Annotated in this window: 40 protein-coding genes, 2 tRNA genes and 1 pseudogene (2 of these 43 running past the window's edge); 21 read left to right on the forward strand and 22 right to left on the reverse strand. The window is 30.6% G+C overall.

What is annotated here, in order from left to right; all coding sequences use genetic code 11:
- Positions 1–482, forward strand: the end of a protein-coding gene (locus LPC16_RS04780) for a hypothetical protein (RefSeq protein ID WP_229636995.1). The gene continues 886 nt to the left of window position 1, outside the view; 482 of the gene's 1,368 nt are visible here — the last part of the coding sequence; the start codon falls outside the window, past its left edge; its stop codon occupies positions 480–482.
- A gap of 203 nt (positions 483–685) precedes the next feature.
- Here the strand turns inward: LPC16_RS04780 and LPC16_RS04785 are convergent, their stop codons facing one another.
- A complete protein-coding gene (locus LPC16_RS04785) occupies positions 686–934 on the reverse strand; it encodes a Ycf34 family protein (RefSeq protein WP_040055219.1) in 249 nt (82 codons plus the stop codon).
- 84 nt (positions 935–1,018) lie between these two features.
- On the opposite strand from LPC16_RS04785, the gene LPC16_RS04790 reads away from it, so the two are divergent.
- The 6 genes from LPC16_RS04790 to LPC16_RS04815 all read left to right on the forward strand — a co-directional run bounded on the left by LPC16_RS04790 (position 1,019) and on the right by LPC16_RS04815 (position 7,478).
- Positions 1,019–2,275 (forward strand): tRNA nucleotidyltransferase/poly(A) polymerase-related protein, encoded by a 1,257-nt coding sequence (locus tag LPC16_RS04790; protein WP_229636996.1) that lies wholly within the window; start codon positions 1,019–1,021, stop codon positions 2,273–2,275.
- Positions 2,276–2,456: 181 nt separating this feature from the next.
- On the forward strand, positions 2,457–3,014 hold the full coding sequence (gene rimI, locus LPC16_RS04795) for a ribosomal protein S18-alanine N-acetyltransferase (protein ID WP_040055221.1): 558 nt from the start codon (positions 2,457–2,459) through the stop codon (positions 3,012–3,014).
- A 524-nt stretch (positions 3,015–3,538) separates the two neighbouring features.
- Positions 3,539–4,522, forward strand: a complete 984-nt coding sequence (locus LPC16_RS04800; RefSeq protein WP_229636997.1) for an alpha-ketoacid dehydrogenase subunit beta — start codon at positions 3,539–3,541, stop codon at positions 4,520–4,522.
- A 20-nt stretch (positions 4,523–4,542) separates the two neighbouring features.
- Positions 4,543–5,955, forward strand: a complete 1,413-nt coding sequence (secD, locus tag LPC16_RS04805) for a protein translocase subunit SecD (RefSeq protein ID WP_040055143.1) — start codon at positions 4,543–4,545, stop codon at positions 5,953–5,955.
- A 60-nt stretch (positions 5,956–6,015) separates the two neighbouring features.
- A complete protein-coding gene (gene secF / locus LPC16_RS04810) occupies positions 6,016–6,951 on the forward strand; it encodes a protein translocase subunit SecF (protein WP_229636998.1) in 936 nt (311 codons plus the stop codon).
- A gap of 440 nt (positions 6,952–7,391) precedes the next feature.
- Positions 7,392–7,478 (forward strand) — tRNA-Ser (locus LPC16_RS04815).
- A 77-nt stretch (positions 7,479–7,555) separates the two neighbouring features.
- Here the strand turns inward: LPC16_RS04815 and tsaD are convergent.
- Entirely contained in the window at positions 7,556–8,599 is a 1,044-nt protein-coding gene (tsaD, locus tag LPC16_RS04820) for a tRNA (adenosine(37)-N6)-threonylcarbamoyltransferase complex transferase subunit TsaD (protein ID WP_229636999.1), read from the reverse strand.
- 309 nt (positions 8,600–8,908) lie between these two features.
- On the opposite strand from tsaD, the gene hemH reads away from it, so the two are divergent.
- Positions 8,909–10,072, forward strand: a complete 1,164-nt coding sequence (hemH, locus tag LPC16_RS04825) for a ferrochelatase (protein WP_229637000.1) — start codon at positions 8,909–8,911, stop codon at positions 10,070–10,072.
- Positions 10,073–10,154: 82 nt separating this feature from the next.
- On the opposite strand, the gene LPC16_RS04830 is transcribed toward hemH, so the two are convergent.
- A complete protein-coding gene (locus LPC16_RS04830; RefSeq protein WP_229637001.1) occupies positions 10,155–11,042 on the reverse strand; it encodes a 4-hydroxybenzoate solanesyltransferase in 888 nt (295 codons plus the stop codon).
- Positions 11,043–11,454: 412 nt separating this feature from the next.
- Here LPC16_RS04830 and recG point away from each other — a divergent pair, with 412 nt between their 5' ends.
- A complete protein-coding gene (gene recG / locus LPC16_RS04835; protein ID WP_229637002.1) occupies positions 11,455–13,896 on the forward strand; it encodes an ATP-dependent DNA helicase RecG in 2,442 nt (813 codons plus the stop codon).
- 388 nt (positions 13,897–14,284) lie between these two features.
- A pseudogene (gene thiO, locus LPC16_RS06210) lies at positions 14,285–16,224 on the forward strand (glycine oxidase ThiO).
- Positions 16,225–16,283: 59 nt separating this feature from the next.
- Here thiO and ispG read toward each other — a convergent pair.
- On the reverse strand, positions 16,284–17,507 hold the full coding sequence (gene ispG / locus LPC16_RS04850; RefSeq protein WP_040055148.1) for a (E)-4-hydroxy-3-methylbut-2-enyl-diphosphate synthase: 1,224 nt from the start codon (positions 17,505–17,507) through the stop codon (positions 16,284–16,286).
- Positions 17,508–17,723: 216 nt separating this feature from the next.
- A tRNA-Ser gene (locus LPC16_RS04855) sits at positions 17,724–17,810 on the reverse strand.
- 166 nt (positions 17,811–17,976) lie between these two features.
- Here LPC16_RS04855 and psaK point away from each other — a divergent pair.
- From psaK to LPC16_RS04870, 3 genes are all read left to right on the forward strand, one after another.
- Positions 17,977–18,243, forward strand: coding sequence for a photosystem I reaction center subunit PsaK (gene psaK, locus LPC16_RS04860; RefSeq protein ID WP_040055136.1), 267 nt, complete (start codon positions 17,977–17,979; stop codon positions 18,241–18,243).
- A gap of 320 nt (positions 18,244–18,563) precedes the next feature.
- Entirely contained in the window at positions 18,564–20,900 is a 2,337-nt protein-coding gene (locus LPC16_RS04865) for an ATP-dependent helicase (protein ID WP_407084199.1), read from the forward strand.
- Positions 20,901–21,105: 205 nt separating this feature from the next.
- Positions 21,106–22,389, forward strand: coding sequence for a folate/biopterin family MFS transporter (locus tag LPC16_RS04870; RefSeq protein ID WP_229637004.1), 1,284 nt, complete (start codon positions 21,106–21,108; stop codon positions 22,387–22,389).
- Between the two features lie 226 nt (positions 22,390–22,615).
- Here LPC16_RS04870 and eno read toward each other — a convergent pair whose 3' ends face one another.
- The 7 genes from eno to LPC16_RS04905 form a co-directional block, all read right to left on the reverse strand.
- Positions 22,616–23,911, reverse strand: a complete 1,296-nt coding sequence (gene eno, locus LPC16_RS04875; RefSeq protein ID WP_229637005.1) for a phosphopyruvate hydratase — start codon at positions 23,909–23,911, stop codon at positions 22,616–22,618.
- Positions 23,912–24,013: 102 nt separating this feature from the next.
- A complete protein-coding gene (locus LPC16_RS04880; RefSeq protein ID WP_229637006.1) occupies positions 24,014–25,258 on the reverse strand; it encodes an FAD-dependent hydroxylase in 1,245 nt (414 codons plus the stop codon).
- Positions 25,259–25,402: 144 nt separating this feature from the next.
- On the reverse strand, positions 25,403–28,027 hold the full coding sequence (locus LPC16_RS04885; protein WP_229637007.1) for a TIGR03960 family B12-binding radical SAM protein: 2,625 nt from the start codon (positions 28,025–28,027) through the stop codon (positions 25,403–25,405).
- 93 nt (positions 28,028–28,120) lie between these two features.
- Positions 28,121–28,489, reverse strand: coding sequence for an STAS domain-containing protein (locus LPC16_RS04890; RefSeq protein ID WP_229637008.1), 369 nt, complete (start codon positions 28,487–28,489; stop codon positions 28,121–28,123).
- A 532-nt stretch (positions 28,490–29,021) separates the two neighbouring features.
- Entirely contained in the window at positions 29,022–29,570 is a 549-nt protein-coding gene (locus LPC16_RS04895; RefSeq protein ID WP_229637009.1) for an RDD family protein, read from the reverse strand.
- A gap of 269 nt (positions 29,571–29,839) precedes the next feature.
- Positions 29,840–30,325 carry a signal peptidase II gene (lspA, locus tag LPC16_RS04900; RefSeq protein WP_229637010.1) on the reverse strand — a complete coding sequence of 162 codons (486 nt, stop codon included), beginning with the start codon at positions 30,323–30,325 and terminating at the stop codon, positions 29,840–29,842.
- A 5-nt stretch (positions 30,326–30,330) separates the two neighbouring features.
- Entirely contained in the window at positions 30,331–30,906 is a 576-nt protein-coding gene (locus LPC16_RS04905) for a biotin transporter BioY (RefSeq protein ID WP_229637021.1), read from the reverse strand.
- Positions 30,907–31,170: 264 nt separating this feature from the next.
- Between LPC16_RS04905 and def the strand changes: the two genes are divergently transcribed.
- Complete coding sequence (def, locus tag LPC16_RS04910) at positions 31,171–31,734, forward strand: peptide deformylase (protein WP_229637724.1); 564 nt, start codon at positions 31,171–31,173, stop codon at positions 31,732–31,734.
- A 264-nt stretch (positions 31,735–31,998) separates the two neighbouring features.
- On the opposite strand, the gene trpS is transcribed toward def, so the two are convergent.
- The gene (gene trpS, locus LPC16_RS04915; RefSeq protein WP_229637023.1) at positions 31,999–33,009 is read right to left on the reverse strand and encodes a tryptophan--tRNA ligase; all 1,011 of its coding nucleotides are present in this window, start codon (positions 33,007–33,009) and stop codon (positions 31,999–32,001) included.
- Between the two features lie 505 nt (positions 33,010–33,514).
- On the opposite strand from trpS, the gene metK reads away from it, so the two are divergent.
- Entirely contained in the window at positions 33,515–34,762 is a 1,248-nt protein-coding gene (gene metK, locus LPC16_RS04920) for a methionine adenosyltransferase (RefSeq protein ID WP_040055126.1), read from the forward strand.
- Positions 34,763–35,076: 314 nt separating this feature from the next.
- On the opposite strand, the gene rsmH is transcribed toward metK, so the two are convergent.
- Complete coding sequence (gene rsmH / locus LPC16_RS04925) at positions 35,077–35,973, reverse strand: 16S rRNA (cytosine(1402)-N(4))-methyltransferase RsmH (protein WP_229637035.1); 897 nt, start codon at positions 35,971–35,973, stop codon at positions 35,077–35,079.
- A 150-nt stretch (positions 35,974–36,123) separates the two neighbouring features.
- Here rsmH and LPC16_RS04930 point away from each other — a divergent pair, with 150 nt between their 5' ends.
- On the forward strand, positions 36,124–36,546 hold the full coding sequence (locus LPC16_RS04930) for a DUF4168 domain-containing protein (protein ID WP_229637036.1): 423 nt from the start codon (positions 36,124–36,126) through the stop codon (positions 36,544–36,546).
- A 489-nt stretch (positions 36,547–37,035) separates the two neighbouring features.
- Positions 37,036–38,457 carry a decarboxylating NADP(+)-dependent phosphogluconate dehydrogenase gene (gnd, locus tag LPC16_RS04935; RefSeq protein ID WP_040055125.1) on the forward strand — a complete coding sequence of 474 codons (1,422 nt, stop codon included), beginning with the start codon at positions 37,036–37,038 and terminating at the stop codon, positions 38,455–38,457.
- A 124-nt stretch (positions 38,458–38,581) separates the two neighbouring features.
- On the opposite strand, the gene LPC16_RS04940 is transcribed toward gnd, so the two are convergent.
- A complete protein-coding gene (locus LPC16_RS04940; RefSeq protein WP_229637037.1) occupies positions 38,582–40,135 on the reverse strand; it encodes a YcjF family protein in 1,554 nt (517 codons plus the stop codon).
- 698 nt (positions 40,136–40,833) lie between these two features.
- On the opposite strand from LPC16_RS04940, the gene argC reads away from it, so the two are divergent.
- Complete coding sequence (gene argC / locus LPC16_RS04945) at positions 40,834–41,892, forward strand: N-acetyl-gamma-glutamyl-phosphate reductase (protein WP_040055123.1); 1,059 nt, start codon at positions 40,834–40,836, stop codon at positions 41,890–41,892.
- A gap of 219 nt (positions 41,893–42,111) precedes the next feature.
- Here argC and LPC16_RS04950 read toward each other — a convergent pair whose 3' ends face one another.
- Together LPC16_RS04950 and tkt are read right to left on the reverse strand one after the other, a co-directional pair.
- On the reverse strand, positions 42,112–43,506 hold the full coding sequence (locus LPC16_RS04950; RefSeq protein ID WP_229637038.1) for an LCP family protein: 1,395 nt from the start codon (positions 43,504–43,506) through the stop codon (positions 42,112–42,114).
- 718 nt (positions 43,507–44,224) lie between these two features.
- The gene (gene tkt, locus LPC16_RS04955) at positions 44,225–46,237 is read right to left on the reverse strand and encodes a transketolase (RefSeq protein ID WP_040055121.1); all 2,013 of its coding nucleotides are present in this window, start codon (positions 46,235–46,237) and stop codon (positions 44,225–44,227) included.
- 875 nt (positions 46,238–47,112) lie between these two features.
- Here tkt and ftsH2 point away from each other — a divergent pair.
- Positions 47,113–48,999, forward strand: a complete 1,887-nt coding sequence (ftsH2, locus tag LPC16_RS04960; RefSeq protein ID WP_229637040.1) for an ATP-dependent zinc metalloprotease FtsH2 — start codon at positions 47,113–47,115, stop codon at positions 48,997–48,999.
- Between the two features lie 376 nt (positions 49,000–49,375).
- Here the strand turns inward: ftsH2 and LPC16_RS04965 are convergent, their stop codons facing one another.
- From LPC16_RS04965 to LPC16_RS04975, 3 genes are all read right to left on the reverse strand, one after another.
- Positions 49,376–49,903: a tetratricopeptide repeat protein gene (locus LPC16_RS04965; RefSeq protein WP_229637042.1), complete on the reverse strand. Its 528-nt coding sequence runs from the start codon at positions 49,901–49,903 to the stop codon at positions 49,376–49,378.
- Between the two features lie 65 nt (positions 49,904–49,968).
- Positions 49,969–50,754, reverse strand: coding sequence for a transporter substrate-binding domain-containing protein (locus LPC16_RS04970; RefSeq protein ID WP_040054747.1), 786 nt, complete (start codon positions 50,752–50,754; stop codon positions 49,969–49,971).
- A 344-nt stretch (positions 50,755–51,098) separates the two neighbouring features.
- Positions 51,099–51,428: a hypothetical protein gene (locus tag LPC16_RS04975; RefSeq protein ID WP_040054746.1), complete on the reverse strand. Its 330-nt coding sequence runs from the start codon at positions 51,426–51,428 to the stop codon at positions 51,099–51,101.
- A gap of 260 nt (positions 51,429–51,688) precedes the next feature.
- On the opposite strand from LPC16_RS04975, the gene mnmE reads away from it, so the two are divergent.
- Complete coding sequence (gene mnmE / locus LPC16_RS04980) at positions 51,689–53,062, forward strand: tRNA uridine-5-carboxymethylaminomethyl(34) synthesis GTPase MnmE (RefSeq protein WP_229637044.1); 1,374 nt, start codon at positions 51,689–51,691, stop codon at positions 53,060–53,062.
- Positions 53,063–53,189: 127 nt separating this feature from the next.
- On the opposite strand, the gene cobW is transcribed toward mnmE, so the two are convergent.
- Positions 53,190–54,242 carry a cobalamin biosynthesis protein CobW gene (cobW, locus tag LPC16_RS04985; RefSeq protein ID WP_229637046.1) on the reverse strand — a complete coding sequence of 351 codons (1,053 nt, stop codon included), beginning with the start codon at positions 54,240–54,242 and terminating at the stop codon, positions 53,190–53,192.
- A gap of 149 nt (positions 54,243–54,391) precedes the next feature.
- Entirely contained in the window at positions 54,392–55,168 is a 777-nt protein-coding gene (gene gloB, locus LPC16_RS04990; RefSeq protein ID WP_229637726.1) for a hydroxyacylglutathione hydrolase, read from the reverse strand.
- Positions 55,169–55,458: 290 nt separating this feature from the next.
- Here gloB and LPC16_RS04995 point away from each other — a divergent pair, with 290 nt between their 5' ends.
- On the forward strand, positions 55,459–57,671 hold the 5' portion of the coding sequence (locus LPC16_RS04995) for an alpha-mannosidase (RefSeq protein ID WP_229637052.1). The gene runs 892 nt beyond the window's last position; the window shows 2,213 of its 3,105 coding nt (coding positions 1–2,213); its start codon is at positions 55,459–55,461; its stop codon lies beyond the right edge, outside the window.

Here is a 57,671-nt window from a genome sequence, read left to right on the forward strand (position 1 = left end):
GCCGAATCCTATCCAATAAATATTTAAGGCATAGTCTAAAACAAAAGAAGATAAAACTATATGAAACGAAAAATAATGAAAATAATTATAAGTGGTCTTCTTGGAACGAAACATCTAGTAAATTTATATCTCTAGAAAAATATCCATCACGGCCATATAGTTCTATAGTATTGTCTAATAATAATAATTCATTTCATAATTTATTTTATGATTATGAACTAGAAAAACATAAAGCAAATTATCTAGATATTAATCGAGCTTCCCAAAAGCCCATAAGTAGTCATTTGATTCCTAAAATAAAGAAAGATAAACAAGAAGAATTTACAGGAAATATTACAGAAGTAGGAATAAAATCTGGAGAATATATTAAACATCCTCTAATTAGAATTTTAGAGCTGCTAGATATAATTTTTTATTGGATAGAAAAGCTAATGATAAAAATATGGAAAATAGTGCTCAGAATACTTAATTACAAAAAGTAAAAAAATATAATCAAAAAATAAGGTATGCTTATTATGAACATAAAGATAATGAATTGTAATCTTTATTAAATTTTATTGAATAGTATATACCTAGGTAATTAAACCCAGCTTAGAGGATGAAAGTAAAAAAGTATGCCTTATTATGGCTCTTCCCCTAACTAATAAATGTTCATAATATTCAACATTAATATTATGAACATTTATTAGTTAGGAATAGGTAATCCTGGACATAAACGAATCCATTTTCCTGTTTCTTCCAGAAAACTCTTGCAGCTTACAATATCCCATTCTATTTCAATATATTCATCCTTTGGACGAATATTTACATTAATATCAGCTTGTATAGGGTTAAAAGATGGTTTATCAGTTAAATGGGATTGTTGGTGCTGTTCTTCAACTGCATGATAAGTTTGACAAACGTCAACATAATGACAGTTAACACAAATACACATACTTTTTCTCTATAATTTATACTAACTTAGCGTAAATTAAGAAGACTCGACTAACTTCTAAAATTTGCTCTTATATTGTAAAAAATGAGGCAGAAAACAGTTCTAAATTTATCTCCAAATATACTACCTTTTAAATTAGATATCTTGCCATCTACAGCTTATTTAGTAGGAGGAGCAGTAAGGAATATACTGTTAAGTTCCGAACAAGATTATATCGACTTAGATATAATCCTACCAAATTTTGTTCCTAAAATAGCAAAAAATATTGCCCACAGTTATCATGTGAATTTTATTATTTTAGATTCGAAAAGAAGTATTATCAGAATTATTTTCAGGGAAGGAACTATTGATTTAGCAAAACAAAATGGAAACAATATAGATAAAGACTTACAGCAAAGAGATTTTACTATTAATGCAATTGCCTACAGTTTTCATAAACAGCAAATAATTGATTCTTCAGAAGGTTTAAGAGATTTACAGCTCAAAACCATTAGAATGATTAACGTTAAAAACCTTCAAGATGATCCTCTAAGATTAATACGTGCCTATAGACAAGCTTCTCAATTAAATTTCATTATCGAGACTAAAACACGTCATGCAATTAAAAAATTGTCTTCTTGTATTTCTCAGGTTGCTGTAGAAAGAATACAAACAGAACTAAGCTATTTATTGCAAAATTTTAATGGTAATGATTGGTTAATTGAAATGAAGAAAGATAATCTATTACGATTTGTCTTTTCTGATTTAAACCAAAATAATTTATGCTATCTAAAACAAGTTAATCGCAAAGTTTTACTGTTAATAAATAAGTTAAAATATAATGAGCTTAAAGTTCTTTTTGGCTTTAATGATATCCGAGATATTTATAATAATACATTAGTTAAGAAAGTAAAACTTTTATGTTTATTATCTCAAAATCCTGAAATAGCTACTCGACAGCTCACATATTTGAAATATCCTAAGAATGCTATAAAGATATTACCTCTAATTTTAGAAAAGACTTTATTAATCGGAAAGGAGAAAAATCTTCAGAAAGAAATTTATTCTATTTTTTTAGAAACAGGTAAAAATTTCCCTGTTTTTGCTTTATTTTCTTTAGTCAAAAATATAAATAATGAACTTATCTTTGAGTTGATTTATCGTTATTTAAATCCTCATGATAAACTAGCTCATCCACACTCTCTAATAACAGGCCATGATTTAATTACACATCTAAAAATTAAACAAGGACAACAAATAGGAAAAATATTAAATTATATTCGAATCGCTTACATTGAAGAAAAAATATTTACAAAAAAAGAAGCTTTAGATCTAGCAGAAAAGATACATAGCACAATGTAGGTTATATATAGGCTTATTTTTTGTATATATCGTAATAGTTATAATTGTATTAAGTATAAATTCATACTTTAATAGCTGATATGTTTCTTACCATATCAATTCCTGAAGAAGAATATTACGTATATCTCTTCTTCAGGAATTGATAGTATTATGCGTATTACTCTTTAATAAATTTATTTTCATGATGTATGCATCTCTAAAGCTCTCTATTCCTCAAAATGATAAAATTAATGAGCTTGTCTCTTTAGATAAAATTTGCCTAGGAGGCCTCTGGACAATAGACAACTATGCAAGAGAACTACAGAGTCCGAATAGTCATTTCCTAGTTTTATCTACAAATTCAACGAATTCAATAATTGGATGTGGATGTTTTTGGAGAATTCTAGAAGAAGCACATATTACATTATTGATGATTGATCCAAAATATCAAGGTCAAGGTTTAGGCCAATTATTATTATATAGTCTCTTAAAAGACGCTGTTTCAAGTCAATTAGAACATGCGACTCTAGAAGTCCGTGCTTCTAATAGATCTGCTATTTGTTTATATGAAAAATTTGGATTTAAAATTGCTGGAAGACGCAAAGAATATTATAAAAAAACTAAAGAAGATGCTTTGATTTTTTGGAAAAGTGATTTAAATCATCCTATCTTTCAGAAAGAATTATCCTTCTGGAAGAAATTAATTCATAGACGTTTAATAGATAATTGCTATCTTCCTCCAGATCTTATTAGCTATTAATTTTAAAGTTACAAACTTCTACATTTTTATTATGAAGAAGTTATGATTTCAGTTATTAACAATCACTATATTCTTTGTTAATGATTTGTCAAAGAATATATATCAAGTCCTATAAATTGTATTAAAAATCCCTTTTGAATCATATGACGAAAGTTTTCTTTTCACTTAATAATAAATTGAATTTTTTGTAATATACATTACAATCGTATGACGTATACTGAGTTAATCGATTCAATTGAGCAAAAAATACGAAAGGCTAAGATATAGACTATTCATCTTAAATTATCTATGCTTATTAAATATTTTTTACAAGATAAGTTATGAAATTTAAAATTCTAAACATTGACCCTGAAAACTTGTTAAGTAAATGATATATGTTAAGTAAATGATATAAAGTTATAACAAAAACAAATTAACCTAATTATTCATATAGTAGATTAAATTGATGGGATAAAGAAAAAACTTAAAGCCTAGTTTCTAATGATAGTATGACAAAAATAAATCTTCAACCTTAATATAAATTTATGACAGAAACACTACTATTTAACGCGTTACGTCAAGCTGTTGATGAAGAAATGGAACGAGATGATACAGTTCTTGTTTTAGGGGAAGATGTAGGTCATTATGGAGGCTCTTATAAAGTGACAAAAGATCTTTCTCAGAAATATGGAGAACTAAGAGTTCTAGATACTCCAATAGCTGAAAATAGTTTTATGGGAATGGCTGTTGGCGCTGCCATGGCAGGATTAAAACCTATCGTAGAAGGAATGAACATGGGTTTTTTATTGCTAGCTTTCAATCAAATTTCTAATAATGCAGGAATGTTAAGATATACTTCTGGTGGTAATTTTAAAATTCCCATAGTTATTCGTGGTCCTGGAGGCGTAGGAAGGCAATTAGGAGCTGAACATTCTCAACGTTTAGAAGCTTATTTTCATGCAGTTCCAGGACTCAAAATTGTTGCCTGTTCTACTCCATACAATGCTAAGGGACTACTTAAAGCGGCTATTCGAGACGAAAATCCTGTTCTTTTTTTTGAGCATGTTTTGCTATATAATCTTAAAGAAGAACTTCCTGATGAAGAATACATCCTTGCTTTAGACAAAGCAGAAATCGTACGTTCTGGAGAAGATATAACTATTCTTACCTATTCTCGCATGCGACACCATTGTATACAGGCATTAAAAGAAATTGAGGAAGCAGGATATTCTCCTGAAATAATTGATTTAATTTCTCTTAAACCATTTGATCTTGAGACTATTGGAAATTCAATTAGAAAAACTCATAAAGTTCTTATTGTAGAGGAATGCATGAAAACCAGTGGTATTGCAGCAGAGCTGATTGCTTTAATTACAGAAAATTTTTTTGATGAGTTAGATGCTCCTGTCGTACGTCTATCGTCTCAAGATATTCCAACGCCTTATAACGGAATGTTAGAAAAGTTGACAATAGTACAACCTTCTCAAATTGCTTCGTCAGTAGAAAAGATAATGAAACTGCATATTTAACGTTTTATTTTAACATAACTATGAAACAACAACGTTTGTTGATCGTTTTTATTGTTGCTCTCTTAACCAGTGCAATTACCTTTCTCAATGTTATGCCTTTGCAACTAGGACTAGACCTTAAAGGCGGTAGTCAATTAACTATACAGCTTAGGCCAACCAAAGATATTCAAAATATTGTTCAAGAAGATTTAGAGGCAGCAAAAACTGTTCTTGAGAATCGAGTTAATGGTTTAGGAGTAGCTGAACCTATTGTACAAACTTTAGGAAAAGATAAAATTGTTATCCAATTACCCGGAGTTACAAATCCAGAGCAAGCAGAAAGAGTACTAGGGGGAACGGCACAATTAGATTTCCGTGAACAACGTCAAGGCACTGAAGGTCAGTTGAGTGCAGAATTTAGAATAAGACAACAAAAGAATATAGAATTAAGTACTCTTAGACAAAAAAAGACTAATCTAGAGACAAAACAACGTATTATTGAATTAACAAAATCAATAGATGTATCTAATCAAGCAATATTAAAATTATTTGATTCTGTTGGTTTATCAGGTAAGGATCTAAAAAATGCTCGTTATGGGCCAAGCCAAGGAATTGAATGGCAAGTGATTATCGACTTTGACAATGAAGGAGAAGGGAAGTTTGCCGATTTGACAAAAAAAGTTGCCGGTACTGGACGTAGTATTGGAATCTTCTTAGACAATATATTAATCAGTGCACCCATAGTTAGTCCTCAATTTGCCGTCACAGGAATTACTGGAGGTAGTGCAGTAATTACAGGTAATTTTACTGCAGAAAGTGCTAATGAAATGGCTGTCCAACTACGAGGAGGTTCTTTACCTTTTCCAGTACAAGTTGTTGAAAATAGAACTGTTGGTGCAACTCTCGGGCAAGATAGCGTCCGCCGGAGCATTTATGCTACGATAGCCGGCTTAATTCTTGTTTTAATTTTTATGATAATTTATTATCGTTTATCAGGAGCCTTGGCTAACATAGCTTTGCTAATTTACGCCACTTTAACTTTAACTTGTTATTCTCTGGTTGGAGTAACATTAACTTTACCTGGCATAGCAGGATTCATTTTAAGCATTGGTATGGCAGTAGACGCTAACATTTTAGTATTTGAGAGAATTCGTGAAGAGCTGCACAATGGAAAAACACTTTATGCTGGAGTAGAATCTGGTTTTTATCGTGCATTTTCTAGCATTCTAGATAGTAATATTACTACTTTAATCGCTTGTGGAGCTCTATTCGGTTTAGGATCTGGTTTGGTTAAAGGATTTGCTCTCACTTTAGCTATTGGAATATTAATTAGCATGTTTACAGCACTAACCTGCACTCGTACCTTGTTATTAACTGCAGTTTTAAAATTTCCTCTTGTTAGAAAAAATCCTGAAATTTTTTGTCCTAATCTTTTAACAACCTCAAAATTTTAGGGAATTTTAGCATGCAAAATTTCACAGTTTTATTCTTTAGTACTTTTAAAATAGTTAATTATGAAATTAAATATAATTAAATGGAGACGAGTATGGTGGCTCATATCTTTAACAGTAATTATAAGTAGTATTGTTGGAATTATTATTTCGTACTCTAAATTTAATGCTCCTCTAAAATTAGGATTAGATTTTGTTGGAGGTACCAGGCTTCAATTACAACTAGAATGTGAGACTGAAAAAAAATGTACTGTACCAATTGATACAAAAATAGTCCGAGATATTCTAACTACTAGAGATCTAAATGATAATACTATTCAAGTCTTAGAAAATAACATTCTTTCTATCCAAACTAAACCACTTGATGTCGAACAAAGAACTGAGTTACAAAAAGAATTAAATGATAGAGTTGGAAGTTTTAATTTTGAAACAATTCAAATAGATACTGTAGGACCGACTATTGGTTTGGAACTTTTTAAATCCGGAATTTTAGCCTTGTTAGCATCTTTTCTAGGTATAGTTTTTTATTTAAGTATTCGCTTCAAGATTGATTATGCATTTTTTGCCATCCTAGCATTGGTACACGATGTTTTAATTACAGTTGGTTTCTTCTCTTATCTAGGATTATTTGCTTCAGTAGAGGTTAATAGCCTATTTTTAGTCTCTCTCTTAACTATAATAGGATTTTCTGTAAACGATACTGTTGTGATTTACGACCGTATTAGAGAAAACATAGATCGATTTGGTGAGGAGCTTTCTTTAAGCGAAATAGTAAACAATTCTGTGAATCAGACTTTATCACGCTCAATTAATACTACTGCTACAACCTTATTACCTCTTCTAAGTCTTTTCCTTTTTGGAGGAGAAACAATAAAATTTTTTGCTCTTGCTTTAATTTTAGGTTTTTCAGTAGGTTCTTATTCTAGTATTTTTATCGCAAGCACGTTACTTGCATGGTGGCGTGAGTCTAAGGTATCAAATATTAAATTAAAAAGTTAAGTAAAATCTTATCGCAAAACTTTACTTTATGAATTAGCAAGGATCAAATATCAGCAAATTAATAATAGAGAAAGTATTAAAATATATTTTCTTTACTATTAATTGTAAGTATCATGAATTTTTTCCGTAAATACACTTTAATACTTTAGAATATGTTGAAATTCTCTGCTATTTGGATTAAATGAATGCTTATTTATAGCTAACTAAAATCTTGTAGCCTGTAAATAGAATAACTTTAAATATATTTTCATGACTTAAATCTAGAAATTATGTTCACAATTTAGTTTCTCTAGAGATATTTCTTCTATAGTTGTGTACATTAAAAAAACAATAATCATATAGTCAATCAACTATGTAATTTAAAAAAAAAAAGAATCATACAATTTCTGTGGAAAAAAGTAGATTTCTAGTATATAATAAGGATCGGCTTCGCATGATAAGGAGAGATGGCCGAGCGGTTGAAGGCGCAGCACTGGAAATGCTGTTTAGGGGTAACTTTAACGAGGGTTCGAATCCCTCTCTCTCCGTTATTAATTCTATTTTAAGAAAAGATAGTTATTAAAGCAATATAAATTTCCTTCAATTACGCTGGTACTATAGGATTTTATTGATAGAGTTTCATAGTTTCAGAAATTTTTAATCGGGATTGTACTTGAAGACTCCAGGAAGATCTACGACCTTTTGCCAAGTGATTAGCAGCAGCACAAGCTATCATAGCGGCATTGTCTGTACACAAATCAAAAGGAGGACAATAAAATTTTAAATTGTGTTTTTTAGCAGCCTTTGTGAGATGATTTCTCAAACCACTATTAGCAGCGACTCCTCCGCCAATAGCAATACGATCTATGTTATGGTCAATAGCGCATTTAATTGTTTTTTTTGTTAGTGAACGAACTATCGTTTCTTGAAAACTTGCAGCTATATCAGCAACAGGCAAAAGACTATTCTGTTCTTTCTTGAACTTTTCTACTAGCCTTAAAACAGCTGTTTTGAGACCACTAAAGCTTGAATCATAAGGATGATAACCTCCTTGAGGTAAAGATATTCTACCTTCTGGTAGATTAAATTTCTTTGGATTACCGGTAGTCGCTAACTTATCAATAATTGGGCCGCCTGGATAACCCAAGTCCAATAATCGAGCTACTTTATCAAAAGCTTCTCCAGCAGCATCATCACGAGTCTTTCCTAATTCTTCATAAAATTCATAATCTTTTACATGAATTAAACTAGTATGACCTCCTGAAACTAGTAAGCAGAGAAAGGGGGGTTCTAAGTCAGTTTTACATAAATAATTAGCATAAATATGGCCTTCTAAATGATGAATACCTAAAAATGGTTTGTCATGTATCATAGAAAGAGTTTTTGCAGCTGTTTCCCCTATGATTAAAGCTCCAACAAGTCCTGGGGCAACTGTTGCGGCAATTCCGTCAATTTCATTCCAATTTAGCTTTGCAATCTGTAGAGATTTTTCAATACAATAGTTAATATGTAGCAAATGTTCACGAGATGCTACTTCAGGAACAATTCCCCCATAATGACTATGAAGTTCATTTTGACTAGCAACAACATTGCTACAAATTTTTTTATCGTTAACAATAGCTACGGAAGTATCATCACAACTAGTTTCAATTGCTAATATAGTTACCATAGTTATTCATATTATTTACTTTTTATATTACTTAAATAATAACTTAGAAAGTGTTAGTAGACTCTGAATATTTTTATTTTGCTTGTATAGTATTCTACATATCATTATTTTAGTAATATAAATTATATAAATAACGTAATTACTATTTTATTTTCAATACTTTTTGAAAATAAAACTCAGAAAAAACATAAATTTTCAAGTACTGCAGAGCTTTTAATAAATTATCAGTATGTAATGTGCAGAAAGAAGCAGAAGATAATCAAAATATGTTGTTACACTTAGTAAAGAAAAATATCAGTTATTAAAATCATGGGTCGTGTTGGGGTTTTATTACTAAACTTGGGTGGACCAGAGCAATTAAAAGATGTTCGTCCTTTTCTCTTTAATTTATTTTCTGATCCAGATATTGTGCGCCTACCTTTTCCGTGGCTACAAAAACCTTTGGCTTGGTTTATTTCTGTTTTAAGAACCAACAAATCTCAAAATAACTATCGTCAAATTGGAGGAGGTTCTCCATTAAGAAAAATAACAGAGGCTCAGGGAAAAGCTCTTGCTAAAAAATTTGCAGAATGTGGACAAAAAATAGATGTTCACATAGGAATGCGATATTGGTATCCTTTTACAGAAGAAGCTATCAATGATATTAAGCATGATTGTCCGGATAAATTAGTGATTCTCCCTTTGTATCCACAATTCTCAATAAGTACAAGCGGTTCTAGTTTTCGCATCCTTGAAAAAATATGGCAAACCGATCCTGTATTAAGGCAAATTGAATATACTTTAATACCTTCTTGGTATGATAACCCGAATTACTTGAAAGCTATGGCTGACTTAATTATCAAAGAATTGAATAAGTGCTCTAATCCGGAACAAGTACATATATTCTTTAGTGCTCATGGTGTACCACAAAGCTATGTAGAGGAAGCTGGAGATCCTTACCAAGCAGAAATTGAAGCTTGTACTCATTTGTTAATGAGTACAATTAATCGTTCAAATGCTTATACATTAGCCTATCAAAGCAAAGTTGGTCCAGTAGAATGGTTAAAACCATATGCTGAAGATGCTCTCCAAGCATTGGGAAAGCAAGGGATAAAAGACTTACTAGTAGTTCCTATCAGTTTTGTTTCTGAACATATTGAAACTCTTCAAGAAATTGACATTGAATATCGTGAAGCTGCTGAAAAAGCGGGGATTTATAATTTCTCTAGAGTTCCAGCCTTAAATACTCATCCCATTTTTATAGATGCTTTAGCAGAATTAGTTATTCATTCTTTAGAAAAGCCCCCAGTTACTTTTAAATGTATAACTCATCCAAGGGAAAATATAGTAATATATCCTAAAAAATCTTGGCAATGGGGTATAACAAATACTGCAGAGATATGGAATGGTAGATTAGCTATGTTAGGATTTATTGGTCTTTTGGTTGAATTAATAAGTGGACATGGTATCTTGCATTATCTAAAAATATTATAGAAAAATATACTATCTATTGCCTATTCTCTAGTTAAGTCAATAATACAAATCGTTTTCTTTTATTACTCTTATATTTCCATAACTAATATATATTGTTTGTAATTATTCCTGCTAGGAGTATCAACCCTAGATATACATTTTCTTTAAAAATTTGTTCATATACTTCTTGTGAAACATCTGGAGATCTTAAGAGAATGCATTGCTTAAACCACATTCCTGAAGCTATAGTCCATGCTACCCAGAAGCAAAAATTTAGTTTCATAATTATTGCTAAATAAGCCCAAAGAAGTGCTGTCAAAGCAAAAATATAAGTTATTACACTTTCTACATATCGACCAAAAAATAGAGCGCTGGAATTGATGCCAATTTTTCTATCATCTTCTCTATCAGACATTGCGTAAACTGTATCAAAACCTAATGTCCAGCAAACAGTTATTCCCCATAAAATAAAAGTATGAAATTCAAGTTTTTGAGTTACTGCAGTCCAGCTAATGAGAACTGCAAATCCCCAAGATAAAGATAAAATCAACTGAGGAATTGGAAAAAATTTTTTTGCCAAAGGATAGCAAACAATGAATGGTACGGCCAAGATACATAACCAGAAACTTAAAGTATTTAAATAAAGAGATAAAACTAGTGCACATGTTAAAGAAATAAAAGCAGTTACAATACCAACTTTAATAGATAAAGTACGTGATGCAAGAGGACGATTTTTAGTTCTCTTTACTTGAGGATCAATATTTCTATCCCAAAGATCATTAATAACGCAACCTGCTGAACTAGTAGATAAAGATCCTAGTATGATAATTAGGATCAAAGATGGTGGAGGAAAATCACGTGATGCCAAAAAGACTGCCCATAGGGCAGGAATCATTAAAATTAATCTTCCTGTAGGCTTATTCCACCTTAATAGCTGAATAATAGCTAACCAAGTAGATTTTGTTGTAAGCAAAAATTGAGGATTTGACATATTATTGAAATCTGATGCTATTATTTTTTATGGAAATTATTATAAATATAAATCAAAAATTAAAATATAGGAAAATAGTTTTTTACATCTAAAAAATAATTTTATCTTGATAAAATACAAAATCTTTTTAGGTTAATATTATTTACAAGTTCTTTATTTTGATAAAGATTGGCAAAATCAAATGGTTTCTTTCGAAGAAGATGATTTTTAAAAATATAAATACCACTATATAAGACACTAAATTTAACAAGATCTTAATCTAAATTATTAATGTGATATCTACGATATTAATAATAATTCATTATCTGTTTTTTTCAAGAATATATTAATATATGCTTAATTGATTTGTAATTTGTTGTACTTGAATTAAAAAAGTCCTAATAAAAAATAAGTGTTTATCAAATGAGTTAAGATGATCTCTAAAAGTTCTTATTGGGTTTGTTTAGACAAGGCCTTGTCAATTGAGGTAGAAAGAGGATTTATTAATACACAAGGTGAGCAGTATCAGTTTAGTGAATATTTATGCCTCAACTTTGGCGAACTACCACCTATTAAAACATCTAATAACCAAAGACAACGCTGGCTAAAATTTGCTTCACAATATGCTATTTATCCTAAATTAACTTTATCTCAAAGAAGGCAGTTAATTGTTCAAACTCGTCAGTTCTTACATAATCTGAAACAAGATTTTAAGATACCTGTCAAACACCCCCATCCCAAACAACCCAAAACAAGTAATTTAATTGATATAAAATCTATATTACGTTACGAGCTCAATTTAGAACAACATTTAAGTACTGTAAAAGAAATAAGTTTTCGAAAAATAGGATTATTACAAAAAATAGGATTAGATACAGTCAGAGATCTATTATTTTATTATCCTAGAGACTATATTAACTATGCTCGCCAAGTAACAATTTCAAATATCAAAGAAGGAGAAACTGTCACCATAGTTGGAAGAGTGAAAAAATGTAATTTTTTTACTAGTTCTAAAAATAAAAAATTGAGTATTTTAGAATTAGTTTTGCAAGACCATACAGGAGAAATAAGATTAAATAGATTTTTTTCAGGTAATAGGTTTACTAATAAAGGATGGCAGGAAAAACAAAAAAAAAATTATATTCGGTCTACAATCATAGCAGTATCTGGATTAGTTAAACAAAATCGTTATGGCTTAACTTTAGATAATCCGGAAATGGAAATCTTAGATAATTTTAATACAAGTATTGAATCTTTGAATATAGCCCGTATTTTACCTGTATATTCTTTGACAGAAGGAATCGATAATAGTTTTTTTCGTAAAATTATTATTATTAATTTAAAATCTGCTCAAACAATATTAGATCCTTTACCAATATCACTTAAGAGTAAATATGATTTAATGGACTTAAAGGATGCTCTAATTAATATTCATTTTCCAAAAAGTCTGGATTTTTTAGAACGTGCAAGACGACGCTTAATATTTGATGATTTCTTTTATTTACAGTTAGGGTTTTTAAAACGTCGACAAGAAAGAAAAAGATTACAAAATATTAATTCTTTTACACCTAATAAATATCTTACTCATCAATTTAATAAAGTTTTACCTTTTCAACTAACAAAATCTCAAAAAAGGGTAATTAATGAAATAATTAAAGATCTAGAATCATTACAATCAATGAATCGTCTTTTACAAGGAGATGTTGGGTCAGGAAAAACTATTGTTGCAATTTTTGCGATATTGACTGTTGTAGAGTCTGGATATCAGGTTGCTTTAATGGCTCCAACAGAGGTTTTGGCAGAACAGCATTATAAAAAAATAATATTGTACTTTAATCAATTATGTCTATCTGCTGAATTATTAACAGGATCTACAAAAAAATCTAAAAGACATGAGATTTATCGTCAATTAATTACAGGTGAATTACCATTGCTTGTAGGAACTCATGCGTTAATACAAGAGCAAATAAAATTCAAGAAACTAGGCCTTGTTGTTATTGATGAGCAACATAAGTTTGGCGTAGAACAACGAAATAAACTTCTAAATAAAGGTAAATATCCTCATGTTTTAAGTATGACAGCAACTCCTATTCCACGTACTCTTGCTTTAACCTTGCATGGAGACTTAGATATAAGTCAAATTGACGAATTGCCTCCTGAAAGAAAAGCTATAGAAACTAAAGTTTTAATAGGAAGTCAAAAACAGAGAGCTTATGACCTAATAAAAAAAGAAGTTAGTCAAGGAAGACAAGCTTATATAGTTTTTCCCATGATTGAAGAATCTGAAAAATTAGATATAAAAGCTGCAATAGAAGAACATAAAAAACTTTCAGAAGAAATTTTTCCTATCTTTAATATTGGCTTATTGCATGGAAGAATAAATCCTTTGGAAAAAAATAAAGTTTTAAATGATTTTCGTGAAAATAGGTATCAAATCATGGTTTCAACAACCGTTATAGAGGTCGGAGTCGATATCCCCAATGCAACAGTAATGTTAATTGAAAATGCAGAAAGATTTGGATTATCTCAGTTACATCAATTGAGAGGAAGAGTTGGTAGAAGTAGTTTTAAATCTTATTGCTTTTTAATTACTAGCAGTAAAACTCCTAATATATTACAGAAATTAGGCGTATTAGAACAGTCTCAAGACGGTTTTTTTATATCAGAAATGGATTTAAAACTTCGTGGGCCAGGAACTATTTTAGGAACTCGTCAATCTGGATTACCAGATTTTGCCTTAGCAAGCTTAACAGACAATAAAGAAATTCTTGAATTATCAAAATTAATAGCTGAAAGAATAATATTATCAGACGTCAAACTAAATAGTTTTCCACTTTTAAAAGGAGAATTAGAATACCGAAGTATTAGACTATAAAGAATACTTAGTCTATAGGTAATTATAGCTATCTAACTAGCTCATTTTGCAAAATATCTAAAGTCAATAGAAACTAAAAAACTTTTGTAAATTAAGGATAGTTTTCATTAAAATTATTTTTAATTTTAATCAGAATACGACCTAGCTTAATCTTTCCTACGACTAATATTTTTTGTTTTTTTTGACAATACTATAAGAGCTAGCCAACATTTAAATATACTTTATGCTAGCATTTGAAAAAAGTTTTCATATATGTTTTGTTTAACCTTTGTTAATATAAATTTTATATTTGTCAAATAAACTTTTTTAAAAGCAAAACTATAATTATTTTCAATTTTAAGTTTGAATGTTTTGAGGCAAGAGTAGAGGATAAAATAAAATTATGATTATGAGTACAACAAGTGATGTTATTGTCATTGGTGGTGGCATCATTGGGATGTCTATCGCGATTGATCTTAAGTTACAAGGTATATCTGTTACTGTATGTAATAAAAATTTTCCTCAATCAGCTTCCCCTGCAGCAGCAGGGATGTTAGCTCCTTATGCTGAAAAGTTATTGCCAGGCCCTTTACTAGATCTGTGCTTAAAATCTCGCTGGTTGTATCCTAACTGGATACAAAAAATCCAAAATTTTACTAATTTAGATTTACGATATGAACATTGCGGGTCACTCGCTCCAGTTTATGATATCTCTCAAAACAGAGTCTCCCAAAACTCTGTAGGTCAATGGTTAGACGAAAAAAGTATCCATCTCTATCAACCAGGATTAGGAAGTGATGTAAAAGGTGGCTGGTTATATCCTGACGATGGACAAGTAGATAACCGACAATTGCTACATGGTATTTATCAGGTAGCTAGAACTTTAGGAGTTGATATTAAGAATGAGGTAGCTGTTCATAGTTTGCTTAGCAAGCGAAACAAAATTATTGGAATATCTACAAATAAAGGTAAGTTTGAAGCTAGTACTTATATCGTAGCAGGTGGAGCATGGATTAATAAATTCTTAATCGTGCCTGTTCGTCCTCTTAAAGGACAAATGCTTGCTGTAAAGATACCTAAACAATATCTTTTACAAAAAATATTATACGGGACGCAAGTATATCTAGTACCACGTAAGAATAGAAACTTAATTATCGGAGCTACCTCAGAAGATATAGGATGGACATCTGGTAACTCGTCTAAAGGAATAGAAAAACTAATTAAAGAATCAATAAAACTTTTTCCAGATATAGTTAATTGGCCAATTCAAGAATTTTGGTGGGGATATCGTCCCGTAACTCCTGATAAATTACCTATTTTGGGCTATTATAATTATGATAATCTAATTGTTGCTACAGGACATTATCGGAATGGAATTCTCCTTGCTCCTATAACAGCTTCTTTGATTTCAGAGTTAGTAATTAACAAAAGAAATGATCCACTTCTGAGAAATTTTAGTGGTGATCGATTTAAGAATGAATCTTTTTCTCTCCAACATTTATGACTTTTCCTAAATCTATTAATGCTACCGTTTATAGTAAAAACACTTTGCCTTCTGATGAACTAATTATAGCTAATCGTAAATTTAGTTCACGTTTAATGACAGGAACAGGCAAGTATTCTAGTATTCCCCTTATGCAAAAATGTATAGTAGCTAGTAACTGCGAAATTGTGACAGTTGCAGTCAGAAGAGTACAGACTGAAGCTCCTGGTCATAAAGGACTCGCAGAATCCATAGATTGGACGAAGATATGGATGTTACCAAATACAGCAGGTTGTAAAACAGGAGATGAAGCTATTAGAGTCGCAAGATTGGGTAGGGAAATGGCTAAGCTACTAGGTCAGGAGGATAACAACTTTGTTAAATTGGAAGTTATACCTGATCCTAAGTATTTATTGCCTGATCCCATTGAAACTTTAAATGCAGCCATACAGTTAGTTAAAGAAGGGTTTGCTGTACTGCCGTATATTAATGCTGATCCTATTTTGGCGAAACGACTAGAGGAAATAGGGTGTGTTACTCTTATGCCTTTAGGATCACCAATAGGTTCAGGGCAAGGTATTCGGAATCAGGCTAATATATCAATCATAGTGGCAGAAGCCAATATACCTGTCATTATAGATGCTGGGATAGGATCTCCTAGCCAAGCATCTCAGGCCATGGAAATGGGTGCCGATGCTGTTCTTGTCAATAGTGCGATCGCACTGTCTCAAGATCCTTTATATATGGCTGAAGCTATGGGACTAGCAACAAGAGCAGGGAGATTAGCTTACTTAGGAGGACGTATGCCTATAAAATATTATGCAGAAGCTAGTTCTCCTTTAACTGGTACAATTACTTCAATCTAACCATAACTTTAATTTAAAGAATCTATCTATAATAAATTTCTGATTGTCAAATAATTAGATTATGGCTCTATCCAGCGTCCATCTTCTTTAATTAATTTAATTAGCTCTTCTACACCTTTATCTTCTGGTACCTTTTTAATTTCTTCTTGCCCACGATATAAAGATATATATCCAGCTTGTTTTCCCACATATCCATAATCTGCATCAGCCATCTCTCCAGGACCATTTACAATGCAACCCATTACAGCAATATCTAAGCCCGTAAGATGTTGGGTTGCATTACGTACTTTATGTAGAACATTTTCCAAGTTAAATAAAGTACGACCACAAGATGGACAAGCAATATACTCTACCATAGTCTTACGTAATCCCAATGATTGGAGAATACCGTAGCAAACAGGAATTTCTTTCTCAGGAGACTCAGTTAAAGATACACGAAGAGTATCTCCTATTGACTCTGCTAAAAGTGTTGCTATACCAGCAGTTGATTTAATGCGACCATACTCTCCATCACCAGCTTCTGTGACTCCTAAATGCAATGGATAATCCATACCTAGTTCATTCATGCGCTGAACCATTAATCGATAAGCTGCTAACATAGTAGGTACTCGAGATGCTTTCAAGGAAACTACTATATTGTAGAATTCTAAGGATTCACAAATACGAATAAATTCTAGCGCAGATTCAACCATGCCTAAAGGAGTATCACCATAAGTAAATAGCATTCTTTCTGCTAAAGATCCATGGTTAACACCAATTCTCATGGCTTTCCCTTGATCTCTTAATGAGATAATTAGAGGCTCTAAAGTTTTTCGTATTTTTTCCCCAATTTCTTCAAATTCCTTTTGACTATAGCCATCACGATCTATATTGTGTTTTTCGAATACATATAGTCCTGGATTAATTCGAACTTTATCAACATGTTTGGCTACTTCTAAAGCTATCTTTAAACCATTATGATGTACATCGGCAACTAAAGGTACAGGTTGATAAACTTGACTTAGTCTTTGTTTAATTTCCGCTAATGCTCTAGCATGAGCCATGCTAGGTACTGTAACCCTGACAATTTCACAACCAATCTCATGTAACTTACGGATAGCATTAACAGAACTTTCAACATCAAGCGTATCTTCATTTATCATCGACTGTACAACAATGGGGAAACCTCCTCCAATAGTTATGTTCCCGACTTTAACTGGACGAGTCTGGCGACGATGAATTGTAGTATCAATTTCTTGTTTAGAAACATTTTCGATGATTTTAGAGGTTTCTAAAGTATCCATAGTTAATAACATTTAACGTACTAAATAATAATAAAGCAAAAGTAATATGCACTTAGATATTGCATATATTTTAACCTAGCTATTTTATAAAAAGAAATATTAGCCTTGATCATCCTATCCGATTAATAGTTAATCTGTTGTAACTCAATATTAAATTAATATAAAAATTATTTCTATAGCTAAGCTGCTTACATAAAGTTATAAAAACAAAACGAACGGAGAGGGAGGGATTCGAACCCTCGATAGGCGTTAACCTATAACTTCTTAGCAGGAAGCCGCTTTCAACCGCTCAGCCACCTCTCCAGGATACAATAATCAATGATAGCAGATAAATAGTTTTTTAGGGTAATATTTTGATAATGTATTTTCTTATTTTTTTTTTTATTAAGTATTACAACATCATTATAGGACCCAGCCTCTTCACCTTTTACGATTAAAGAGTATAGTTATTTTTTCAGGGGGACAAGTTATGTATTCTACTCTTATGCTAGTAGCTACAATTCCTACTACTGTGGAATGGAGTCCAAAAGTAGCATCTATAATGATTGCTTGTAATATTTTAGCCATAGTAATAACTAAGTTAGTTATTGGTGAATCTAGTAAAGAAACACGTTTACCTCAATTTTCAGAAATGTTTGGTCATCTTAATATTGGTGCAATATTAGGAGCAACGAGTCTTGGCCATATTATAGGCGTAGGAATGATTTTAGGTATTGCTAGTACAGGCATGTTATAGAGATAAAAACCTCTAATAACTGACATAATACTAAGGGTGATATGGTTAAAAAGCTATTTTTAACCATATCACCCTTTTAATAAGTTTTAAACAAAAATATTTTTCTTGTTTAAGTTCTACATATCAATAAGAAGTCTAGTAAATATAAAATAGCTACTAAATAACTATTTTTTACCAATAAATACCATTTACAGTTTTATTGTATACAATAAAACTGTAAATAAAATAGATAGCATATATTTATGCTATCTATTTTATTTACAGCTGAAGATTTACAATAATGCTATAGATTGCAGGATTATATAAGAGATCCATTAATTATTAAGACTCAAAGACTTGAAAAAAAGTTAGATGTTCTTCTAACTAACTTACGTTATGAACAAAAGCAGTTAGCTTGTTGGAAATCTGGCAAAATGGCTGTTGCTGCCGTTCCTGGCGCAGGGAAAACTTATAGTCTTGCTGTCACAGCTGCAATATTAATTGCCCGTAATAATTTAAATGTTAATAAGCAGTTAGTTATCGTTACATATACTCGTTCGGCTGCTACAGCAATAGAAACGAAAATAAAACAACATCTTGTTAATTTAGACATTTCTCAAGATGGTTTTGTTGTAAATACACTGCATGGTTTAGCTCTTCAGATTATTAATCATCATCCTAATTTTTCTAAATTAAACTTAGCAAATTCAACCCTTATTAATCTCACCTCTAATCATAAAGTTATTGAAAATTCTGTTGATAAGTGGATTGACAATAATCCTTTGCACTATGAAAGTTTGTTGAAAGGAACTAAAGTTAACAAAGCTAAAACTGAACAATTACGTCGCAAATCTATATTAAGAAACGAAATTTTGCCGAAATTTGCATATACTATTATTAGAGAAATAAAAAGTTCTGGTTTAACTTTAAAAGAACTTAAAAAATTTAATGAACGTAAACATAATAATTATAAAACTTTATTATTAGCATTTAGTCTTTATAAGGAATATCAAACAATTATGAAATCTTTCAATTTTATTGACTATGACGATATGATTCATGAATCAATAAATATTTTGGAAGAGCTTGATATTAGAAAAATTTGGCAACAAAAAGTTTTTGCTGTTTTTGAAGATGAAGCGCAAGATTCTAGCCCCTTACAAGAAAAATTAATTTCTATTCTTGCCAGTGATGATAATAATCCAAATTTTGAAGCTAATTTAATAAAAGTTGGTGACTCTAACCAAGCAATAAATTCTACGTTTACTGCTGCTGATCCAATTTACTTTAACTTGTTTTGTGAGACATGCAAAAACAACAAAACTCTAGTACAGATGAATCAAGCAGGACGTAGTAATATAGATATTATAAATGCTGCTAATTTTACTTTAAAATGGATGAGAGACGAATGGATCAAAAAACAAAAAAATATTAAAAATAATTTTTTAGATCTTCCTCAAACACAAATATTAGAAAGAAATATTCCTTTTCATATACAAGAGATAAAATTAGTTGATCGAAATGATCCTCAAGTTAATGCTAATCCTCAATCATCTAATCCTGGATTAGAAATTCATATTCCTCAAGATATTTATCATAGTATTAAATTAATACGTCAAAAGATCATTACACTTTTAGAGCAAAACTGTAATCAAAGTATAGCAATTTTAGTCAGAGAAAATCGCCAAGGCCATTTTTTAGCTCAAAATTTAAAAGATTTTCCTGAAAAATATAAAATTGCAGTTTATGAGGCAGGGACACAAAATCAGTTTTCCCAAATACCAAAGGATATCTTAACTTTATTAAAGTTTATGGATAGACCACATTCTTCCAATTATTTGAAAAATTCTTTGGAAATCTTAGAAAAACATAATTTAATAGCAAAACAAGATTGGAATAAAATAGTAACTAATCCTGAAAATTTTTTATATTCTACTCCTCTTGTCTCTGAACCTGAAGAATCCGCTTTACAAGCTCGTAACTATTGTCGTAGTTTACTCAAAGCAAAGTTAGAACTTCCTAGTTATTATCTTATTGCTTTTTTAGGAGCAATTTTAAAATACGAAAGTACCGAGTTAGCAAGCGTTCAAAAGCTATCTGATAAAGTTTACGACGAACTAAATGAAGCAATAACTTTAACAAATATTATTAGTGTTTTAAGAAAAATTATTGATCTAGAACAGTTTGAAGAAATTACAGAAGATAATGAACAACTATATGTTAGACCTAATCAAGTTACTATTATGACTATGCATAAGTCAAAAGGTTTAGACTGGAATTATGTTTTTTTGCCTTTTCTCTATGATGATACTCTATCTGGTGAAGTTAAAATTTCTCCTACTTCGAACTTTTTAGGAAATTTTTCTTTAGCAGAAATAGCTCGTATTCAAATTCGAACCTTATCTCATAAGAAGTACTTAAGTTATGAGAACAATATTGATATAACTAAAATAGAACAAGTATGGGAGCAAGCAAAGTTATTTAAGAAAATAGAAGAGTATAGATTAATATATGTCGCGATAACTCGTGCAAAAAATACTTTATGGATATCTGCAGCAAAGAAAGGGCCTTCATACTGGAGAAATATTAAAGAAAACGTATTTTTAAAACCTAAAACTCCATGCTTAATTTTCCTGGCATTAATGAATAAATTTCCACAGTTTGTAACTAAGCACTAAAGATGTATATCTTATAATCATTACAGTATTAAAAATACATAAATCACCAAAACATGACAAATAAATATATATTATTTCTTAAATAAAAATAGTTTCTAAAATATATTTAACTGCAAAATTCATAGATACATTAAATTCTTTAAACTTTAAATATAATAAAAAAATCTTAGTTGAGCTATAAAGATAAATGCTTACACATTAAAATATGTTTTCAAAAAAAAATATCATTAAAAATGATCTAACTTTAGAACTTATCGCTATTCTTAGCATTTATTTTATTCAAGGGATTATGAATTTGGCTCGCTTAGCGATAAGTTTTTTTCTTAAAGATTATCTTTTTCTTAATCCATCTCAAATGAGTCTTATAATAGGTATTTCTACTATTCCTTGGGTTATAAAGCCACTTTTTGGATTTTTTTCTGATAATTTTCCACTATTTAACTACCGTCGTCGCTCATATCTTATATTTTCAGGTTTATTAGGAAGTTTATCTTGGAATCTTTTAGCAACAGTTAAAAGTAATATTTTGTTAGCAACTATGATTATTACTTTAATTTCTGTCTCTACGGCAATTGCTGATGTTATTGTGGATTCACTAATTGTAGAAAAAGCTCAAGATAAGTCTTTAGAAAAAGTAGCAGAACTTCAATCTCTGACATGGGGAGCTGTTGCTTTTGGTAGTCTTATTACGTCTTACTTGAGTGGTTGGTTACTAGAAGAATTTAGTGGCAAGACAATTTTTAGGATCACATCTTTTTTCCCTTTTTTTATTTGTATTATGGCGTTATTAATTGTGGAGAAAAAAATTAATAATGATGTAAATGGTGTTCAATATAGTAGCTGTTTAATAAAACAGCATATAAATCAGATATTAAAAGTTATTAGACAGAAATCAATTTTATTGCCAACTCTTTTTATATGCTTTTGGCAGTCTACCCCTAATACAGAATCGGTTTTTTTTTACTTTATTACTAATGAATTAGAATTCAAAGCAGAGTTCTTAGGAAGAATTCGTTTAGTAACAAGTGTCGCAGCCTTATTAGGAATTTTTATATATCAAAAGTTGTTAATAAATATTTCTTTTAGAAAAATTTTAAAATATAGTATTATTACTTCTTCGATACTAGGAATGAGTATGTTGTTACTAGTAACTCATCTTAATAGAAAATTAGGTATCAATGATTATTGGTTTACTTTAGGAGATAACATAGTCGAAGCTGCTATAGGAAAGATAGCCTTTATACCTGTGTTGACTTTGTCAACTAAGATATGTCCAAAAGGTATTGAGGCAACTCTTTTTGCTCTCCTAATGTCATTGATTAATTTTTCTGGTATTCTATCTAATGAATTAGGAGCATTTTTAACTTATATTTTGGGAATTACAGACATCAATTTTGACAAATTTTGGATATTAATTATCCTAGCTAATTTATCTACACTTTTACCGTTATTGATTATCAATTGGTTGCCAGATGAAATAAAAAGTTAATACTAAGGAAACAATTATTTTGAAAAAAATTATGTAATGAAATATTATTTAAATCTTTATTGTTGATATATAGTACTTTCAAATATTATTTAAATCTTTATTGTTGATATATAGTACTTTCAAATATGATACCTTTTTTTATTTAAAACATATAAAAATAGTTTAATATTTATATTAAACTATTACTGAATTCTGATTCACTAAAATCAAATATTATAATTCAAGATTAAGAAAAATTAGGACCTAAGCCAATTTTAGGAGCATAAATAGCAGATTTGCCTAATTCCTCTTCAATACGCAAAAGTCGATTATATTTTGCTATTCTTTCACTACGGCATAGAGAGCCAGTTTTAATTTGTCCAGAATTGACAGCTACGGCTAAATCAGCGATTGTTGTGTCTTCCGTTTCTCCAGAACGGTGTGAAATAACAGTGTTATATTGATTACGAGAAGCCAGGGAAATAGTGTTTAAAGTTTCAGTTAAACTACCAATCTGATTAAGTTTAATAAGAATACTATTTGCTACTCTTTCATTGATTCCCTTACGAAGACGATGTTGATTTGTCACAAACAAATCATCTCCTACTAATTGCACAAGGTCTCCTAAAGATTCCGTACATAATCGCCAATTGTCCCAATCTTCTTCATGTAAACTATCTTCTATAGAAACAATGGGATATTGGCTAACTAATTTAGATAAATAATCAATAAATTCTTTTGCCGAATGGGATGTGTCGTCATAGACATATTGCCCAAACTTATAAAATTCACTAGAAGCAATATCCATAGCAAAAAATATCTGTTTTCCTGGTTTATAGCCAGCCGTTTCAACAGCCTCAATAAGTAAATCTAAGGCTTCCTTATTTGAACCCAAATTTGGTGCATATCCTCCTTCATCGCCAACTCCACAAATTAGTTGACGTTTTTTTAAAACTTTACCTAATGAATAAAATATTTCTGCACCCCACCTTAAACCTTCTTTAAAGGAGTCAGCACCAATAGGCATAATCATGAATTCTTGGAAATCAACGTTATTGTTAGCATGACTTCCTCCATTAATCAAATTCATCATAGGTATAGGCATAACGTTTGCTGATAAACCTCCGATATAACGATATAAAGGTAGAGACAGTTCTTCAGCAGCAGCTTTAGCAATAGCCAAAGATACACCAAGAATCGCATTAGCTCCTAATACCTTTTTATTACTAGTGCCATCCAGTTCAATCATTAAATCATCGATAATATTTTGTTTAAAGGCATTCATTCCTATTAAACAGGGAGCAATTTTTTCTTGTATATTTATAACTGCTTCTAGGACTCCTTTACCATTGTAACGATTAAGATTATTGTCTCTTAGTTCGTGTGCCTCATAACTTCCTGTAGAAGCTCCGCTAGGAACCTGAGCTGTACCAAAATTTCCTGTTTCTAATATTACTTCTACTTCAACAGTGGGAAAGCCTCGAGAATCTAAAATTTCCCTAGCATATATATCCTTTATAGAAGCAATAGCTCTATTTGACATATGAAAATAACCTCTATTTGAATAATACTATCTATATACAAACAATATAGTAATTTATTACTCGTATATAAATAATAGTAAAACTATTATTTATATAGTTACTTATTTTTTTGATAAGATAGGCTGTTTACCTGATAATCCTGTCATTAGTCGCAAAACATTATTTTTTAGAAGCGGTATCTGGTTGATGACTACTAAACCAAAGCGGCGCATTAGTACTAAAAGAAAATAATTATTAGAAAATAAACGATCTAGAAAATCAGTAAAACCTAAAATTATCCAGTTTTCCCGTCGCCTTAATGACTCATACTCTTTTAATAGTCTTTGACTACCAATATCTTCACCTTTTTCCCAAGCTTTTTCTAATATTTCTGCTAAAACTGCTACATCTCTTATCCCTAAATTTAATCCTTGTCCCCCAACTGGATGACAGCAATGAGCAGCATCTCCAACTAATGCTAGCCGAGATTGAATATAATTTTTACTTTGCATTAACTGCACAGGGAATAAAGATCTGTTATTCATTAAAGTAATAGAACCTAATAATTTCGGAATATGCGTTTTTAATTGTGCTAAAAATTCTGTATCTTCTAGATCGTGAAGAGCTTTGGCTTGAGCATGTGGAAGAGTCCAAACAATCTGGCACCGATTATTTGGTAGAGGTAAAATAGCTAGGGGTCCAGTATACCAAAATCTTTCAAAGGCTATATCATTACGGGAAGCCTGATGCTTAATAATAAATGTAAGACATGATTGCCAGTACTTCCAACCTTGAGTCTTAATCTCTGCAGATGAACGAACAAAAGAAAGTGGTCCATCAGCGCCAACTACTAGTTTAGCTCGTAGTTTATACGCTATGTCATCCTTTTCTATGTTTACTATGGATTTTGATTTTTCAGTATCTAACTTTACAACTTTAGTAGAAGATAAAAGCTGAATATTAGGATACTTTACGGTTTCATTTTGTAAAATATCTAAAATTACTTTATGTTCACCTACATATCCTAAAGAATCTGTTTTTAAATCTGTTGATTTAAACTTTACTACTTCTGAGAAGTCAGCATCTGAAAGAAAAATGTAATTAAATTTACTAATTTCAGGTAATATTTTTGACCAAATACCAATACCGTTAAAAATTCTACCAGATAGTAGAGAAAGAGCATAAGCTCTTTCTCTACAAGCAACTTTTTCTAAAGTTTGTGATTCTATAATCTTAATTTTTAATCCTGATTCTTTAAGGGCTAAAGCTAAAGTTGTACCTGCAATACCTCCTCCAACTATAGCAAGATCGCACTCTAAATAACTAGTAGAATCTAATTGATTTAATGTTGCTGGTTGTAAAGTCATACTAGATGTAGTTTCGCAAAAATAATAGTAAGTGTCTACTATTTATTGTGACCTGAGTTTTGACAAGGTGCAAGAGAAAATAATCTACTTCGTATCTTAATACTTTTAAAATAGATAACCTTGTAAAGTATTACAGCCTATATATCAAGTTAATAATAATATTTGTCTATGAATTTTTAGCAAGCTAATTTTTTGTCTTGATATTTTTTCTAGCATTAAAACGACATCTTTAGGAGATAATATAATCCCTTCATCTTGAAAATTACTCGTAAACGAGAGAACAACGACTTCATTTTCAAAAGAATCTAGTTTCAAAGAAATCATTTGATTTCTTAAGTTAATAATCTTAAAGTTTCCTGATTTTGTTGTTTTTTCCCAGTTAATTTCTTTTTTTACCAAAATACTATTAATCCAACTTTCCCAAACTTTTCTAGATATTATATGCTTTGTTTCAAGTTTAATAAGATATTCCGACCCCTTTAGTAACTGAGTTGTTGATTTAGAATTAGTCTTTATTTCTTCAATATCGTAAAGTGGTAAATTTTTGGGTAAGCTATTTTGCAATACTGAATAGAAATCAGTGATGTCTAGAGTTTCAGTTAATTCAAAATCAATAATTTCTCCATTACTTGTTACACCTAAAGTAAGTGCATTAGCAATAGAAAATCTAGGCCCAGGGTGATACCCTCCAGTAAAAGATATAGGTAGAGATGCACGTCGTAATACTCTATCAAATAGACGTATTAGATCAAGATGACTTAATAAAGATATTTCATTTATTTTTCCAAAATAAATACGAAATCTTTGAACTCTAATGTTATTAACTTGAAAATTACCATTGAATTTTGGAACAGGAGGTGGAGGAACTATAATATTGTGACCAAAATTTAAACCACATACTCCACAATGAGAACATTTTTCAAAAGCACAATCAGGAATTAATACTTCTCTTAAAGCCCTTTCTAAATCTTCCAATAACCATTTTTTACTAATACCAGTATCGATATGATCCCATGGCAAAGGTATATCGCATAGCTTATGTTGTTTGGTTGTATTTTGAACTTCACTAAAGATATTCCATTCTCCTTTTTCTATGCTGCGATACTCCCAACTAAGTCCTGACTCTTGAATAGATTTTTCCCATGCTAAGTAGGCTTTCTCTGCATTTTCCCACCATGAATCCATTCCAGCTCCCAATTCCCAGGCACGTTTAATGACTTTAGATAATCTTCTGTCACCTCTTCCAATAAAATCTTCCATTCTTGAAATTCTCAAATCAGTATAATTAACCTTGATACCTTTTTGAGACTTAAATGCTTCTTTCAACAACTTTTGTTTATCTTTAAACTCTGAGTTAGATACTGAATGCCACTGGAAAGGAGTATGTGGTTTAGGAGTAAAATTAGATATGGTAATTGTAAAGCTCAACGGCTTTCCCTTTTTTTTTCTACACTCTTGTTGTAACCATTGAACAGTTTCTACAATACCAAGAATATCTTGATATGTTTCTCCTGGTAAACCAATCATAAAATAGAGTTTAATTCTATCCCATCCTTCTTCAACTGCTGTACTTATCCCTTGCAAAAGTTCTTCATTTGTTAGTCCTTTATTGATTACATCACGCATTCTTTGAGTTCCTGCTTCAGGAGCAAAAGTTAAACTAGACTTGCGATTTCCACCAATAATATTGGCAATATTTTTATCGAATCTATCTACTCTTTGGCTAGGAAGGGATAAAGTAATATTATATTTTTGGAGACGATTTTTAATTTCTATACCTACACTTGGGAGAGCTAAATAGTCAGAACAGCTTAAAGATAGCAGTGAAAATTCGTTATATCCAGTTTCTCTAATACCTTGTTCGATAGTTCCTATAATTTCTTCAGGTTCAACATCTCTTGCTGGACGTGTCAACATTCCTGGCTGACAAAATCGACACCCACGTGTACATCCACGTCTTATCTCCACTACTAGACGATCATGAATGGTTTCAACAAAAGGGACTAATCCTACACCATAAGAAGGCATAGGACGAGCTACACGGCGTACAATTTTTGGACAAACATCTAAGTGATTAGGTATAACTTGACCAGATTTTTTTACGTTATAAAAACGAGGAACATATACACCTGGTATTTTGGCTAGGTCTAATAATAATTCTTGTTTATTTAACTGATTAGCTTTTCCTTGTTCAACAACTAAACCTATTTCTGACAAGAGTTCTTCTCCGTCTCCTAACGCTAGGAAATCAAAAAAATCAGCAAAAGGTTCAGGATTAGAAGTAGCAGTTTGCCCTCCAGCAAAAATTAAGGGATAGTCCCAATTTTTTTGTAAATTATTACTTGAATCTTTTATTGAAAGTTCTCTTTCTTTCCAAGTTAAAGGAATTCCTGATAAATCAAGCATTTCTAAAATATTCGTTATTCCAAGCTCATAGCTAAGATTAAAACCAAGGATATCAAATTCTATTAGTGGATGGCGAGATTCTAAACCGAAAAGTAAGGTATTAGTCTCTCTTAATCTTGTTGCTAAATCTGGAGCAGGTAAATAAGCACGATCACATAATTGACGAGGTTGAGTATTTAAAATATTGTATAGAATAATATGACCTAAATTAGATGCTCCTAATTCATAAACTTCTGGATAAGTGAGTACCCAACGAACATTGACGTCATTCCAAGGTTTATGTTTAGCACCTACTTCATTACCAAGATATCGAGCTGGTTTAACAATATTTGGAGTAATGAGTTCTTCTATATCGATTATCATAAATAGTTCCCTGAGATTCTTTCCTAATGTTCTTTAGTCTTTCAAATGTATTAGAAGTATAGAGAAAAGAATTAAAAAATATAAAACAATCTTTCAATATTTAAACAGTTCACTTCCGACTGCTTCTCTTGTTTGGTGTATATATACTTGGCGATCATTGTAGATTTCTAATGCCTGATCTAATTGGGTTAGCTCAAAAATAATACGTACTGAAGGAGATAAAGAACAAACACTTAACTTTTTGTTGAGGCGTTGAGCGAGCCGAAAGGCTGACACAATGGCTATTAGTCCTGTACTATCTATAAATTCAACTTTTCTCATATCGACTAAGAACTTTTTACAAACACTATTACTTATAAAACTGTTTAATTCTTTTTGAAAATCACTAACATTGTTAGAAGTAATATAGCCATTAGGTTCAAAAACGGCTGTTTCCAAATGAATTAAATGATTTCCTATCATTGATATTTTTCCTCAAATTTACAATTAATTTTTACTATATTAATCAAATCATAGATGATTTTTAAAAATATACTCTTTTGTAAAAAATAAGCTATTAGTTATAGTTTCTAATGTTATTTGTGTAGCTAAATATTTTTTGATTAATATAACTAATTTTTATATTTCAAAAATAAATATCAATGAAAATTATTTCTAAAAGTTTTCCGAACTTACTTTATCCATGGAAATTAGTCTAGCATTATATAGATTGTTTGTCATAGAAAATGGTTCTCTTATTATTTTTTTTAATCCTAATAAACTTTAACTTCTTGTTTGTTAGGATTTAAAAAGAGATTGATTGAAAGATGTTAGCTTACATTACTCGATACTAAAGAATTAAAATTTTATGAAAAGTAGGAACTGATATGATAATACAATATATTTAGCTAAACTTTTATTTAGTTAATAGTTTAAAGTCTGTAAAATTGATCGGTTATTATACTGTTTGTTGTCCAGAAGAATATTCTTCTAACTATTTTATTAGTTTTTTTTATCATCTTAATGATTTTAAGTATTTTTTGTGTATGATTTTAAATATTTTTTTAATTCGTAGATCTAGAGAAAATCCACGTTGAGCTTGAATCAATATAGTATTACTGATCATATCATGCAATGTTTGACTATATCGTTTTTGGCTTCCTAAGGCTGCACTGAAGTCTACTATTAAAGGAGTTATCAAAAGTAGCATCGAAAGACCATTATTAAGATTAATACTAAATCCTAATATAGCTAACAAAGCTAATAATCCTAGAGTAATTTCACGTTTAAGAATTTCATCTAATCGGGGAATACGTCCACATCGAACACTTGTAATTTTTAAATCAAATGCCCAGTTACCTAAACTTTGTCCTTTATTTTTAAAAACTACAACTACTTTTAATATTAACCATATGAAAATAAAAATAGTATTTTGCAGAATTCCTTTAAAAAAAGAGCTTAAAAACCATATTGTAATAAAATCTAGTAAAAATGCATATATTCGACGATTAAATGGTGCCTTTGAAAAATGATTATGTACCAATGATGAATGCTTAGAAGACATATAACTTACTATAAATCGATATTAATTTAATTTTCAATAAGCATTCTATTGCATCTAACTATTAGTTAATAAATATATTTTGAAAAATTCAATCTTTTACTTGATGTTATTCTTAATATAAACATATTTATTAAACTAAAGATTATTACTTATTTAATACATTAAGAATACTACCTAAATATGGCAAAGAATTATTTATAGTCTTATTTAGTATATAAAAGAGTTAAATAAAATTAATTTATAAACTTTTAACTTATAAAAAAATAGTTTTAACGGAACAGGTTACTAGATGACTTTGGGTAGAAATTTACAATAAATAATAAAATAATACCAAAATTGATTGAAATATCAGCTAAATTAAATATTGGAAAATTAATTAAACGAAAGTCCAAAAAATCCACCACATATCCAAAGAAAAATCTATCAACTCCATTACCAAGAGCCCCTGCTAGTATAAAACCATAGCCTAACTGCTCAAGCACCTTCATCTTTTCCCCAAATAAAGATAATACTATTAATCCTATACTTATTCCTAGGGAGATCCAACGTAACCAGATTACTCCTCCCTCAAAGAAACTAAAAGCAGTTCCGGTGTTTATAACATAAGTAAAATGAAAAATTCTAGGCAAAAAAGGAATTGTATCTCCAATTTCAATAAATGATTTCATTACCCAATACTTACTAATCTGGTCTAGTAGTAAATTGCTAAAACCGATTAGCCAAAACCATATATTTTTTTTTAGAATGTTATTCATATTTGCTAATAAAATAGAATATGACGCAAAATAAAAGCTAAAAAAGCTGTAGCACAGGCTATAATTAATTGTGAAAAGATAGAATCAATAGAATAATTCATCATAAGATTTAATAAATCTGGTGTTGATAAGGCCAGAGGCTTTAGCATCCAAAAAATAAATAAATAAGTCAGACCAAAAATATGTATAGCTAGCAAACCACTTATTGTACTCATAAGTAAAATTTCTAATTTGGTTTTATATTTAAAAGATAGCCATCCACATAGCCAAGCTCCAGGAGCAAAGCCCAAAATATAACCGAAAGTAGGGTCTCTAAAGTATTGAAGACCTCCCCCATTAATAAAAATGGGATATAAAAAAAGTCCTAGTAGTAAATAAGAGATTTGTGATAGGAATCCTGCATTTTTTCCTCCCATGCACCCTGTTAATAAAACAGCTCCTATCTGAAGAGTTATACCTAAAGACAGATGACTAACATCTTCTCCTCGAAAATTCCAAGCTATACTTGCTTCAGCAAAAACGCTAAAAATTGTTAATAATAATCCAATTATAGTCCAAAGTAATTCATTAACAAAAAGCACAATTAATAAATAGTATTTATATATCTTAATAATTTTATATCTTTATGTATAGGGTTCACAAATAGTTGGAGACTATCCACCACAACTTATCTCTAAATCAATTTTAGTATAATTATTTATAACAGTAGTAAAAGTACCTTCTTATAAGATTATGATATCTTTTTTGTTCGAAATATTGACGATTCTAGCCATTGCTTGGAGTTTTTAAACTTTTGACATAGTTAGTATAGTAATACGGTAAAATGTAATAGTTATCTATTCTTAATCATAGATTCAATGACAATTGAGCGACAAAAACTGGATCATTCTTTATTAAATATTCATCATTTAGGAGATAAAGATTTACGTAAGTCTGCAAAACGAATTTCCAAAATTGATGATTCTATTCGTCAACTAGCTAGAGATATGCTACAAACTATGTATAACTCTAATGGTATTGGTTTAGCTTCCACTCAAATTGGTATTCATAAGCAATTAATTGTTATTAATTGTGAACCTGAAACCTCTACCAATACCCCTTTAATTTTAATTAATCCTAAAATTAATTATTACTCTCAAGAATCATGTGTTATGGAAGAAGGCTGCTTGAGCATTCCTGGTGTATATCTTGATGTAACTCGTCCTGAAATGATTCAAGTTTCTTTTAAAGATGAATATGGAAAACCTTGTCAAATAGAAGCTAGTGATCTATTGGCAAGAGTAATTCAACATGAGATTGACCATCTTAATGGTGTCATGTTTGTTGATAGAGTCAAAAATGATCTAGATCTGACAACAAAGCTTCAAGAACAAGGATTTAATAGAGAATCTGTAAAATCTTTGAAGTAAAATAACAGAAAGGCTATTTTTATTAAAATTCTCATAATTTTAAATAGCTATTATATATAGAATTAACCATCATTTAAGAAAATAAAAATTTTATTATTAATACTTACCCTATGAATCCTTTATCAAGACTTCTGTAGTTCTTTCAGCATTTTAATTAATATAGAAAATCATTCCTATATTAATTAAAATGTTTCTTTTATACAATACAATCAAAATGATTAACCGTAAAAAAATTATAAGTGTAAGCAACTTAAAGGTTGATATCTAAATCGAAGATAAATATCCTAAAGAATGTTTAACTTTAGTTAAAGTTTCATTTGCAATAGTTTCAGCTCTATTTTTACCTTCTTTCAATACTGAATCTAAGTAATATTTATCATCTATAATTCTGTGATACTTTTCTTGTATCGGCTTTAATGCTTCAACAGTTGTATCAATTAATAAAGGTTTGAATTGTCCCCATCCCATACTATGACATTCTTGAAATACTTCTTGTTTTGTTTTTTCAGATAAAAGTGCATATAAGTTTAATAAATTATTACATTCTGGACGCTCTTTGTTGTCAAATTCCAAGCCCTTCAAAGAATCAGTTTTACAGCGTTTAATTTTTTTCTGTATCAGATCAGGTGAATCCAATAAATTAATTCTGCTTAAATCAGAAGAATCAGATTTTGACATTTTAGATCTCCCATCGCTTAAACTCATAACTCTTGCTCCTTCAGTTTTAATTAAAGGTTCAGGAATATTAAAAACTGGATTTTCTAAAGTAGCAAATTTGCTATTAAACCGTATCGCAATATCTCGAGTTAATTCTAAATGTTGTTTTTGATCTTCTCCAACAGGAACATGACTAGCATTATATAATAGTATGTCTGCTGCCATTAGTATAGGATAATTTAATAACCCAACGCTAACATTTTCTCCCTGCTTAATAGCTTTTTCTTTAAATTGAATCATCCTCTCTAACCAATTCAAAGGTGTAATGCAATTAAGTAACCAAACAAGTTCACTATGAGCAGAAACATGAGATTGAACGAAAATTGTAGAATCATTCAAATCAATACCGCAAGCCAAATAAAGAGCTGCGATAGAATATGTATCTTTAATTAGAGTTTTTGGATCATGAGGAACAGTAATGGCATGAAGATCTACTACACAAAAAAAGTTTTCATACTTTTGTTGCAAACTCACCCAGTTACGAATTGCTCCCAAATAGTTTCCTAAATGTAAATTACCTGTAGGTTGTACTCCTGATAATATACGTTGTTTAAGCATTAAAGTAATATTGTAAATTAGTTATTATAACTTCTTTAAGATTATGACCGATTATGTAATTCATGTAAAAGAATTTATATTCTATGTCGATATGGATTATTTTGGAATATTTTACTTAGGCTAGATAAAAAATTACATCGAGGAGTATATAGTAAACGATAAATTTGTAACTAAAAAAGATAAACAACAAAATATTCAAAAAATCAATGTGTAAAACTTGATGCAAACAATGTTTAACATAATATTACATTTAGAAATAATAAAAATTAATAAATGAAGTTTTTATTTATTAATTTTTATGAGATTGATTTTTAATATTAATCTTTGTAAAGATCTAGTATTGCTAATTACTAAAAATGAAATCTTTTAGTCACTACTTTTTATTCATTTTAACTATACTGTTACTAAAAATATACATAAAAATTTCCTAATTCGAAGCTTAAAGTGTATGATTGTGCTTTAATAAAAACTTAATTTACATTACTATTTAGAGAGGTAAGAAACATTGTCTCGTAGTTACCTATTTACTTCTGAATCTGTTACTGAAGGTCATCCTGATAAAGTCTGTGACCAAATATCTGATACCATTATCGATACCCTACTTCATCATGATGATCAAAGCCGGGTAGCGGCCGAAGTGGTAGTAAACACGGGGTTAGTATTAATCACTGGAGAAATAACCTCTCAGGCTAATATCAATTTTGTTGAACTAGCACGTAAAAAAATTGCAGAGATTGGATATACTAATGCCGATAATGGGTTTTCTGCAGATAGTTGTTCAGTTTTAGTGGCTTTAGATCAACAATCAGCCGATATTGCACAAGGAGTGACTCAAGCTCATGAACAGCGAAAATCGTCTAGTGATGATGATTTAGATAAAATTGGGGCAGGTGATCAAGGGATTATGTTTGGTTATGCCTGTAACGAGACTCCCGAATTAATGCCCTTACCAATATCTTTAGCTCATCGTTTTTCACGTCGTTTAGCTACTGTCCGTAAAATAGGTGAACTACCCTATTTACGTCCTGATGGAAAGACACAAGTATCTATAGTCTATGAAGATGGTATCCCCGTAGGAATTGATACTATTCTCATTTCCACTCAACATGACGAAACTATTGGTTTATTAACTAACAATAATGATGTTCAGAATAAAATAAAGTCTGATCTATGGGATACAGTGATATTACCGGTTCTCAAAGAGTTTAATATTAAATCCTCAGACAGCACTCGTTTTTTAGTCAATCCTACTGGAAAATTTGTTATCGGTGGACCTCAAGGTGATGCAGGCCTGACTGGTCGTAAAATAATTGTAGACACTTATGGTGGCTATTCCCGCCATGGTGGAGGAGCCTTCTCTGGAAAAGATCCTACTAAAGTGGATCGCTCTGCAGCTTACGCTTGCCGCTATGTAGCGAAAAATATTGTAGCCGCAGGTCTGGCGGATAAATGTGAGGTTCAAGTTAGTTATGCTATTGGAGTAGCTCGTCCAGTCAGTATCTTTATAGATACGTTTGGGACCAGTAAAGTAGATGAAACAAAGCTGTTAGAAATTATTAAAGAATTATTTGAATTACGTCCTGCAGGTATTATCCAAAACTTTAGATTATGTCAGTTACCCTTGGAAAGAAATGGTCGTTTTTATCAGGATACGGCAGTGTATGGACATTTTGGCAGAGATGATTTAGATCTACCTTGGGAATTAACTGATAAAGCAGCTATGTTAAATCAGGCTTTTGCCATTAATGTTTAGTAACTTTAGATTATCGCGACTATTTAATTCTTCTTTTATTTATAAAATAATCAAATAGTCATCATAACTTTCTTAATACAATCAAAGCTTTAATTGTATTAATCATAAATAAATTAATGATTAATACAATTAAAACTGGGAAATAATTAGTATGTTTCATAGTTAGCATATATTCTATATAGTTTAATCTATTTATGAAAAAGGATACTAAGTAGCTATGTACACTAGATTTATTTAGATAAAAACTATCTCAAAAAAATATAGAAAAATCTAAGTTTTACAGGTTTAAAATCATATAGTGTGCTCATAGTTTGTTAAAGATCTTTTCGTTTTGCAAACCTCAATTTTGCAGAACGGGAGCGTCGATTATGTTTTTTCTCCTCTTGTGTAGGAATAATAGGTTTTTTATTTATCACATCAAGTAAATATGAATTGCGAAAAGTGTGCTTAACAATACGATCTTCAAGACTGTGAAAACTAATAATTCCAATATTTCCTTGAGTTTTTAACCAAGAAGGTGACTCTTCAAGAAATTTTTCCAGAGAAGTAAGCTCATCATTAACAATAATACGTAGAGCTTGAAAGACCCGAGTAGCTGGATGAATACGCCCATAACGATACTTGGAAGGAAATACTTTAGAAATTGCTGAAGCTAAATCAGTAGTAGTAAAAAACGGACGATTTTCTACTAAATAACGAGCAATAGAACGAGAGCGTTTTTCTTCTCCATATTGATAAAAAATATTTGCCAAGGTCGTTTCATTCCAATGATTAATAACTTCCCCCGCAGTGAGAGACTGCTGGCGATTCATTCTCATATCTAAGGAAGCTTCATGACGAAAACTAAATCCTCGTTCTGGATTATCTAATTGAGGAGAACTGACACCTAAATCAGCAATAATACCATCAAACTCTCCAGCTTTTCCTGGATAATCTACAAAATTTCCTGCCCATGTTTGTAAACGTTGTCTCACAGAAGAAGACATATTAGTTTTAGTATTTAAAATTGCATCATTGTCTAAATCAATACCAACAACTTGAACATCAGGAAAAGTACTTAGAATTAAACTGCTATGTCCTCCCCTTCCAAGAGTAGCGTCTAAGTATTTACCACCAGGTTTAATAGCCAAACCTGCTATAAGTTCTTTAGATAGTACAGGTATATGGACGTCAGAAAAAAAATGTTTTTCAATTTGTGTGATATTTATCATAACGAAATTTTTTAGTAGTTATCAGGAACTTATAACACTCAAAATAATTCAAAAAAAAAGAAATTCCGCGGAGATCCAGTTATCATTATGAATTTGACGGTTCAACGTATGGTGTTTGTTCACTTTTGTTTTTTAAATTTGAACAGGATTTTGCCCCGTTTTCTTATGTCTAGCCTAGTAGGACTGCTTGGTATTCTTTACGGATGTAGTTTAGCCTCAACTGTTTCTTCTTCTCCCTCGCAGTCAGTCGTTAGATTTAGTGACAAAGATATCACTAATTATGCCCAAATTGTTCTAAAAATTGAGGATCAGCGCCAAATTGCTTATCAGAAAATTGAAGAAATAACAGAAGGTTTACCACAAGAAATTAGCTGTGACCAGTCAGACACTCTAAAGCAATTACCTAATCAAGCTCAAACTATAGCAGTTAAGTTTTGTAATTTGTCTAAGAAGATAGCTCAAGATAGTGGTTTATCTTCTAATAGATTTAATAGGATAACTGAAAAAGCACAAAAAGATACAACTCTAAGAAAAAGAATTCAGAATGCTATGATTCGAGCTAGACTGCCTTAATCAAGATAATAATAAGAAATTACTAATATTAATCATTCCTAAAACATAAAAGAAAGCATATTTTTTATACTTACAACAATAATTTTTATGAATTACAAAATATTAATTTTGGAAAAATAAAAATCTAGAATCTATTTGATTAAAAAAGAAAGATTTTGTTTCACATCTTTAGCCTAAGACGATTTATTTAATCGAGATACTTTAAAGATATCCAAAGATAAGAGTTTTAACAAAATACTCTGATCTAAATTATTTTTTTAATAAATGTCGTATAGATTTATTAAAAATTTTCAAAATTTAACAATCAAATGAAATCTTGATATCAATAATAATTTTTTCGTAAGATTAATTAAGATTATATTTAGAGAATACATATTTAGGAAGAGTAAAGTTTACACTTATCACTGGTGTTACTGAAAAACACTTTAATAGTAAAATATAATTGTAATTTTCCTAATCTAGATAACCCGTAGAGTGAGTAAGAATTGTATGACAAAGCGAACCTTTGGTGTCATTGGCTTAGCGGTGATGGGAGAAAACCTCGCCCTTAATGTTGAAAGTCGTGGTTTTCCAATTGCTGTCTATAACCGCACAGCAAGTAAAACAGAAGAATTCATGAAAACTCGGGCCCAGGGCAAAGATGTTAAGGCGGCCTATTCATTAGAAGAGTTTGTAAAAGTTTTAGAACATCCTCGTAAGATTTTAGTAATGGTTAAAGCCGGGAAACCTGTTGACGCTGTTATTGAAGATTTAAAACCCCTTTTAGAGAAAGGAGATATGATTATCGACGGTGGTAATTCTCTTTTTGAAGATACCGAACGTCGTACTCAATATTTAGAATCAACAGGACTTGGTTTTGTTGGTATGGGTGTTAGTGGTGGTGAAGAAGGTGCATTAAAGGGTCCTAGTCTAATGCCTGGAGGTACCAAAGCTGCTTATCAAGAATTAGAGCCTATTCTAACTAAGATTGCAGCGCAAGTTGATGATGGTCCTTGTGTTACATTTGTCGGTCCTGGTGGAGCGGGGCATTATGTCAAAATGGTTCACAATGGAATTGAATATGGCGATATGCAGTTGATTGCAGAAGCCTATGACATTATGAAAAATGCACTTGGACTCAATAATCAAGAATTACATGAAGTATTTGCTAAATGGAATACTACTGATGAGCTTAATTCTTTCTTAATTGAAATTACTGCAGATATCTTCAAAAATATTGATCCAGAAAGTAACAAGGCCCTTCTTGACTTAATTTTAGATTCTGCTGGACAAAAAGGTACAGGTCGTTGGACGATAGTAACTTCTTTAGAATTAGGAGTTCCCATACCTACAATGTATGCAGCTGTGAATGCACGAGTAATGTCCTCCTATAAAGACGAACGAGTATCCGCTTCGAAACAATTAACTGGCTCTACTACCGAATTTAAAGGAAATGTTAGTGAGTTTGTTGATAAAGTAAGAGATGCTCTTTATTGCTCTAAAATATGTTCATACGCTCAAGGAATGGCTTTAATTGCTAAAGCTTCTAAGGAGTATTACAATGGCGAGATAAGCTTACCAGAATCATCTCGTATTTGGAAAGGTGGTTGTATTATTCGAGCTGGTTTCTTAGATAAAATTAAGAAAGCTTTTGTTGATAATCCAAACTTACCTAATTTACTTTTAGCTCCTGAATTTAAGCAAACTATACTAGATCGTCAAGATGCTTGGCGTGAAGTTCTTGTATTAGCCAGTCAAGCAGGAATACCAGTTCCCGCTTTTAGTGCCTCTTTAGACTATTTTGATAGTTATCGCCGTGCAGATCTACCTCAAAATTTAACTCAAGCACAACGGGATTATTTTGGAGCTCATACATATGAGCGTATCGATAAACCTAGAGGAGAATTCTTCCACACTGAGTGGGCTTCATAATTCTTCTTTTAATATAGACTTATAAATAAAATCCCTTTTTATAAATAAAAAGGGATTTTATTTATAGGAGTTAAATACTGATATAGATAAACTAATTTAATAGTATGTGGCTATAAGCTTTAGATTACCATTCATCTTTATCTAATTTTTTTTTATTTATTTGTTTTAAATTATCTGTTAAAGGATTCACAATTTTGAAAATAGCATCTTCTATAAAAGTTTTAAGAAACACATCTTGTCTATTCAATTGAAAATTTCGTTGTACTACTTCTTCAATGCCTCCTTGACCCCAGCTTTGATTATGATAAAAATATTCAATAAAACTTTGTCCTGCAATACGTGTTAGATAGGCTACTGTTAAGCCTTGCAAAACTTTTCCTACGAGATAACTCGATATATTTAGTTGTAATATTCTTCCTAAAATTTCAACAGCTCCTTTCGTTATTTGTAAACCTATTAAAGTTTTTCCTAAAGATAACGCTAGTTCTTTCCCTTCATCACTACTTAACTTATATTCATAAACTTGTCCAATTTCGACTATCATCTGTGTATTAACTGCTGCCGTTGCTAACATGTCAAAAAAAGGTAATGGATTAACAATCACAATACCTGCTGTCATCCATTGATATTGATTAATTATCTTGTTACTTTGTTTATTTCTTTGTTTATTAATAATCTGAGACATTTCCTCCCCTAAACGTTGAGATTTTATAAGAATGTTTTTGGTAATTAATTCTTGTCCTTCTGTTTGGATAATCATGACAATCTTTTTAGTTAAGATATTAATGTCAGCTGATAAATTTACTTTTTGCCTTGCCTTTAACTGTCTATTTTGAGGGTTTGCAGCTGTTAAGATTATATCTTCTATAAAAGTAAATTCTTTTATTTTATTTCTTAAGCTATTTAAAATTTTGATTTTATCTTTTTTAGAGTAAAGATCTGTTTTGTTAAAAATTAATAAAACTTTTTTACCAAAACTATTAATGAATTTTAAAAATTGATATTCAGATTCAGATAAATCATTATCTACGACAAATAGTAGTAAATCTGACTGTATAGATAACTGTTTTGCCAACATTTCTCTTTTTTCCCCTCCAGATCCCATTTCTAGAATACCTGGAGTATCCGTAATCAAAATTTTATTAGATAACTCTTCTAATTTAATGCGATAACTTATTCCAATTTTAGTTGTTCCCATAGAAGAATTTACTTGACCTATTACTTCACCAACTAAAGAATTTACAAGAGATGTTTTGCCTGCAGAACCTTTGCCAAAAATAATAATTTTAAATTCTTGTCTATCTAAATCATTTTTAATTTCTTTAGAACGCTTTAGCAGAGATTGTTTTGCAACTTTGTCTTTAATACTTTTTACTTGGTTGAGAACAATTCTTACATCTTCTAAAGAATTTTGTTTTCTATTTTTAAATTTAGGCAAATGGTTAATTTTATGCTTGAAATTAGATTTTCTAAAGAAGAGTTTATTGTAGTAGTGTACTAAGGCATAAATCAGAAATCCTGATATTCCTGTTATTAGAAATATTAGAATATTAGCTAGTAGCGGAGCAGTAAAAGAAATTTGTATGTAAAGTTGGTAAATAGAATTGACCAGCCAGATAATTAATCCAAGAATTAAACTTAACCCAAAAATTAAGATAATTAAACGATGAAAAGGCATAAGGAGCATATTAGCTAGCTAGCAATAAAACAAACTAAATTATTAAAATAATTACCCTCCTGATTTTTCAGAGAAAGTAAATCACATAAAGCTAAATATAATTTAAGGTACATTACTAAATTACATTTGAGGTCAAGGCTTGTTGGAGTATCAGAATAATATAATTCTTTCTAATATTTTAAGCTTAACTTAATCTTACCTTATGTAAATTAATTTTTAAATTTATCGATACTGAACAATATTGAATTATGGATAACTATAATTTATAGTAGGGTTTCAATTCTATTTAATAAATAATAAATTTATAAAAATTAAAACCATTAAAGCATATAAAATTCCACTATAAATATTACGATTCTATATGTTTACTTTGAAAATAATTTAAATAATTATTTTCAAAGTAATTTGTATTTATTATTAACTTTAATTTAATGAATCACATAGTTAAGTTACAAAGTAACACTATAGATTCATCACGAAAGCTGCACTATTACGTCAACTATTAAACTATATCGATTCCTATCTTCTCATATACTAATTGTATGTATTTAATTTTTGTTTATAAATATCAATATAATTAGATAGATTTTTTATTAATTAAGTTAATTTTATAGGAACTGCTGATTAAAAATCATATTTGAGGGCTACAATTCGACTAATATTCAAAATTAGTTAGAAAATATAGAAATTTTATAAATATGGCTCAATTAAAACGAACAACAGTTGGAATTGTTGGTGTTTCTGGATATGGAGGAATACAGCTAGTTAAGCTTTTACAAGAACATCCTTTAGTTGAAATTGTCTATTTAGGTGGAAAAGAAAGTACTGGAAAATTTTATGCTGAAGTATATCCGCATTTAGGACACGAAATTGATTTAGTTATAGAACCTATTGATATTGATTTAATTGTTTCTCGTTGCGAAGTAGTTTTTTTAGGTTTACCTAATGGCTATACTTGTGACCTTGCTCCTAAGCTACTTTCTAAAGGTTGTAAAGTTTTTGATTTATCAGCAGATTACCGGTTTAAAAATTTACAGGTTTATAGTTATTGGTACAATAAAAAACGTAATGACATAGAAACTGCAAATTCTGCTGTTTATGGTCTTCCAGAACTATATCGTACTGATATACAGTCAACTTCACTAATTGGATGTCCTGGATGTTATCCTACAGCTAGTCTGCTAGCTTTATCACCTCTCCTAAAACAAGGTTTAATACTTCCAGAAACCATCATTATTGATGCAAAGTCAGGAACTTCTGGGGGAGGTAGACAAGCTAAGATGAACTTATTGTTAGCTGAGGCAGAAGGATCACTTGGCACATACAATGTGGTTAGACATCGCCATACACCAGAAATAGAACAAATTTGCTGTGATTTGACTGGTCATGAGGTCAAAGTTCAATTTACTCCCTACTTAGTACCTATGGTTAGAGGAATACTGTCGACTGTTTATGCAAGTCTTAGGGATCCAGGATTAGTACGTGATGACTTACTAACTATTTACAAAGCTTTTTATCGCTTTTGTCCTTTCATTAGGATACTACCTAAAGGAGTTTACCCTCAAACAAAATGGGCCTGTGGAACAAATCTTTGTTACATTGGGATCGAAACCGATTCACGTACGGATCGAGTAATTGTTTTCTCTGCAATTGATAACCTTATTAAAGGACAGGCTGGACAAGCAATACAATGTCTCAACATTATGATGGGATGGGAAGAAACACTTGGCTTACCTCAATTATGCTTCTACCCCTAAGATAGATTGGAGCAGTAAAAATTGAGGATGTATTTTTATAGGAAACTAGCTAATTTTATACAACTGAAAACGTATATAAAATTTAACTGTGTATCTTAATTTTGATAAAACTTTTGAAATATACAACTTTATTTTGCCTTAAATTATTTTACTAATTGTATAGTAGAGGAAAGCTCTTCCTACTACATACTATTAGTATGATTTGTTTCGAAGTCTTTTTTACAAAGGAATTAAAGATTTAGGATAATGTTTCTCCCAATCTAAACCTACAATAATTGTAATATCAGAAGCTAAGTTACCTGTACTTTCCACAAGAACTTCGCCTATTCCTAAATCTATTCTTAACGCTGCTGCTCCTACACTGTCTCCATTTTGCGCTATGATACGAGTCTTATTAAGATTTTCTGGCCATTCATGACTAACAAAGGTACGTTGATATCCAGCATTCTTTAAAAAATCAGCTACTTGTTGTGCTGACTTGGGATTTTCAGTACTGTTCTGTACTGCTATTCTAAGACTGTTTGGGGTTGTTTCTCTAGCATTTAAGTTAAGCGAACCATAGTCAAAATATGTTGCAATCATACTCTTAATTTGACTATGATCTGGTAACCAATAACTTACTTCATGTTTACCATTTCCATTAAAATTACCAGGAAGCATTAACATTTGTACATTAGACCGTTGTATTTGAGAAGCAAATCCTGATAAGGCTACTAGTTCTTCAACTGTTAAGTTAGTATCGATATAAGAATTAATAATTGATAATATTTCAGGTATTCTTAATAAATTTTTAGGCTTTAAAGCTTGTTCAACTAAAGCTCTCATAAACATTTGTTGACGTTGTACCCTACCGATATCACCATAACGGTCATAACGAAAACGTAAAAAGGAAACCGCTTTTTGCCCATCTATATGTTGTTCACCTTCTTTAATATTAATGTAAAGATGTTGGCTATGATCGGTATATTTCATATTTTTAGGAACGTAAATGTTCACTCCTCCTAACGCATCAATTACTTTTTCAACTCCCTGGATATTAAATCTAACATAGCGGTTTATTGGGACTCCACCTAACAGGTTACTAATAGTTTCCGCAGCCAAAGAGGGTCCACCATAATAGTTAGCCTCATTTATCTTTCTTATTTCATGTCTAATAATTGCTTGAGTATCTCTAGGAATAGATAAAATACTTAATTTTTTAGTTATGGGATCAAATCTAGCAAGGACCACAGTATCAGATAAACCTTTGAAAGAATTGACTAAAGCGTGATGTCCTAATTTTTTTCTTTGTTTATTGTCATTTATCTCAGATGTTAAAACTTTAGTACCTAAGATAAGTACATTAACAGGGCGACTTAATTTTGGAAGACGTAAGTTAGTATAAGAAATAGCTTCATTTTGACTAAAAACCTTTTCCTGATTCTTAGTCAAAGAACTTCTTTGCAAGGGTGTTGATGACAAAGAGATAGCAACTAGTACTCCAATACTAGCTGATATGATACTAATCATTATCAGTCCTAAACGCATAAATGACCAGTTGGTATTTTCTCCTTTTTTTTTAATAGAAGATTTCTGATGAGATAAATTGTTAGGATTACTTTTCTTAAATGACACAGCTTTCTTTACACCTTAAATATCGTCTGAATATATTTCAAAACTTGCTTTTAAACAAAATTTTAACTGTTTTATGAATTATGATAACTTCTAAGACTAGAATGATAACCTTTCATAACAATCATTTTAAAAACTAAAAAAAAATCAAACTTCTTGTGAATTATTTTTTGCCCAATTTGAAATTTAAAGATAATTTAACTTTAACTTAGATAGATCAAAAGTAAATACATACTACTAATTCTAATTAAGCTAAATATTTATTCATATCGAATATCTCTAAGCTATAAACGAGAATTAACCAATCTATATTCTAGAAATAATTATTAAATAGTAATATATTTTTTGGCGTAGTTCTATTTAACTTGATAGATAGAACAGTAGCACTAAAAATTATATAAATATTGACTATTATTTTAAAAACAACTATCTTACTAAGTTATGATTAATAAAGATTCTATTTATATAAAAATAAAATTTATACCTTAAGTTAACTATTATAATTTTGCTAGCTTCATAGTATCATTCTAATTAATTTTTTTTTAGCTATTAAAAATATAATGTTTTTCCACTATTAGCTAATAACAGTAAAATTAATTGTAAATATTCAGACAGTACCTTTTAACGAGAAACTAAATAATCAAATAAAATTATATTTATTAGGTAAAACCCTCTAATGTTTTTAGAGGGTTTTACCTAATAAATATAATAGATCTATAAATTATCCTAAAAGTATTTTGGCTTTGGCAATAACATTTTCAACGGTAAAACCAAATTTTTCCATGCATACTTTACCAGGAGCAGAAGCACCGAAAGAATCAATACTAACAGAATCTCCTTCAAGACCTACATATTTTGCCCATCCTAAACTAGTTCCTGCCTCAACAGATAATCTTTTTGTTACGGCTTTAGGCAATACAGATTCTTTATAAGCTGCACTTTGTGCTTCGAATTGTTCCCAACAAGGCATAGAAACTACTCGCACTTTCTTACCCGTATTTGACAGTTGTTCGGCGGCAGATACACATAAGCTCACTTCAGAGCCTGTTCCTATAAGAATAATGTCAGGCTCTCCATTGCAGTCAAGTATAGTGTAAGCTCCTTTATAAACTCCTTCTATGGAGGTTCCAGGTAAGTTAGGTACATTTTGGCGGGTAAATACTAACAAAGTGGGTAAATTACTCTGTGCATTTTCAATAGCAATTTTATAAGCTCCAGAACACTCATTTCCATCTGCAGGTCTTATGACTGTTAAATCTGGAATGGCACGAAGAGAAATTACAGTTTCTATTGGTTGATGAGTAGGTCCGTCTTCTCCTTGTCCGATAGAATCATGAGTTGTTACCCAAATTACTCCTGCTTTAGATAATGCAGATAATCTAATAGAAGCCCTTACATAGTCAGTAAAAATTAAAAATGTGGCGCAATAGGGAATTAAACCAGAATTATGAAGTGCTATTCCATTACAGATAGCCCCCATAGCATGTTCTCTTACACCAAAATGAACATTACGATTCTCATAATGTCCTTTCTGAAAATCGCCAGAATCTTTAAGTTCTGTTAAATTAGAATGAGTTAAATCTGCTGACCCCCCTATTAATTCAGGTAAGACAGGAGATAAATAATTCAATATGTTAGCAGAATGTTTACGAGTGGATATCCCAGTGTCTTCCGGTGTGAAACTTGGAAGTACTTTAGCCCAATCTTGAGGAATTTGACCATCCACATAGCGTTCAAACTCAGAAGCTTCTGAAGGATATTTTACTTTGTAATCATTAAGAGTAAGATTCCACTTTGATTCGTAATCTGCACCTCTTTTAACAGATTTACTCATATGAGTGAGAACATCTTCAGGTATAACGAAAGGCTCGTACTCCCATCCTAAATTTTTTCGAGTGAGATTAATCTCTTCTGTGCCTAGAGCAGCTCCATGAATTCCCGCAGTGTTTTGTCTGTTAGGAGAACCATAGCCAATGGTAGTTGTCACCTTTATCATTGTAGGTTTATCAGTGACTTGTTTAGCTTTCTCAATAGCTTCAGCGATAGCTACTAAATCAGTATTACCATTTTCTACATGTAGAACATGCCATCCATAAGCTTCAAACCGTTTGGATACATCTTCTGTGAATGCTACATCAGTAGAGCCATCAATAGAAATATGATTATCATCATAAAGAGCAATCAATTTTCCCAACCCCCAATGTCCAGCGATAGAGCAAGCTTCGCTAGCTATTCCTTCCATATTACAACCATCGCCTAATAAAACATAGGTATAATGATCAACAATGGTGGCATCAGGTTTATTAAACTTAGCTGCTAAATGAGCTTCTGCAAGAGCCAATCCAACACCATTAGCTATTCCTTGTCCTAGAGGACCAGTAGTTACTTCAACACCTTCAGTTTCAAAATTTTCAGGGTGTCCAGGAGTTTTTGATCCCCACTGACGAAATTGCTTAATATCATCAATGGTCACACTATCATAGCCAGTTAAACAAAGCAAAGCATAGTGCAACATGCTGCCATGTCCAGCAGAGAGAACAAAACGATCACGATTAAACCATTTAGGATTTTTAGGATTAAACCGCAAAAATTTATCCCATAAGACAAATGCCATTGGAGCTGCGCCCATTGGTAGTCCTGGGTGACCTGATTTTGCTTTTTCAACAGCATCAACAGCTAAAAAACGGATAGAGTTAATGCAAAGTTCTTCGAGCGACCGGGTAGCAGCGATCATAATTTTTTCTAGTAATGAACTACAGTAAAATAACGATTCGGTATGGAGTAGAAAACTTACCAGTTGTCAATTACCCCAGATTTTGTCTTTATCATCCCACTCTAATGTAACGATGGGAAGATGTGAAATCAAAATTTTATTGAAATATTTATATTTTCTTTAAGATGAATAAGTTATCAACCATTTTGTTTTTAAAGATTACTAAAATTAAATATCATTTTCTAATAAGATATATTCTGCAAATAAATAATACTTGGTATATATCGTAATTGTTTCAGAGAAAATATCTTTAAGCAGGAAGTTATTACTATTTCTAAATCTATATTGTTGCGTATTTATTATAAAAAGATACTATTGGATAGCTACATATTAACCTATTTTCGTGGTATTCTTGGTTTTTATCTAAAAAAACTTAAATACAAAATCTAGAAAGTTTTAGGATTTACCAACTTTAAACCTTCACTATACACTCTTTAATTATGCATTTATTAAATATAGCAAATTGAATATTTCACACTTAATTTACTTCTAGTTTATTAAAGTTAATTCATTTTTGATAAGATTAAGATATTACATATTATAGAACAGGTGTACGATTATGTTTCCATCCATCTAATTATAAGCTCCTTAGTTACTTTTCCTGAAATTATATAATTAGGGCCATTGCATAATAATATTCGAACATATACTAGTATTGATATATCCTTAGATAAATGACTAAATTTTGAAGGGTTGCAAGCAATCTAAAGGTTACGTTAAATTTAATTAAGCTTAGAGTTATTTCTTGAGCATATTGTCGATACTGATCGCAACTTCTTGACAAGAATACATACATCGCTAAATCAAGTCTTGATAACAACGAGAAACCTTAACTTATGAAAATATCTTGGAGAACTCTATTACTCTGGACTTTACCACTTCTAATAGTTTGCTTTTTTATTTGGCAAGGTCAATTCCCTCCTGCCTCAGAGCAACTAGGAAATAGTACGGCCAACAAACGTATAACTTACGGGCGTTTTTTAGAATATTTAGACACGAATCGTGTTGTAGGTGTAGATCTTTATGAAGGTGGACGTACAGCTATTGTACAAATAGCAAATCCTGAATTAGAAGATCAAATACAACAATCACGAGTAGATTTACCAATATACTCTCCTGACTTAATAGCAAAAATACGTTCGTCTAATGTAAATATAGAATCCCATCCTATCCGTAATGAAGGAGCGTTATGGGGATTCTTAGGAAATTTGTTATTCCCTATTTTACTTATTGGATCTCTATTTTTTCTTTTTCGTCGTTCCAGTAATTTGCCAGGAGGACCTGGGCAAGCAATGAGTTTTGGAAAATCCAAAGCTCGTTTTCAAATGGAAGCAAAAACAGGCATCATGTTCCATGATGTAGCTGGTATTGATGAAGCGAAAGAAGAGTTGCAAGAGGTTGTCACTTTCCTCAAAGAACCAGAACGTTTCACTGCTATAGGAGCAAAAATTCCTAAAGGAGTATTGTTAGTAGGCCCTCCAGGAACTGGAAAAACTCTTTTGGCTAAGGCTATTGCTGGAGAAGCAGGAGTCCCTTTCTTTAGTATTTCTGGCTCTGAATTTGTAGAAATGTTTGTAGGTGTTGGTGCTTCTCGTGTTCGTGATTTATTTAAAAAAGCCAAGGAAAGTGCTCCTTGTCTAATATTTATTGATGAAATAGATGCTGTTGGTCGTCAAAGAGGCGCTGGAATTGGCGGCGGAAACGATGAAAGAGAACAAACCCTTAATCAACTATTAACAGAAATGGATGGTTTCGAAGGTAATACAGGAATAATTATTATTGCTGCCACTAACCGTCCGGATGTTTTAGATTCTGCTTTAATGAGACCTGGACGTTTTGATAGACAAGTTATGGTTGATGCACCTGACTTTAAAGGTAGAGTTGAAATTCTAGAAGTTCATGCTCGTAATAAAAAATTAGCTCATGATGTTTCTCTTAAATCTGTTGCACGTAGGACTCCTGGCTTTAGTGGAGCGGATCTGGCTAATTTATTAAATGAAGCTGCAATCCTTACAGCTCGCCGCCGTAAAGAGGCTATAACAATCTTAGAAATAGATGATTCGATTGATCGTATTGTTGCTGGTATGGAGGGAACTCCATTAATTGATAGTAAGAGCAAGCGTCTAATTGCTTATCATGAAGTTGGTCATGCCATTGTTGGAACCTTGATTAAAGATCATGATCCAGTACAAAAAGTTACCCTGATTCCTCGTGGTCAAGCACGTGGATTAACATGGTTTACTCCTAATGAAGAACAAGGGTTAATAACCAAGACACAATTAATAGCTCGTATAGCAGGTGCTCTAGGAGGACGAGCAGCTGAAGAAGAAGTCTTTGGCTATGACGAAGTTACGACTGGTGCTGGGAGTGATCTACAGCAGGTTTCGGATGTTGCTCGTCAGATGGTAACTCGTTTTGGAATGAGTGATTTAGGACCTTTATCACTAGAAAACTCTTCTAGTGAAGTTTTTCTGGGAGGAGGGTTAATGAATCGAGTTGAATATTCTGAGGAAGTTGCTATGAAAATTGATAATCAAGTACGTACCTTAGCAAAACAAAGTCATCAAATAGCTAAACAACTTATTAGAGATAATCGCGAGGTAATTGATCGTCTTGTAGAATTACTAATCGAGAAAGAGACCATTGATGGCGAAGAACTTCGACAAATTGTGGCTGAATATACATACATACCTGAAAAAGAACAATTCATATCACAGTTATAATTTAATTAAAAAATATTTACTATATGTAGTATGGACGCATAACTGCGTCTTTTTTATTGATTTTTTTAATCTAAAGTATTTTAAATATACGAATAAGAACAAATAAGTCCATTCAGTTTGAACTTAATTTTAATAAATAATATTGTGAATATAAGTATTCCCACAAAAAAATAAAAATAACTTTTTATCGATGAAGATTGTTAAAAAATACTTTTCTTTTATAAGTGTCAATAATTGTTTAGTCGAAAACTTATCTCAAAGTTAGATTGACATAATGATAAAATATAGGACTACTTGTTTTGATAAAAACTAATTTATTTAAAGCTTGATATGAAAAATTTAATGACTATATGCTAAATATATCTAGTGTTCATTTTTAAGATATTGCTAAGCGTTTGTTTAATATTTTAACTCTACGTTTAGCAACTTTATTATCTAAATCATTCTCCAAAGTCTTTCTATATGTTTCAAGAGCTTTTTCTGTCATTTGTTTCTTTTCATAAGCGTTAGCTAAATTATTAAGCGCAATTATGTATTGAGGATGAAGTTTAATTGCATCCTTATAATTACGAATTGCTAAATCTATTTGTTCTTGAGATAAATAACAAAAGCCTAGAGCATTGTATATTAAAGCTTGATTCTCTGGCTCTAAATTTTTACCTATTTCAAGTCCTTTATTAAATAAATTAGTTGCCTGAATATATAGTTTTTTATTGAGATATAAACTTCCCAGTTCATAATATTCTTGAGCTGAACCTTTCTCTTTTTGTAGCTTCTTCTGCAGCTTGTAGAATTGTTTTTCAGTACGAGTAGTTCGTATAGTTTGTAAAACCACAAAAAATCCTAGTGTTCCTAAAAGTAAGACGACGCCTGACAAATAAATAGCTGGTAGGAGTTCATTCATTGTTTTTATCCTTATAATATGACTATTGAATTATACTGTTTTTCAACTAGAAAGATGTTTTTTTTCTAAGGAAGATCCCAATATTTAATTCGTTGGTTCAACCAGCCAGAAATTTTTAAACGATAGATTGATTGATTAATAAAATTTCGCAAATCAGAAGACTTTAAGCCTTTAGGCATTGCGACTCCTAAGCCTTTTGTAGATAACTTTAGCGATAATCTGTGGTATTGTGGGTATTCTTTAATCCATCCTGCTAAGATACTATTATCTGAAGCGAAAGCATCTACTTCTCCATTTTCCATTAAATTAAGAGCTTCTTTATAAGAATTAACACCGATTAAGTTTATTTTTGGGAAACTAGAACGAATACTAGAAATAGTATCAGAATAATTAATTACAGCTACTTTTAAGTTAAATAAATCAGATGAATTTTTTATTTGATGGTTATTAGTAATAATTCCTGTGCTATCTAAATAGTAATATGGGCTAAAATTAATTAAACGAGAGCGAAAAGAATTAATCGTCATTCTAGCAATTACTATATCTACTTCACCATCGATAACTTTTTGTAAACGTTCTTGATTATCAACAATTTTAAAGATTATTGAATCAGCATTACCTAGAATATCTTCAGCCAATTGTTTTGCTAAATCAATCTCTAAGCCTTCTAACTGATTTCTACGATTGAGAAAACTTAAGGGACGAGTATTGTCTTTTACAGCAACAATTAGTTTTCCTCGTTCTCTGATTTGTTCTAAACTAGCAGAATGAACAATATTATAATTTAAACCTAATCTAAAACTAATAATAAAAGTTAAAAATAGCCTGTAAATTTTTAGAGAATTGAACATTGAGGTCTTGATTTAAAAGAATAAATCATACTTTGAAAAATTGACATTGTTAAACTAAAAATAGATTATCTAAAAATTATGACTTTTTACAACTTTTCTATTATCTAAGATAATTATTTTTTTAGCACAGAAGATAGAGCTTCATTTTAACCATAAAAAAGTTTACTTTCAGCTAGATCAGCCAATATAGTCAGCAATAAATTTAGAATTAAACATTACTATAAAAAGCAAGTATTTAAGATTTTAACCTATTGGTATTAACAAGATTTATTCTCTAGTGCAAAAATCTTGTTACTCGAGTAACTTTAATCTAAATTCTAAGCCAAAAAAATTAACTATCTTTATTATTTGTCAGTGTAATGATGAAGTTCTGATTTAATTTCCATAGAACTAAATTGTAATCTTTCTAAATCAAATAAAGACATTGATTCTATACCAAAAGAAGCAATTCCCATACTTACTAATCCTGTAGCTACTGTACCCATTGCTACAGTACCAAAAGAAATAAGTCCCATAGGGACAATCCCTATAGCGATAATTCCCATAGGTGCTATTCCAATAGAAATATAGCCAGTAGGACTAATACCAATAGAAATTAATTTATTTTTTTTTGTACCACATTCTCCCATCGGTTGAACGTCAACAATTTTTTCCGTTCTTAATTTAGACATCATAAAATCTACTATAGTAAAACAATTTATCACATCATATTCTACTTATAAGTATCTAAAATCGTCAAAAGACACTACACAAAACTTATTAGGCGATGTGTAATTGTTAAAAATATCTCAAATAATCTCGTTTTATAAAAATTAAAAAGCTTAAAATAATTACTTTATTTAAAAGTTTGTAATAGGAAATTTAAAATTTCTATTAATTAGAAAATAAATTTTCTATAATCTAACTACTATAGACATTGTCAATAATATTTCAAATGATTAGATCAGGAAGCACAATTGCAGGAATTGCAACAGCGATAGTCCCCGAAGAAGGAAGTGTTGGTATAGTCCGTTTATCAGGAGATGAAGCCTATACTATTGCAAAAAAAATATTTACAGCTCCTGGAAAGCAGAAATGGGAATCCCACAAAGTTCTTTATGGTTATATTTCTTCTCCAAAAAATCTACAGGTTATAGATGAAGCTTTACTAATATTAATGCTAGCTCCTCGTTCTTATACGCGTGAAAATGTTGTGGAATTTCATTGTCATGGAGGAATAATAGTAGTTCAGCAGGTTTTGCAGTTATGCTTAGAAGAAGGAGCTATATTAGCGGAACCTGGAGAATTCACGCTAAGAGCCTTTCTTAACGGTAGAATTGATCTAACTCAAGCTGAAAGTATTTTAGAGTTAGTTGGAGCAAAATCACCTTTAGCTTCTCAGATAGCAATGGCAGGAATACAAGGAAAATTGTCTGATCCTATTAAGAAATTACGTCTTGATTGTTTAGAGTTACTTTCTGAAATTGAATCAAGAATAGACTTCGAAGAAGATTTATTGCCATTAAGTCAAACTTTAATTTTAGAAAGAATACATAATTTCTTAAATAGAGTCGAAAATTTATTATCAACTTCTAACACTGGAGAACTTTTACGAAGTGGACTTAAAGTTGCTATCATAGGTCGTCCTAATGTAGGTAAGTCAAGTCTTTTGAATGCTTGGAGTAGAACTAATCGAGCTATTGTAACTGATTTACCTGGAACAACTAGAGACATAATAGAATCTAACTTAATAATTAAAGATATACCTGTTAAGGTATTAGATACAGCTGGAATTAGAAGTACAGATGATCAAATAGAAAAAATTGGTGTTCAGCGAACACATCTTGCCGCAAGTCAAGCTGACCTCATCCTATTGACGATTGATGCCAAAGTAGGTTGGACTAAAAACGAAATAGAAATTTATGAAAAGATAGAACATCTTCCAATGATATTAATAGTTAACAAGATTGACTTGGCTACTCCTGATCTATCTATGATTCCTTCAAAAATTCAAGAAGTCATTAAAATCTCTGCTATAAAACATTCAGGAATTGATTTAATTGAAGAAGCTATTTTAAATTTTATTAATAAGAAAAGTTTAATAGCAAAAAATATTGACTTTACCATTAATCAAAGACAGTTAGAAATTTTGATACGTGTTAAATTGGCTTTCGAAGATATCGTAAAGACAATTAATGATGAACTTCCATTAGATTTTATAACAATTGATTTACGATCTGCTATTAAAATATTAGGAGAAATTACAGGAGATGATGTAACAGAAAGTTTGTTAAGTAAAATATTTAGTACTTTCTGTATTGGTAAATAAATATATTCTTATCTAAAAAATTATAAATATTAATTAGAATAAATTAATAAATGAGAAATAAGGATAATAAATAATACATATTTCAAAATCATCAAAAAGATATTATTACTAGTACACTTTCAAATTTCTATTTTTGTTGTAAAGAATTGAAACTTTGTATTTCTTTCTCTATTTTTTCCTTGCTTAACTTATTTCCAATTAACACCAATTTAGTTTCCTTTGGCTCGTTAAAATTCCAAAAACGATCATAAAAGGTATTAAAACGATTTCCTACTCCTTGTAGAACTAAACGCATAGGCTTATGGGCAACATGGATAAATCCTTTAATACGATAAATTTCATGATTTTCGACTAATTTAGATAAAATATTAATTAATATTTTTGGTTCATACGCTTTAGAGGTAATAATTGTAATTGCATTAATATTATCATCATGATGATGCTCTTCACTATCATGGTGAGTAGGTCGACTCTCTAAATTCTCTTCCACATGTGCATTGAACCCCAATAGAATATCTATATTAATTTTTCCTTGATGGCATGCAATTATTTTTACACCATTTCTTAACTTACTTGATAGCCAATTTTTTATGATTGATAATTCTTTCTCATCTACTAAATCACATTTAGTCAATAAAACCAAATCTGCGCAGGTTAGTTGATCTTCAAATAATTCCTCAATAGGAGTTTCATGTTCTATGTTATGGTCTTCATCTCTTTGAAGTGTTAAAGAATTTAAATTACTTACAAATTTACCACAAGTTAATGCTTCACAATCTACTACAGTTACAACACCATCTACTGTAGTACTGTTCCTAATCTCTGGCCATTTAAAAGCTTGAATCAAAGGTTTGGGCAACGCAAGACCAGAAGTCTCGATAAGAATACAATCCAATGAATCTCGGCGTTCTAAAAGTTTTTCAATACTAGGATAAAACTCTTCTTGAACTGTACAACATAAACATCCATTTTTAAGCTCTATAATATTATTCTCAGGATTTTCACCTTCTTCACAAATCTGACAATCTTTTAATATTTCTCCATCAACTCCTACTTCTCCAAACTCGTTAACTAAAACAGCAATACGACGTCTTTTATTATTTTGTAACAAATGTCGAATTATAGTAGTTTTTCCAGAACCAAGAAATCCCGTTATTATTGTAGCTGGTATTTTATGCATAAATTAGTATTAGTAAGTTTCTTGTAAATTAGTATAATTTATAATGTCCTCAATAATTTTATTAATTCCCTTTTTAAGTAAATAGTAATTAAATATAAAAAGTTTTTTTAAACATAATTAACTATTTGACTTATTGATACTAAATATATCTAACTAAAATTATCTTTAAGTTGTCTGATTTTCTGAAATATTTCAATAGGGTTATTGGTTTTAAATATTTTTCGTAAAGATGGATAATCACATCTTAAGAAGGGATTAGTTTCTTTCTCTTCTTGTAAAAAAGATGGAATAGTAGCTTGGTTATTCTTACGAAGATTAATTACTTTATCATAACGAAGAAGTAAATTATGATTATCTTTCTCAATAGTCAAAGCAAATTTAAGATTATTCACTGTATATTCATGAGAACACCAAATACGAGTTTTATTTGGTAATGTTCTTAGCTTTATTAGCGAGTTATACATTTGTTCAGCAGTTCCTTCAAATAAACGTCCACATCCTCCTGCAAATAATGTATCCCCACAAAATAATTCTCCTGTTTCTTGATGAGAGCTTGGGGGAAAGTAATATGCAATATGACCGTTGGTATGACCAGGAATGAAAAAAATTTCAGCATTTTTGTTAGCAAAATTGAATTGATCACCCTCTCTCAAATAATGATTTTGACCTGGAATTCGTCCTTTATCTTGTTCACTTCCATAAATCGAAACATAGGGAAATTGTTCTATTAACTTCTTGTTTGCTCCTATGTGGTCTTGATGGTGATGAGTATTTAAAATTGCTACTAATCTTGTTCTTGATTTTTTTAAATAATCAAGAACTACGCGATAATTAGCTGGATCTATCACAACAGAGGTTTTATCTTTAAAATTCTGCACTACAAAAATGTAATTATCTGATAAAGCTGGCAAGCACTTAATGTACATAATGATATTTATTCTTAAAGTTTGACACATTAGGATCATTGTTTAAAATGAAAATAATACGAGAAACTAGATAATTATCTAGTTAGTCATAAAAATCGAAAAATTTAAGGTAATACTTCCATTTAATGAATTAAAGATAAGTTTTATTTATTAAATGGAAAAAGGTTTAATTATTTGTTCATAATAAAAATATTTTTCAAGAATTATTTTAGAAGCTAAAAATAAAAGTATTCCGAGATAGTATTTGGCTTATATTAAGTAGTTAAGATTTTTTAAACATTCTTTTATAAATGAAAGTCCCTGAATTTACTCAAAAACTTCGTCAACTTACAACTGTTAATATCCAAAATAATTGGTTTACAAATTCAGAGGAAGTAAAAACAAATATAATTGATTTTACTGACTTAGACTTGATGGTAGTAGATAAAAAAGAATTTTTAACTTGGAATGCAGGTAGTCAAACAAAGTGGTTAATACAAGAAATTATTATTCAAGAATCTTTGAATGGATACTGTTTAAAAGGATTTTCTTTAAGGTTATCATTAACTTGGTGGGCAGAGAAAGTTCAAATATTTGTTAATAAAAAACTAGTACAAGTAGGAGATTTATTTGATTCCTCAGCAAGAATTTTACTAACATCTTCAGTTAAGAAGGAACGAAAAATTGTCGTTTCTTTATGTTTAACTAGTCCCAGCCATGATATTGGGGCGTTAATGAAATCTCAACTTATTTATGAAAAAAATCATCATTTAATTGATCCAGGATTTCTTGCTGACGAAATAGATATACTCTATAAGTATTTATATACGTTTAAACCTAACAAGGTTAACTTTTTAGAGAAACAAATTAATAGATTTGATTGGACAAGTATAAATAATTCTGAACATTTCAATAATCAAATATATCAGATGCGTTGGAAACTAATGTCGTTAAGTAATGATATTAAAAAACGTAACTTTAATATCCTTGGACATGCACATCTCGATATGGCTTGGTTATGGACAATCAATGAAACTTGGGAAATAGGAAAGCGAACTTTCCAGTCAGTAATAAACCTACAGAATGATTTTAAAGATTTAACATTTTGTCATACTTCTCCTGCTCTCTATGAATGGATCGAAAAAAAACAGCCTGATCTTTTTCAAGAAATTATGACACAGTCCAGGAAAAATAAATGGGAGGTATTAGGAGGAATGTGGATTGAACCAGAAGTCAATTTAGTATCTGGAGAATCTCTTGTAAGACAAGTATTATATGGGCAGAGGTATATTAAAGAAAAATTTGGAGAAACTACCAAGGTTGCTTGGTTACCAGATAGTTTTGGTTTTTGTTTACAGTTGCCACAAATATTTAAATTAAGTGAAATAGATTATTTTGTTACCGGAAAGTTACACTGGGGACGTTCTGTAAAATTTCCTCATAGTATTTTTTGGTGGAAATCTCTTGATGGCACCAAAATATTGACATTAATGTCTCCACCAAATACAGAAGGTGTAGTAAATACTAAGCCTGGAACTATGACAGATTACAGTGTTCAATGGGAAAAAGAGACTCAGCTAAAGGAAATTTTTTGGATTCCAGGGATAGGAGATCATGGTGGTGGACCAACGCGCGATATGCTAAAAGTTGTTAATCGCTGGAGTAGATCTCCTTTTTTTCCTAATATTACTTTTACTACTGCTAAAAAATACTTAGACAAAGTTTTCAATATCATAAAAAATGAACTTAATATTCCAACTTGGGATGATGAACTATACTTGGATTTACATCGAGGTTGTTATACAACTCATGCAGATCAAAAATATTTTAATCGTCGTACCGAAGAATTATTATATAAAGCAGAACTTTGGGTATCTATCAGTTCTATTATTGATAATAAATCTGTTAGTGAAAATACTAGGAACAGTATACAATCTGCATGGAAGCAAACTTTACTAAATCAGTTTCATGATATATTGCCAGGAACTTCTACGAGTGATGTATTTATAGAAGCTAACAAAGGATGGAAAAAAACAAAGTCAATCGCAGAAGAAGTCCTAAACAAAGCTCTTAGAAAGATCGTATCTTATATAGAATATCCACCAGCTCCACATATTTTTGCCAAACCCATTGTTATTTTTAACCATTTAAACTGGGAAAGATCTGAGGTCATTGAACTTGATACTCAAGGTGATAAGTATGAAGTCTTTGATCTCAACCACAATAAATTGTGTATTCAAATGTCACATAGTAATAAATTATTATTTTGTGCTGATAATATTCCATCTATCGGATATAAAATCTTTTGGATAATTCCTTCTAATAAAGTTACATATACCAAGACAAAAGTTACAGAAGAAAAAGATTGTAATTTTACTTTAGAGAATAGTTTCTTAATGGTAGAAATTAGTAGAGAAACAGGGAATATTGCAACAATCTATGATAAGGTCAATCATTGTAATGTTCTAAAAACAGAAGGTAATCAATTAGAAAGTTTTCAGGATAAAGGACAGTATTGGGATGC

It is taken from the genome of cyanobacterium endosymbiont of Braarudosphaera bigelowii, assembly GCF_020885515.1.
Lineage (GTDB): Bacteria > Cyanobacteriota > Cyanobacteriia > Cyanobacteriales > Microcystaceae > Atelocyanobacterium > Atelocyanobacterium thalassa_A.

Excerpts from the sequence above, each read along its gene's own strand:
- LPC16_RS04800 (WP_229636997.1), top strand. The coding sequence starts at position 3,539 with ATGACAGAAACACTACTATTTAACGCGTTACGTCAAGCTGTTGATGAA.
- LPC16_RS04790 (WP_229636996.1), top strand. The coding sequence starts at position 1,019 with ATGAGGCAGAAAACAGTTCTAAATTTATCTCCAAATATACTACCTTTT.
- secD (WP_040055143.1), top strand. The coding sequence starts at position 4,543 with ATGAAACAACAACGTTTGTTGATCGTTTTTATTGTTGCTCTCTTAACC.
- eno (WP_229637005.1), bottom strand. The coding sequence starts at position 23,911 with ATGTCAAATAGAGCTATTGCTTCTATAAAGGATATATATGCTAGGGAA.
- rimI (WP_040055221.1), top strand. The coding sequence starts at position 2,457 with ATGATGTATGCATCTCTAAAGCTCTCTATTCCTCAAAATGATAAAATT.
- LPC16_RS04895 (WP_229637009.1), bottom strand. The coding sequence starts at position 29,570 with ATGTCTTCTAAGCATTCATCATTGGTACATAATCATTTTTCAAAGGCA.
- psaK (WP_040055136.1), top strand. The coding sequence starts at position 17,977 with ATGTATTCTACTCTTATGCTAGTAGCTACAATTCCTACTACTGTGGAA.
- secF (WP_229636998.1), top strand. The coding sequence starts at position 6,016 with ATGAAATTAAATATAATTAAATGGAGACGAGTATGGTGGCTCATATCT.
- argC (WP_040055123.1), top strand. The coding sequence starts at position 40,834 with ATGGCTCAATTAAAACGAACAACAGTTGGAATTGTTGGTGTTTCTGGA.
- tsaD (WP_229636999.1), bottom strand. The coding sequence starts at position 8,599 with ATGGTAACTATATTAGCAATTGAAACTAGTTGTGATGATACTTCCGTA.
- LPC16_RS04940 (WP_229637037.1), bottom strand. The coding sequence starts at position 40,135 with ATGCCTTTTCATCGTTTAATTATCTTAATTTTTGGGTTAAGTTTAATT.
- ispG (WP_040055148.1), bottom strand. The coding sequence starts at position 17,507 with ATGGATACTTTAGAAACCTCTAAAATCATCGAAAATGTTTCTAAACAA.
- cobW (WP_229637046.1), bottom strand. The coding sequence starts at position 54,242 with ATGCATAAAATACCAGCTACAATAATAACGGGATTTCTTGGTTCTGGA.
- LPC16_RS04885 (WP_229637007.1), bottom strand. The coding sequence starts at position 28,027 with ATGATAATCGATATAGAAGAACTCATTACTCCAAATATTGTTAAACCA.
- LPC16_RS04880 (WP_229637006.1), bottom strand. The coding sequence starts at position 25,258 with ATGACTTTACAACCAGCAACATTAAATCAATTAGATTCTACTAGTTAT.
- trpS (WP_229637023.1), bottom strand. The coding sequence starts at position 33,009 with ATGCTTAAACAACGTATATTATCAGGAGTACAACCTACAGGTAATTTA.
- LPC16_RS04890 (WP_229637008.1), bottom strand. The coding sequence starts at position 28,489 with ATGATAGGAAATCATTTAATTCATTTGGAAACAGCCGTTTTTGAACCT.
- LPC16_RS04970 (WP_040054747.1), bottom strand. The coding sequence starts at position 50,754 with ATGTTCAATTCTCTAAAAATTTACAGGCTATTTTTAACTTTTATTATT.
- gnd (WP_040055125.1), top strand. The coding sequence starts at position 37,036 with ATGACAAAGCGAACCTTTGGTGTCATTGGCTTAGCGGTGATGGGAGAA.
- tkt (WP_040055121.1), bottom strand. The coding sequence starts at position 46,237 with ATGATCGCTGCTACCCGGTCGCTCGAAGAACTTTGCATTAACTCTATC.
- LPC16_RS04785 (WP_040055219.1), bottom strand. The coding sequence starts at position 934 with ATGTGTATTTGTGTTAACTGTCATTATGTTGACGTTTGTCAAACTTAT.
- rsmH (WP_229637035.1), bottom strand. The coding sequence starts at position 35,973 with ATGATAAATATCACACAAATTGAAAAACATTTTTTTTCTGACGTCCAT.
- recG (WP_229637002.1), top strand. The coding sequence starts at position 11,455 with ATGATCTCTAAAAGTTCTTATTGGGTTTGTTTAGACAAGGCCTTGTCA.
- LPC16_RS04870 (WP_229637004.1), top strand. The coding sequence starts at position 21,106 with ATGTTTTCAAAAAAAAATATCATTAAAAATGATCTAACTTTAGAACTT.
- LPC16_RS04830 (WP_229637001.1), bottom strand. The coding sequence starts at position 11,042 with ATGTCAAATCCTCAATTTTTGCTTACAACAAAATCTACTTGGTTAGCT.
- hemH (WP_229637000.1), top strand. The coding sequence starts at position 8,909 with ATGGGTCGTGTTGGGGTTTTATTACTAAACTTGGGTGGACCAGAGCAA.
- lspA (WP_229637010.1), bottom strand. The coding sequence starts at position 30,325 with ATGAATAACATTCTAAAAAAAAATATATGGTTTTGGCTAATCGGTTTT.
- mnmE (WP_229637044.1), top strand. The coding sequence starts at position 51,689 with ATGATTAGATCAGGAAGCACAATTGCAGGAATTGCAACAGCGATAGTC.
- gloB (WP_229637726.1), bottom strand. The coding sequence starts at position 55,168 with ATGTACATTAAGTGCTTGCCAGCTTTATCAGATAATTACATTTTTGTA.
- LPC16_RS04975 (WP_040054746.1), bottom strand. The coding sequence starts at position 51,428 with ATGATGTCTAAATTAAGAACGGAAAAAATTGTTGACGTTCAACCGATG.
- ftsH2 (WP_229637040.1), top strand. The coding sequence starts at position 47,113 with ATGAAAATATCTTGGAGAACTCTATTACTCTGGACTTTACCACTTCTA.
- LPC16_RS04965 (WP_229637042.1), bottom strand. The coding sequence starts at position 49,903 with ATGAATGAACTCCTACCAGCTATTTATTTGTCAGGCGTCGTCTTACTT.